This is a genomic window from Pseudomonas sp. ACN8 (genome assembly GCF_002303925.1).
In the GTDB taxonomy this organism is placed as follows: Bacteria; Pseudomonadota; Gammaproteobacteria; order Pseudomonadales; family Pseudomonadaceae; genus Aquipseudomonas.
Map to the genome: position 1 here is coordinate 1 of NZ_MRCS01000038.1, position 55,529 is coordinate 55,529.

General features: G+C 59.6%; 57 protein-coding genes (1 of these 57 running past the window's edge). 26 read left to right on the top strand and 31 right to left on the bottom strand.

Annotated features, from left to right (window positions below):
• From BSF44_RS20370 to otnI, 8 genes are all read left to right on the top strand, one after another.
• Window positions 1-521: phospholipase D-like domain-containing protein (locus tag BSF44_RS20370; RefSeq protein ID WP_371918284.1), on the top strand; the 521-nt coding region annotated here is incomplete at its 5' end.
• Window positions 522-607: 86 nt separating this feature from the next.
• The gene (locus BSF44_RS20375) at window positions 608-1,804 is read left to right on the top strand and encodes a sel1 repeat family protein (RefSeq protein WP_371918285.1); all 1,197 of its coding nucleotides are present in this window, start codon (window positions 608-610) and stop codon (window positions 1,802-1,804) included.
• Window positions 1,805-1,807: 3 nt separating this feature from the next.
• Window positions 1,808-2,071, top strand: a complete 264-nt coding sequence (locus tag BSF44_RS20380) for a PAAR domain-containing protein (protein ID WP_095945034.1) — start codon at window positions 1,808-1,810, stop codon at window positions 2,069-2,071.
• Between the two features lie 546 nt (window positions 2,072-2,617).
• Window positions 2,618-3,523, top strand: a complete 906-nt coding sequence (gene ltnD, locus BSF44_RS20385) for an L-threonate dehydrogenase (RefSeq protein WP_095945035.1) — start codon at window positions 2,618-2,620, stop codon at window positions 3,521-3,523.
• Window positions 3,524-3,533: 10 nt separating this feature from the next.
• A complete protein-coding gene (gene otnK, locus BSF44_RS20390) occupies window positions 3,534-4,832 on the top strand; it encodes a 3-oxo-tetronate kinase (protein ID WP_095945036.1) in 1,299 nt (432 codons plus the stop codon).
• A complete protein-coding gene (locus BSF44_RS20395; protein WP_095945037.1) occupies window positions 4,829-5,467 on the top strand; it encodes an aldolase in 639 nt (212 codons plus the stop codon). The genes otnK and BSF44_RS20395 overlap by 4 nt, the downstream gene beginning before the upstream one ends.
• 189 nt (window positions 5,468-5,656) lie before the next feature.
• On the top strand, window positions 5,657-7,117 hold the full coding sequence (locus BSF44_RS20400; protein WP_095945038.1) for an SLC13 family permease: 1,461 nt from the start codon (window positions 5,657-5,659) through the stop codon (window positions 7,115-7,117).
• 21 nt (window positions 7,118-7,138) lie between these two features.
• Complete coding sequence (gene otnI, locus BSF44_RS20405; protein WP_095945039.1) at window positions 7,139-7,927, top strand: 2-oxo-tetronate isomerase; 789 nt, start codon at window positions 7,139-7,141, stop codon at window positions 7,925-7,927.
• A gap of 44 nt (window positions 7,928-7,971) precedes the next feature.
• Here otnI and BSF44_RS20410 read toward each other — a convergent pair whose 3' ends face one another.
• Window positions 7,972-8,793, bottom strand: a complete 822-nt coding sequence (locus BSF44_RS20410) for a DeoR/GlpR family DNA-binding transcription regulator (RefSeq protein WP_095945040.1) — start codon at window positions 8,791-8,793, stop codon at window positions 7,972-7,974.
• 262 nt (window positions 8,794-9,055) lie between these two features.
• Here BSF44_RS20410 and BSF44_RS20415 point away from each other — a divergent pair, with 262 nt between their 5' ends.
• The gene (locus BSF44_RS20415; protein ID WP_095945041.1) at window positions 9,056-10,603 is read left to right on the top strand and encodes a phospholipase D family protein; all 1,548 of its coding nucleotides are present in this window, start codon (window positions 9,056-9,058) and stop codon (window positions 10,601-10,603) included.
• 164 nt (window positions 10,604-10,767) lie between these two features.
• Here the strand turns inward: BSF44_RS20415 and BSF44_RS20420 are convergent, their stop codons facing one another.
• Both BSF44_RS20420 and BSF44_RS20425 read right to left on the bottom strand, forming a co-directional pair.
• Entirely contained in the window at window positions 10,768-12,357 is a 1,590-nt protein-coding gene (locus BSF44_RS20420; RefSeq protein WP_095945042.1) for a J domain-containing protein, read from the bottom strand.
• 3 nt (window positions 12,358-12,360) lie between these two features.
• A complete protein-coding gene (locus BSF44_RS20425) occupies window positions 12,361-14,058 on the bottom strand; it encodes a molecular chaperone HscC (RefSeq protein WP_095945043.1) in 1,698 nt (565 codons plus the stop codon).
• Between the two features lie 342 nt (window positions 14,059-14,400).
• Here BSF44_RS20425 and BSF44_RS20430 point away from each other — a divergent pair, with 342 nt between their 5' ends.
• Window positions 14,401-15,861: an MFS transporter gene (locus tag BSF44_RS20430; RefSeq protein ID WP_095945044.1), complete on the top strand. Its 1,461-nt coding sequence runs from the start codon at window positions 14,401-14,403 to the stop codon at window positions 15,859-15,861.
• A 254-nt stretch (window positions 15,862-16,115) separates the two neighbouring features.
• Window positions 16,116-16,721: a hypothetical protein gene (locus tag BSF44_RS20435; protein ID WP_095945045.1), complete on the top strand. Its 606-nt coding sequence runs from the start codon at window positions 16,116-16,118 to the stop codon at window positions 16,719-16,721.
• Window positions 16,722-16,995: 274 nt separating this feature from the next.
• Here the strand turns inward: BSF44_RS20435 and BSF44_RS20440 are convergent, their stop codons facing one another.
• From BSF44_RS20440 to BSF44_RS20450, 3 genes are all read right to left on the bottom strand, one after another.
• Window positions 16,996-17,178, bottom strand: coding sequence for a hypothetical protein (locus BSF44_RS20440; RefSeq protein WP_095945046.1), 183 nt, complete (start codon window positions 17,176-17,178; stop codon window positions 16,996-16,998).
• A 235-nt stretch (window positions 17,179-17,413) separates the two neighbouring features.
• Complete coding sequence (locus BSF44_RS20445; protein ID WP_095945047.1) at window positions 17,414-17,608, bottom strand: hypothetical protein; 195 nt, start codon at window positions 17,606-17,608, stop codon at window positions 17,414-17,416.
• A gap of 92 nt (window positions 17,609-17,700) precedes the next feature.
• Complete coding sequence (locus BSF44_RS20450; protein ID WP_095945048.1) at window positions 17,701-18,543, bottom strand: NAD(P)H-binding protein; 843 nt, start codon at window positions 18,541-18,543, stop codon at window positions 17,701-17,703.
• Between the two features lie 177 nt (window positions 18,544-18,720).
• Here BSF44_RS20450 and BSF44_RS20455 point away from each other — a divergent pair, with 177 nt between their 5' ends.
• Window positions 18,721-19,386 (top strand): TetR family transcriptional regulator, encoded by a 666-nt coding sequence (locus BSF44_RS20455; RefSeq protein WP_095945049.1) that lies wholly within the window; start codon window positions 18,721-18,723, stop codon window positions 19,384-19,386.
• 193 nt (window positions 19,387-19,579) lie between these two features.
• Here BSF44_RS20455 and BSF44_RS20460 read toward each other — a convergent pair whose 3' ends face one another.
• The 7 genes from BSF44_RS20460 to BSF44_RS20490 all read right to left on the bottom strand — a co-directional run bounded on the left by BSF44_RS20460 (window position 19,580) and on the right by BSF44_RS20490 (window position 25,057).
• Window positions 19,580-19,810: a hypothetical protein gene (locus tag BSF44_RS20460; protein WP_007975977.1), complete on the bottom strand. Its 231-nt coding sequence runs from the start codon at window positions 19,808-19,810 to the stop codon at window positions 19,580-19,582.
• Between the two features lie 130 nt (window positions 19,811-19,940).
• Window positions 19,941-20,162 carry a hypothetical protein gene (locus BSF44_RS20465; protein ID WP_095945050.1) on the bottom strand — a complete coding sequence of 74 codons (222 nt, stop codon included), beginning with the start codon at window positions 20,160-20,162 and terminating at the stop codon, window positions 19,941-19,943.
• A 72-nt stretch (window positions 20,163-20,234) separates the two neighbouring features.
• Window positions 20,235-21,260 carry a DNA topoisomerase IB gene (locus BSF44_RS20470; protein WP_371918286.1) on the bottom strand — a complete coding sequence of 342 codons (1,026 nt, stop codon included), beginning with the start codon at window positions 21,258-21,260 and terminating at the stop codon, window positions 20,235-20,237.
• A gap of 75 nt (window positions 21,261-21,335) precedes the next feature.
• Window positions 21,336-22,415: a molybdenum ABC transporter ATP-binding protein gene (gene modC / locus BSF44_RS20475; protein ID WP_095945051.1), complete on the bottom strand. Its 1,080-nt coding sequence runs from the start codon at window positions 22,413-22,415 to the stop codon at window positions 21,336-21,338.
• Between the two features lie 3 nt (window positions 22,416-22,418).
• The gene (gene modB / locus BSF44_RS20480; protein ID WP_095945052.1) at window positions 22,419-23,099 is read right to left on the bottom strand and encodes a molybdate ABC transporter permease subunit; all 681 of its coding nucleotides are present in this window, start codon (window positions 23,097-23,099) and stop codon (window positions 22,419-22,421) included.
• Window positions 23,100-23,867 (bottom strand): molybdate ABC transporter substrate-binding protein, encoded by a 768-nt coding sequence (gene modA / locus BSF44_RS20485; RefSeq protein WP_095945053.1) that lies wholly within the window; start codon window positions 23,865-23,867, stop codon window positions 23,100-23,102.
• Window positions 23,868-23,989: 122 nt separating this feature from the next.
• Window positions 23,990-25,057, bottom strand: coding sequence for a nitronate monooxygenase family protein (locus tag BSF44_RS20490; protein ID WP_095945054.1), 1,068 nt, complete (start codon window positions 25,055-25,057; stop codon window positions 23,990-23,992).
• 236 nt (window positions 25,058-25,293) lie between these two features.
• On the opposite strand from BSF44_RS20490, the gene BSF44_RS20495 reads away from it, so the two are divergent.
• On the top strand, window positions 25,294-26,277 hold the full coding sequence (locus BSF44_RS20495) for an MDR family oxidoreductase (protein ID WP_095945055.1): 984 nt from the start codon (window positions 25,294-25,296) through the stop codon (window positions 26,275-26,277).
• Here BSF44_RS20495 and ada read toward each other — a convergent pair whose 3' ends face one another.
• The 5 genes from ada to BSF44_RS20520 all read right to left on the bottom strand — a co-directional run bounded on the left by ada (window position 26,278) and on the right by BSF44_RS20520 (window position 29,429).
• Complete coding sequence (gene ada, locus BSF44_RS20500; RefSeq protein WP_095945056.1) at window positions 26,278-27,342, bottom strand: bifunctional DNA-binding transcriptional regulator/O6-methylguanine-DNA methyltransferase Ada; 1,065 nt, start codon at window positions 27,340-27,342, stop codon at window positions 26,278-26,280.
• 87 nt (window positions 27,343-27,429) lie between these two features.
• Window positions 27,430-28,110, bottom strand: a complete 681-nt coding sequence (gene alkB, locus BSF44_RS20505; RefSeq protein ID WP_095945057.1) for a DNA oxidative demethylase AlkB — start codon at window positions 28,108-28,110, stop codon at window positions 27,430-27,432.
• Window positions 28,100-28,804, bottom strand: coding sequence for a 2OG-Fe(II) oxygenase (locus tag BSF44_RS20510; RefSeq protein ID WP_095945058.1), 705 nt, complete (start codon window positions 28,802-28,804; stop codon window positions 28,100-28,102). The genes alkB and BSF44_RS20510 overlap by 11 nt, the downstream gene beginning before the upstream one ends.
• Before the next feature lie 117 nt (window positions 28,805-28,921).
• Window positions 28,922-29,089 carry a hypothetical protein gene (locus BSF44_RS30390; protein ID WP_008053023.1) on the bottom strand — a complete coding sequence of 56 codons (168 nt, stop codon included), beginning with the start codon at window positions 29,087-29,089 and terminating at the stop codon, window positions 28,922-28,924.
• Window positions 29,090-29,126: 37 nt separating this feature from the next.
• The gene (locus BSF44_RS20520) at window positions 29,127-29,429 is read right to left on the bottom strand and encodes a DUF1883 domain-containing protein (protein WP_007912251.1); all 303 of its coding nucleotides are present in this window, start codon (window positions 29,427-29,429) and stop codon (window positions 29,127-29,129) included.
• Window positions 29,430-29,630: 201 nt separating this feature from the next.
• Here BSF44_RS20520 and BSF44_RS20525 point away from each other — a divergent pair, with 201 nt between their 5' ends.
• Together BSF44_RS20525 and BSF44_RS20530 are read left to right on the top strand one after the other, a co-directional pair.
• The gene (locus tag BSF44_RS20525) at window positions 29,631-29,987 is read left to right on the top strand and encodes a hypothetical protein (RefSeq protein WP_095945059.1); all 357 of its coding nucleotides are present in this window, start codon (window positions 29,631-29,633) and stop codon (window positions 29,985-29,987) included.
• A gap of 75 nt (window positions 29,988-30,062) precedes the next feature.
• Window positions 30,063-30,293, top strand: coding sequence for a hypothetical protein (locus tag BSF44_RS20530; RefSeq protein WP_046038394.1), 231 nt, complete (start codon window positions 30,063-30,065; stop codon window positions 30,291-30,293).
• A gap of 11 nt (window positions 30,294-30,304) precedes the next feature.
• Here BSF44_RS20530 and BSF44_RS20535 read toward each other — a convergent pair whose 3' ends face one another.
• Entirely contained in the window at window positions 30,305-30,586 is a 282-nt protein-coding gene (locus tag BSF44_RS20535; protein ID WP_095945060.1) for a hypothetical protein, read from the bottom strand.
• A gap of 305 nt (window positions 30,587-30,891) precedes the next feature.
• Window positions 30,892-31,080 (bottom strand): hypothetical protein, encoded by a 189-nt coding sequence (locus BSF44_RS20545; RefSeq protein ID WP_095945061.1) that lies wholly within the window; start codon window positions 31,078-31,080, stop codon window positions 30,892-30,894.
• Between the two features lie 289 nt (window positions 31,081-31,369).
• Here BSF44_RS20545 and galU point away from each other — a divergent pair, with 289 nt between their 5' ends.
• Both galU and gorA read left to right on the top strand, forming a co-directional pair.
• Complete coding sequence (gene galU, locus BSF44_RS20550; RefSeq protein WP_095945062.1) at window positions 31,370-32,209, top strand: UTP--glucose-1-phosphate uridylyltransferase GalU; 840 nt, start codon at window positions 31,370-31,372, stop codon at window positions 32,207-32,209.
• 130 nt (window positions 32,210-32,339) lie between these two features.
• Entirely contained in the window at window positions 32,340-33,698 is a 1,359-nt protein-coding gene (gorA, locus tag BSF44_RS20555) for a glutathione-disulfide reductase (protein ID WP_095945063.1), read from the top strand.
• Here the strand turns inward: gorA and BSF44_RS20560 are convergent.
• Complete coding sequence (locus BSF44_RS20560; protein WP_095945064.1) at window positions 33,695-34,705, bottom strand: DNA-binding protein; 1,011 nt, start codon at window positions 34,703-34,705, stop codon at window positions 33,695-33,697. The genes gorA and BSF44_RS20560 overlap by 4 nt on opposite strands.
• Window positions 34,706-34,883: 178 nt before the next feature.
• Between BSF44_RS20560 and BSF44_RS20565 the strand changes: the two genes are divergently transcribed.
• The 3 genes from BSF44_RS20565 to ahpF all read left to right on the top strand — a co-directional run bounded on the left by BSF44_RS20565 (window position 34,884) and on the right by ahpF (window position 38,214).
• The gene (locus BSF44_RS20565) at window positions 34,884-35,822 is read left to right on the top strand and encodes a site-specific integrase (RefSeq protein WP_095945065.1); all 939 of its coding nucleotides are present in this window, start codon (window positions 34,884-34,886) and stop codon (window positions 35,820-35,822) included.
• A gap of 138 nt (window positions 35,823-35,960) precedes the next feature.
• Window positions 35,961-36,524, top strand: a complete 564-nt coding sequence (ahpC, locus tag BSF44_RS20570; RefSeq protein ID WP_007975937.1) for an alkyl hydroperoxide reductase subunit C — start codon at window positions 35,961-35,963, stop codon at window positions 36,522-36,524.
• Window positions 36,525-36,651: 127 nt separating this feature from the next.
• A complete protein-coding gene (gene ahpF, locus BSF44_RS20575; RefSeq protein WP_095945066.1) occupies window positions 36,652-38,214 on the top strand; it encodes an alkyl hydroperoxide reductase subunit F in 1,563 nt (520 codons plus the stop codon).
• Window positions 38,215-38,440: 226 nt separating this feature from the next.
• Here the strand turns inward: ahpF and gloA are convergent, their stop codons facing one another.
• The gene (gene gloA / locus BSF44_RS20580; RefSeq protein WP_095945067.1) at window positions 38,441-38,962 is read right to left on the bottom strand and encodes a lactoylglutathione lyase; all 522 of its coding nucleotides are present in this window, start codon (window positions 38,960-38,962) and stop codon (window positions 38,441-38,443) included.
• A 144-nt stretch (window positions 38,963-39,106) separates the two neighbouring features.
• On the opposite strand from gloA, the gene BSF44_RS20585 reads away from it, so the two are divergent.
• On the top strand, window positions 39,107-39,625 hold the full coding sequence (locus BSF44_RS20585) for a DUF4946 domain-containing protein (protein WP_095945068.1): 519 nt from the start codon (window positions 39,107-39,109) through the stop codon (window positions 39,623-39,625).
• Window positions 39,626-39,788: 163 nt separating this feature from the next.
• Here the strand turns inward: BSF44_RS20585 and BSF44_RS20590 are convergent, their stop codons facing one another.
• The 3 genes from BSF44_RS20590 to BSF44_RS20600 all read right to left on the bottom strand — a co-directional run bounded on the left by BSF44_RS20590 (window position 39,789) and on the right by BSF44_RS20600 (window position 42,907).
• The gene (locus BSF44_RS20590; protein WP_008051761.1) at window positions 39,789-40,154 is read right to left on the bottom strand and encodes a histone-like nucleoid-structuring protein, MvaT/MvaU family; all 366 of its coding nucleotides are present in this window, start codon (window positions 40,152-40,154) and stop codon (window positions 39,789-39,791) included.
• A 234-nt stretch (window positions 40,155-40,388) separates the two neighbouring features.
• Window positions 40,389-41,921 carry an EAL domain-containing protein gene (locus tag BSF44_RS20595; protein ID WP_095945069.1) on the bottom strand — a complete coding sequence of 511 codons (1,533 nt, stop codon included), beginning with the start codon at window positions 41,919-41,921 and terminating at the stop codon, window positions 40,389-40,391.
• 113 nt (window positions 41,922-42,034) lie between these two features.
• On the bottom strand, window positions 42,035-42,907 hold the full coding sequence (locus tag BSF44_RS20600) for a LysR family transcriptional regulator (RefSeq protein WP_095945070.1): 873 nt from the start codon (window positions 42,905-42,907) through the stop codon (window positions 42,035-42,037).
• Window positions 42,908-42,984: 77 nt separating this feature from the next.
• On the opposite strand from BSF44_RS20600, the gene BSF44_RS20605 reads away from it, so the two are divergent.
• Entirely contained in the window at window positions 42,985-43,935 is a 951-nt protein-coding gene (locus BSF44_RS20605) for a DMT family transporter (RefSeq protein WP_095945071.1), read from the top strand.
• A gap of 251 nt (window positions 43,936-44,186) precedes the next feature.
• A complete protein-coding gene (hppD, locus tag BSF44_RS20610; protein WP_057714671.1) occupies window positions 44,187-45,263 on the top strand; it encodes a 4-hydroxyphenylpyruvate dioxygenase in 1,077 nt (358 codons plus the stop codon).
• A gap of 126 nt (window positions 45,264-45,389) precedes the next feature.
• Here the strand turns inward: hppD and rarD are convergent, their stop codons facing one another.
• The 3 genes from rarD to BSF44_RS20625 all read right to left on the bottom strand — a co-directional run bounded on the left by rarD (window position 45,390) and on the right by BSF44_RS20625 (window position 49,000).
• Window positions 45,390-46,271, bottom strand: a complete 882-nt coding sequence (gene rarD / locus BSF44_RS20615) for an EamA family transporter RarD (protein ID WP_095945072.1) — start codon at window positions 46,269-46,271, stop codon at window positions 45,390-45,392.
• A gap of 197 nt (window positions 46,272-46,468) precedes the next feature.
• Window positions 46,469-47,482 (bottom strand): aldo/keto reductase, encoded by a 1,014-nt coding sequence (locus BSF44_RS20620; RefSeq protein WP_095945073.1) that lies wholly within the window; start codon window positions 47,480-47,482, stop codon window positions 46,469-46,471.
• A 207-nt stretch (window positions 47,483-47,689) separates the two neighbouring features.
• On the bottom strand, window positions 47,690-49,000 hold the full coding sequence (locus BSF44_RS20625; RefSeq protein ID WP_095945074.1) for an MFS transporter: 1,311 nt from the start codon (window positions 48,998-49,000) through the stop codon (window positions 47,690-47,692).
• A gap of 170 nt (window positions 49,001-49,170) precedes the next feature.
• Between BSF44_RS20625 and BSF44_RS20630 the strand changes: the two genes are divergently transcribed.
• The 3 genes from BSF44_RS20630 (at window position 49,171) to BSF44_RS20640 (ending at window position 52,830) form a co-directional block, all read left to right on the top strand.
• Window positions 49,171-50,292 carry a sugar diacid recognition domain-containing protein gene (locus tag BSF44_RS20630; protein ID WP_095945075.1) on the top strand — a complete coding sequence of 374 codons (1,122 nt, stop codon included), beginning with the start codon at window positions 49,171-49,173 and terminating at the stop codon, window positions 50,290-50,292.
• Between the two features lie 119 nt (window positions 50,293-50,411).
• Window positions 50,412-51,554: a glycerate kinase gene (locus BSF44_RS20635; RefSeq protein ID WP_095945076.1), complete on the top strand. Its 1,143-nt coding sequence runs from the start codon at window positions 50,412-50,414 to the stop codon at window positions 51,552-51,554.
• A gap of 88 nt (window positions 51,555-51,642) precedes the next feature.
• A complete protein-coding gene (locus tag BSF44_RS20640) occupies window positions 51,643-52,830 on the top strand; it encodes a pyridoxal phosphate-dependent aminotransferase (RefSeq protein ID WP_095945077.1) in 1,188 nt (395 codons plus the stop codon).
• 4 nt (window positions 52,831-52,834) lie between these two features.
• Here the strand turns inward: BSF44_RS20640 and BSF44_RS20645 are convergent, their stop codons facing one another.
• From BSF44_RS20645 to BSF44_RS20655, 3 genes are all read right to left on the bottom strand, one after another.
• The gene (locus BSF44_RS20645) at window positions 52,835-53,812 is read right to left on the bottom strand and encodes a D-glycerate dehydrogenase (RefSeq protein ID WP_095945078.1); all 978 of its coding nucleotides are present in this window, start codon (window positions 53,810-53,812) and stop codon (window positions 52,835-52,837) included.
• A gap of 21 nt (window positions 53,813-53,833) precedes the next feature.
• A complete protein-coding gene (locus BSF44_RS20650) occupies window positions 53,834-55,132 on the bottom strand; it encodes an MFS transporter (protein WP_095945079.1) in 1,299 nt (432 codons plus the stop codon).
• Window positions 55,133-55,235: 103 nt separating this feature from the next.
• Window positions 55,236-55,529: the 3' end of a sugar kinase gene (locus BSF44_RS20655; RefSeq protein WP_095945080.1), read on the bottom strand. 693 nt of this gene lie beyond the right edge of the window; only the last 294 of its 987 coding nucleotides appear in the window; its start codon lies off the right edge, out of view — the gene reads right to left on this strand; the stop codon is at window positions 55,236-55,238.

Below are 55,529 nucleotides of genomic sequence, written 5' to 3' on the forward strand. Positions count from 1 at the left end.
GTGGCGGCGAGATGAGCGAAAAAGCCCGGGAAGCCCAACGAGACGCCGCCAGAAACAATAAATTTCGACAGATCTGGCTCAAAGAGCAGATTGAGGCGATCGAGAAAAGTACGCTCGTCCCGACCCCACGCCCTGGTCTGAAAATTCACGTGTGCTCGCTGGTTGCGCCCGATTCGCCAGCCGGAAAACCATGGATGCCGGTATACATCCATTCCAAGTTGATGATCGTCAATGACGTGTTCACCACCCACGGCTCAGCCAACATAAACACTCGCAGTATGCAGGTGGACAGTGAGCTGAACATTGCCCATGAGTGGGCGAGTGTGACTCAAGCCATGCGCCGACGGTTGTGGAATCTGCATACGAGGGAGAAGGGGGCGCAGGATGATCCGGAGGAGGCGTTCAAGGCTTGGGAGGACATCATTGACAAAAACAAAAAACGTCAAAAATCGAGAAAGGTGCCTTATGCCCCCCTCGTCGAATTTCATTACGGTGAAGCCTCTCTGACGGACCTCGACTGATGCGTCGAGTCTTGTTGCTGACAAGCCTGCTGTTGGTCGCCTGTGATAGCGGCAGCGCCCTTATACTCCCGACCCAGGACACTCCCGTGAATCCACTGACCGAGATCAAAGCCAAACTGGCCTTTACCTGCGTACACGAACAGATCCCTGCACCGTCCGCCGAGACCGATGAGCTGTTCCAGTACGCCCGCTGGTTACAGAAGAACAATCTGCTCAAGCAGGACAAGGCCGTCGATCTAGAGATCGATCGGCTGTACCGTATTGCGGCCGAGAACGGTCATTACAAGGCCAATATCAACCTGCAAAACGGCACCATGCGCGGTCACTTCACGCTCCGTGGGGAGGAACACCTGCGCCTGAGTCAGCAGTTGATCGACGCGAAGGTAGCGACGGGGTACTACTTTATCGGCCTCTTCCTGAAGAACGGCTCGGCCGGGCTGAAGCAGGACACGGCCATGTCGTTGCGTTACTTTCGCAAGGCGGCTGATCAGGGCAGTGCACAAGCCCAATACTATGTAGGCGAAAAGCTCGAACCTATCGACATTGCCCCGAATATTGCACTCCAGATGTATCGTTGTGCTGCTGAACAGAGCAATGGCAAGGCTGCTATCGCACTGGGTGTATATCTTCAAGACGAGGGCCAGTACCAGGAGGCGCTTGAAGTTTTCCAGATGGGAGTGATGGCAGGCAATGAAAACTCCGCTGGCCGTCTTGAAGAGGCATTTCGTGGTCCTCCTGCAACCGATGAACTGTACTACCTCGGTCAGCAGGAAGATATTGAACGCGCTGAGCGCTATAAAACCATCTGGCGGATACTCGCAAACTACTCCTACGCTGACCCGAAGGTCCCCGAGATCAACGACATCCTCCCCTTGCCACCGGCCAAGCTACCGGCTTGGGATGGCAAACTGCAATGGCTGGAAGCGCGGCTGGCCAATGTCCCACCGAAAAAGCCCAGCGAAGCGCTGATCCATCAGTTGGCCAAGGCCAAGCTCCTTGAACCAGCGACCGGCAGAGCCATGCCCGACTCTTCTGCGTTCATCAAGGCCAGCTACCCCGAGCCGACCTGCTCCAGCGGCCAGGCTTGTCCGCAGACAGGCTACTGGCAGGCTGCCCGTCTGAGCCGCGATGCTTACTCGAGGTTCAACGATGGCGTCATTCGCCGCTTCGAGGAGAACGAGATCATGCCCACCCTGAAGGTTCAGAGTCACGAGCCTCGTTTCTTGCTCCCCGACAGAATCACGGTCAATGAGGAAAACATCGAATGGCGGCTGTTGGGGTAAGACATGAAAGGCATCATTCGAATCGGCGACAAAACAACGGGCGGCGGCACTGTTCTATCGGGTTCCGTCGACATGATTTTCAGAGGTCTAGGTGCGGCTCGCCAGGGTGACCTGGTGGATTGCCCGGTTTCTGGCCATGGCCGAACGGTGATTGCGGAGGGGCATCCCGTTTTTCGCGACAATGGTGTCCCGGTTGCGTTTCACGGGCATCGCTGTGCTTGCGGTTGCGCTTTGATTTCGTCACTGCCAGAAGCAGGTGCAACCTAGTCAGGTTGGTTTGACTGGATCAACTTCCGTCCTTACACCTCGAGAAGAAACTGAAGGTTTATTCAAGTGAAAATGAGAGCCGGCCTTATGGTCGGTTTTTGTTTTTAGAAGAGAAAATCGTTGAAACGTAAAGTACGTCGGGTCACTCAACCACTGGTCAAGTCGAATGCAATTGGGTGGTCAAGTCCATGCAATTACGCAACTCTCACATCACGCAAGACGAGCCACTCTTTGCGGCCCGACTGCTTTTGGCTGCTTGTAATCCGTAGGGAGACCCATCTCGTTCCTGTGCGGCGAGGCAATGTTAAAAAATGTTATTGGTAAAAAATACTTCACATAATCCGATCACTGGTAGATGATCTGCAGCATCCGGTATGACAGCCTGATAACACGACAAAAAAAGGATGGCCTTGATGTTCCGTCCTGAATCACAGCGCCCTTCGGCTGGTTGGTCTGCACGGTGCTGATTCTGTCTGGCCCTATTCACAAAGCGGCCAACGTCTGTGCCTCGCAGGCGGCAGTCGCTGCTTTCCACTGGAGTACCCCATGAATAACAAGAATGTCGGTGTAGTCGGTCTGGGCGCGATGGGGCTGGGCATTGCCCGCTCGTTGTTGCGCAGCGGTTTTAATGTGCATGCCTGTGATGTGCGTACTGCCGTAACAGAGCAGTTCGCCGGGGAGGGTGGTGTGGCTTGCCTGTCACCGTCGCATATGGCCGCTGAGTGTGACGTGATCATCACTGTGGTGGTCAACGCCGAGCAGACCGAGACCGTATTGTTTGGTGAGGGTGGGGCCGTGGCCTCTCTGCGCCCGGGCAGCCTGGTGATCGGCTGCGCCACAGTCGCTCCGACCTACGCCGTGGATCTTGGCCAGCGTCTGGCCGCGCTGGGCCTGCTGTATCTGGATGCACCGATTTCCGGTGGCGCGGCCAAGGCTGCGGCTGGCGAGATGACCATGATGACCTCGGGCCCGGCCGACGCCTACGCCAAGGCTGAGTCGATCCTGGCTGGCATGGCCGGCAAGGTTTATCGCCTGGGTGACGTTCATGGCCTGGGTTCGAAGGTCAAGATCATCAACCAGCTTCTCGCCGGGGTACATATTGCCGCTTCTGCCGAAGCCATGGCGCTGGGCCTGCGTGAAGGGGTCGATGCCGATGCGCTGTATGAGGTGATCACCCACAGCGCCGGTAATTCCTGGATGTTCGAAAACCGCGTGCCGCACATTCTCAAGGCTGACTACACGCCGTTGTCCGCCGTGGATATTTTCGTCAAGGACCTGGGCCTGGTGCTGGATACCGCCCGGGCCAGCAAATTCCCGTTGCCGCTGTCGGCCACCGCTCACCAGATGTTCATGCAGGCATCCAGTGCCGGCTTCGGCCGCGAGGACGACTCGGCGGTCATCAAGATTTTCCCGGGCATCGAATTGCCAACCGCCAAGCCTGAGCCTGTTTGAGGAACACCCCATGACTAACTCCACCGCACGCCCGCTGCTGGGCTGCATCGCTGACGATTTCACCGGGGCCACGGACCTTGCCAACATGCTGGTGCGCGGCGGTATGCGCACCGTGCAAAGCATTGGCATTCCGAGCGCGGAAGTGGCGGCCGGGCTTGATGCCGATGCGATCGTCATTGCCCTGAAGTCGCGTACCACGCCGGTCGCCGAAGCAGTCGAGCAGTCCCTCGCCGCGCTGGCCTGGCTGCGTGAACAAGGCTGCGAACAGATTTTTTTCAAGTATTGCTCGACGTTCGACTCCACTGCGGCCGGCAATATCGGCCAGGTCAGTGAAGCACTGCTGGCGGCGCTGGGTAGCGACTTTACCCTGGCGTGCCCGGCGTTCCCGGAGAATGGCCGGACGATCTTTCGCGGCCATCTGTTTGTGCAGGATCAACTGCTCAGCGAGTCGGGCATGCAGAACCATCCGCTGACGCCAATGACCGATGCCAATCTGGTGCGCGTCCTGCAATCGCAGACCCGTCTGAATGTCGGCCTGTTGCGCTACGACACGATTGCCCGTGGCGCTGAGCAGGTGCGGGCGCGAATCGCCGAGCTGAGGGCTCAAGGTGTCGGCATGGCCATTGCCGATGCCTTGTCGGACAGCGATCTGTACACCCTGGGTCGCGCCTGCGCCGATCTGCCGTTGTTGACCGGTGGCTCGGGGCTGGCCCTGGGCCTGCCGGAAAACTTCCGTCGCGCCGGCAAGTTGCGCGATCTCGACGCCTCGAAACTTCCGGCGGTGTCCGGCGGGGAAGTGGTGTTGGCCGGCAGTGCTTCGATCGCCACCAATGGGCAAGTGGCGGCCTGGCTCGAAGCCGGTCGTCCGGCTTTGCGGATTGATCCGTTGGCCTTGGCGGCGGGGGAAGCGGTGGTGGCGCAAGCCTTGGCCTTCGCCCGTGATAACGAGCAAACCGTATTGATCTACGCCACCTGCTCACCGGAGGAGGTCAAGTCGGTGCAACAGCAATTGGGCGTCGAGCAGGCTGGCAGTCTGGTGGAAAACGCCTTTGGCGAAATTGCCCAGGGTCTGCGCCAGAGCGGCGTGCGCCGCTTCGTGATTGCCGGCGGAGAAACTTCGGGCGCTGTGGTCCAGGCGTTGGGCGTGCAACTGCTGCAAATCGGCGCGCAGATCGATCCGGGTGTTCCAGCGACGGTCAGCAGTACCGACGAACCACTGGCGCTGGCACTCAAATCGGGCAACTTCGGTGGCCGGGATTTCTTCAGTAAAGCCTTGAACCAACTCGCCCAGGCCGGAGGTGTGCAATGAGCAACGAGAACGCCCTGCGCGAAGAAATCTGTGAGGTTGGCCGCAGCCTTTACCAGCGCGGATACACCGTCGGCAGCGCCGGCAATATCAGCGCACGCCTGGATGACGGCTGGTTGATCACGCCGACGGATGTCTGCCTCGGGCGCCTTGATCCGGCCACCATCGCCAAGGTCAATCTGGCGGGTGAATGGGTGTCCGGTGACAAACCTTCAAAGACTCTGGCGTTGCATCGCCAGGTCTACGACCGCAACCCGAATGTCGGCGGCGTGGTGCATACCCACTCCACCCATCTGGTGGCGTTGACGCTGGCCGGTGTCTGGCAGGCGAACGACATTCTGCCTCCGCTGACGCCGTATCAGGTCATGAAAGTCGGGCATATCCCGTTGATTGCCTACCAGCGACCCGGTTCGCCGAAGGTTGCCGAACAGGTCGCGCTGCTGGCCAACAGCGTTCGCGGCGTGATGCTCGAACGGCTGGGGCCGGTGGTCTGGGAGAGTTCGGTTTCCAGGGCCAGCTACGCCCTGGAAGAACTCGAGGAAACCGCACGGCTCTGGCTGATGAGCAATCCCAAGCCTGAACCGCTGGATCAGGTGGCGCTGGACGAACTGCGAACAACCTTTGGTGCGCACTGGTAACGCATTGTCTTAACACGACAGATCGATAACACAGGCTCTGCCCGGGAGACGCACAGGGACTCTCGACGCCCCCGGCTTGCCTTAAAAAACAATAACAACAGGAAATCCAAGCATGACTCACCTTCACTGCGGCAGCTTCAGATCCAGTGGCAGAACCCTTTCATTTACCCGGTGTGGAGGGTTTGTGAAATGAGCCCGTTAATCCTGATGATTACCGCCGGGGCAGGCATTGCGCTGTTGTTGTTCCTGGTGCTCAAGTACAAGTTCCAGCCCTTCGTGGCCTTGATGCTGGTGAGCATTCTGGTGGCGCTGGTGGCCGGGGTGAAACCGGCCGATCTGGTTGCCACCATTGAAGGCGGCATGGGCAAGACCCTGGGTCATATCGCAATCATCATTGCCCTGGGCGCGATGATCGGGCGGATCATCGAGCTTTCCGGCGGTGCCGAGGCGCTGGCCAAGACGCTGATTGCCCGCTTCGGCAACCGTCGTACGCCCCTGGCGTTGACGATTGCCGGCTTCATGGTCGGGGTACCGGTATTCTTCGAAGTCGGCGTGATCATCCTCATGCCGCTGGCCTATGGCATTGCCCGGCGCGCACGCAAGCCGCTGTTGGTGTTTGCGTTGCCGATGTGCGCTGCGTTGTTGACCGTACACGCCTTCCTGCCGCCGCACCCGGGTGCAGTGGCCGCTGCCAGTCAATTGGGTGCGGACCTGGGTCGCGTGCTGATGTTCGGCTTGCCGATCACCGCGTTCCTTTGCTTTGTCGGCTACCGCGTGGCCGGGCGCATGACCCGTCGGGCGTACCCGATGACTGACGATATTCGTGCCGAGGTCTATGGCCCGCATGTCACCAACGAGGATCTCGCGGCCTGGTCCAATGGCAACGACATCAGCGCTGAGCGAGCGGCTGAAGCCGTGTCACACATGGGCCTGGAAGAGTCGACCAGCAGCATCGTTTCCAAATTGCCGCCGGCACCGGCACCAGGTTTTGGCCTGATCGTCAGCCTGATCCTGCTGCCGATCATTCTGATCCTGCTGGGGACGCTGTCTACCTCGTTGCTGCCTGCCGAATCGATTCTGCGTGGCATCATGACCGTGCTCGGTGCGCCACTGGTGGCGCTGCTGATCGACACCTTGCTGTGTGCCTGGCTGCTCGGTTCGCGCCGGGGCTGGAGCCGCACTCAGGTATCGGACGTGATCGGCTCGGCGTTGCCCGGTGTGGCCATGGTGATCCTGATTGCCGGCGCCGGTGGCGTGTTCGGCAAGGTGCTGGTGGATACCGGGATCGGCGCCGTGGTCTCCGACATGCTGCGCACCACCGGTCTGCCGGTGCTGGCCCTGGGTTTTCTGCTGACCATGCTGTTGCGCGCGGTGCAGGGCTCGACCACGGTGGCGCTGGTGACCACTGCCGGCATCATCAGCCCGCTGATTGCGACCCTCGATCTCACCCCGAACCACATGGCCCTGCTGTGCCTGGCCATGGGCGGTGGCGGGTTGGCCATGTCCCATATCAATGACGCCGGTTACTGGATCTTCACCAAGCTGTCAGGCCTGAACGTGGCCGACGGTCTGCGCACCTGGACAGTGATGACCACTTTGCTTGGTACCTTGGGTTTCTGTATTACCCTGCTGATCTGGCCCTTTGTCTAACCCTTTATCTCAGGAGCTACCATGCCTCGTTTTGCTGCCAACCTCAGCATGCTCTATCCGGAACATGAGTTTCTGGATCGCTTCGCCGCCGCTGCCTCTGACGGCTTCGAGGCGGTGGAGTACCTGTTTCCCTACGACTACAGCGCAGAAGAACTCAAGCAACGCTTGAGCGACAACGGCCTGGTGCAGGCACTGTTCAACGCGCCGCCCGGTGATTGGGCCGCGGGGGAGCGGGGCACGGTGTCATTGCCGGGCAGGGAGAGTGAATTTCGTAGCGGTTTTGATCGCGCCCTGGATTACGCCAGTGTATTGGGCAACTCACGCATCCATGTCATGGCCGGGCTGTTGCCGTCAGAAAGCGATCGCCCAAGGCATCACGGCGTGTACCTGGAGAACCTCGCCTACGCCACCGCCCGGGCGGCCAAGGCAGGCGTCACCGTATTGCTCGAACCGATCAATACGCGAGACATGCCAGGCTTTTTCCTCAACCGCCAGGATCAGGCCCAGGCCATCTGCAAGGAAGTGGGCGCCAGCAACCTGAAGGTTCAGTTCGACTGCTACCACTGCCAAATCGTCGAGGGCGACCTGGCGACTAAACTGCGTCGCGACTTCGATGGTATCGGCCATATCCAGATCGCCGGCGTGCCGGATCGGCATGAACCGGACTTGGGGGAAGTCAATTATCCCTGGCTGTTCGAGCTGATCGACCAGTTGGGTTATGACGGCTGGGTGGGGTGCGAATATCGGCCGCGAGGCAATACGTCCGCCGGCTTGCAGTGGTTGCGCGACTGGAAAGCGCGGGCGCTATAGAGGAGGGCGGCGACGGGCTCCGTTGGATGCCGGAGCCCGTCCTTTCACGCCGGTGAGTTGTCAGCCGGCAGCAACAGTTCGACACCCTGCTTGCGGATGCCGTCGGCCGCGGCAGCGGTCAATGCGTCGTCGCTGAGGATGATGTCGAACTGCTCGAGTCCGGCAATCCTGTACATGCTGAAGGTGCCGTATTTCGAACTGCTGGCCACCAGCACCACTTGCGCAGCCGATTGCATCGCGGCTTGCTTGACCTCCACCTTCAACGCCGAAGGCGTGGTGAGGCCGCGACGCAAGTCCCATGAACTGGTCGAGATGAACGCGATGTCGGTGACGACCTGACGCAAGGTGGCAACCGCCAGACCGCCCACGCACGATTGGTTGGAGTGATCCAGCTGCCCGCCGGTATGAATCACCGTGACATGGGGGGCTTCGATCAGTGCCTGGACAATCCCGAAGTCATTGGTCACCACGGTCATGCCGGACAGCGCCTTGATATAGGGGACGATTTCCAGCGTGCTGGTTCCCGCGTCCAGGTAAATCGTCATGTCGGCATGCAGCAGCCGGGCGGCGAGCCTGGCCATGGCCTGCTTCTGCGGCAACTCGACCACCGCCTTGATCTGATGGCTGGGCTCACTGTGCAGCTGGCTGGCGATCCGCACCCCACCCGTTACCGAGTAAGCACGACCTTCCTGCTCCAGCAACGCGATGTCGCGGCGTATGGTCATGTGCGAGCAGTCGAACATTTCCATCAATTGATGAACGCTCAGCACCTGATGCTTGCGCAACTGTCGCAGCATCAACTCACGGCGCTGTTCAGGGATCATCGGTGCGCCGCTTTCGGCGGCGATGTCCTTTTGACTAGGCATTCGGGCTCCAGAATGAAGTAATCCGCAGACAGGGAAGGCGGGTAAACATAGTAGCGAATCTGCCGCCGGATCAGTAGCGCGACGAGGCACCGGGGTGGTTTCATGCTCCGGGTGCAGTTGCCGGAAAATTTCGACACGTTGCATCAAAAGGGGCTTTACTGGAACAAGTCGTGCGGATTATCGAGGGCTGCGTGTTCTTGGCAGCGAGCACTGGCTGGATGCCGAGTTCAAATCTACACCCGTCCAGGTTGAGGACCAGCCCATGTCCCGGTTCCTCTGCGCCATGCTGTTCGCGCTGCTGCTCGTCGGCTGCGCCACCACGCGCTTGCCCCACGAATTCAGCGAGGCGATACCCGCCGGCGATTCGGCTTTCGGGCGCTCGATCCAGGCTCAGGCCGCCGCGCATGAGGGGCGCTCGGGGTTTCGTTTGCTGCCCAATAGCAGTGAAGCATTCCGGGCGCGCGCCGAGTTGATCCGCAATGCGCAGAAATCCGTCGATCTGCAGTACTACATCGTGCATAACGGCCTTAGCACCCGGGCACTGGTGCGTGAAATGCTGCTGGCTGCCGATCGCGGCGTACGGATACGCATTTTGCTCGATGACACGGCCAGCGACGGCCAGGCAGAAGTCATCGCTACCCTGGCGGTGCACCCGAACATCCATATCCGTGTCTTCAACCCGTTGCATCTGGGACGCAGCACCGTGGTCACCCGAACCATGGGCCGTCTGCTTGATCTTTCCCAACAACACCGACGCATGCACAACAAACTGTGGCTGGCCGACAACAGCGCAGCCATCGTCGGCGGACGCAACCTGGGGGATGAGTATTTCGACGCCAAGCCCGATCTCAACTTCACCGACATGGACCTGCTGTGCATCGGCCCGGTCGCCGAACAGTTGGGGCACAGCTTCGATCAGTACTGGAACAGCGCCTTGAGCCAGCCGATCAGCGACTTCCTGCGTAACAAGCCAACAGCACAAGACTTGCTCGAGAGCCGCCAACGCCTGGAGCAGTCGCTCCAGACCTCACGTATCGAGAGCAAGGTGCTGTACAACCATCTCATGACCTACCAGGCTCAACCGCAACTCGAGACCTGGCGCAAGCAGCTGATCTGGGCTCATAACAAGGCGATATGGGACGCTCCGAGCAAGGTTCTGGCCGACGGCGAACCGGACCGCGCGCTGTTGATGGCCACGCAGCTGCGACCTGAACTCGATGGCGTCAATAACGAGCTGATCATGATCTCGGCGTATTTCGTCCCGCAAAAGCCGGGCATGGACTATCTCCTGGGGCGTGCCGATGCCGGCGTTGATGTGCGCCTGCTGACCAATTCACTGGAAGCCACCGATGTGCCGGCGGTGCATGGCGGCTATGCACCGTATCGCAAGACTCTGCTCGAACATGGCGTGAAACTCTATGAGCTGCGGCGCCAGCCGGACGATCCCGGCCGCAGCTCTTCGTTTGGTTTCAGTGGTGGTTCGGACTCCAGCCTGCACACCAAAGCCATGATCCTGGACCAGCAGAAAGTGTTCATCGGCTCGTTTAATTTCGACCCGCGTTCAGTGTTCTGGAACACTGAAGTCGGGGTGCTGGTCGATAGTCCCGAGCTAGCCGGCCAAGTGCGCCAGCTGGCGCTTGAGGGCATGGCGCCGGCCATGAGTTACCAGGCCCGACTGGAAAACGGCGAAGTCGTCTGGCTCACCGAGGACGACGGTCGCCAGCGGACCTTGCGCAAGGAGCCCGGCGGCACATGGCGTAGCTTCAAAGCCTGGCTCAGCGACAAGATCGGCCTGGAGAAAATGCTCTAGGTCGAAACCGGTTATCCATGACCCAGGGTCGATGGATAGCTGTTGCGCTGCATGGGTGATCTTTTCAACGCTGGCAGGCGGGTTTTTTTCTGTGTGGCGCAAGTTCATAAAATCTTCAAACACCTTAAACGGGTGATCCATGTCGATTCCCTGTGATGCGATTTTCAGCGCAATCGACCTTGAGTCAGCAGGGTGCCGGGCATATGCAGTTGCACATAGCCAATGACCAGCACCATTAACAGGCAGAACAGCCATTGCAGCCGGCTGAGCCCGGCAATCCGGTAGATCGCCTGCAATGGCTTTCGCCAGCGGTACTGGCGATCCGTGGGGACTGCACTGGCGGGCTGCAGCAAGCCGATCACTCCGGTGATCACATAAGTCGCCAGCCCCAGTACCCCGAGCCAGTTCCAGATAACCAAGGCCAATGCCAGCAACGGACCGCCATTACGTATCACCAGGTAACGACGATCGGCCGTCAGTTTGTGTCGTACACACCATTCGCTGGCGCGCAGGTCGAGGTCGTACAGGTTCTCCGTCAAGGTGGTCCAATGGCTGAGCAGCCATTTGCCGACCTGCGCCGCCACCCAGCCACCCAGTGCGTAGAGTGGCAGCATGAGCAGCACAATGAGTCCGGAACTGCCCAGGTTGTTCAGTGCAAGGGCGATGGTCAAAACGCAGGCCGCGCGTTTAACGCCATAGGGCGGGTCCTTGTGACCGATGAGTGCCTTCCAGAACCACGGATCGTGGTTGGGGAACATGCCCAGCAAGTCGGGGAAACGCGTGGCAAAGGTCTCAGCCAGCTGTTCGCAGGCTTGCCAGTCCGCCTCGACGAAACCCAGGGCCAGTTCCGCCTGCTGCGCGGGTTGCGTCGACAGCAGAAACAGCGCGGCGGCGTTGGCACACGCACTGGGGTGTTGCTGGCGTTGCTGCATCAGGGAGCGCAGTTCGCCGAGCCAGGCTTGTTGCTCGCAGCGCCTGTGCAAAGCTTGCCACTGGTCCTCGGCAATGGGCACAACCGCCGCTTCGACATCCCAGGCGAACAATTGACACACTCGTTGGAACAGTTGCGCCGACCAGTCCTCGGTATTCAGGAACAGGTTCAGAACCTGTACCTGAAGCGCCTGACGACGTGCGAAATCACCGAGCCAGGGTTGGCGGCTGTGGTGTTCCAGGAAGTCCAGGAAGTACTCTTGCTCGCCACTTGCCAGCAGATGATCAAGCTTGCGGTACAGCGCTGCGGTGAGGGCGCGGATCAACTGCTGCTGGTGAAACTCACTGGCGGGGATCTGTTGCCAGGGCGTCAACCATTGACGTTGTTCAAGGCCCCAGCTCAGCAGGGGCCAATGTGCTTCAGGGTCGTCCACGCAACGCTGGAACAGCAGCCGTTCGAATTCGGCGTTGCAGCCCCTGGCCGATGCCTCGGTCCAGTAGCGATCAACCGCCTGATCTTCAAATCCGGATAACAGTTCAACGGCCTGTTCGTGCAGGGACCGCGTGGGTGTCAGGTTCGGGTGCGGCCGGTGCTGTGTTATGGACGCAGCGGTAACGTCAGCGGCAACCTTATGAACTTCGTCGGGGCCCTCACGCAGGATTTGCAGGGCTTGCTCATAGGCTTCACGCAGTTGCTGGAAGGCGACGGGATCCTCATCCGGACGTCTGACCTTGAGCAGCCTGGCGTATTGGCGCTTGATGCTGCGCTCGTCGGAGCGGGCGGGCAGGTCGAGGACTTCCCAGCAATCGAAAACAGGTTCCATGGCTTAGAATCCACCACCGGTTTCGAGCAGGCCGATGCGCTCGCTCAGATTGTTGCGAGCCTGGCGGATGACACGCTCGTCCTGGCTTGCCAGTGCCTGCTGAAACAGGCTTGCCCATTGGTCAATCTGCTCACGAAGCTCGCCCAGGCTTTCTTGATACAAACGCTCCAGGCGGGCTACCAGTAGGGTATTGATCTGCTGATCGCGGGGATGCACCTTGAACTCGGCCAGCGCTTTCAGGCGCTCGGCGATTTCTTCGCTACTGAGCACGCCCGGATTGTTTTCGATCACCAGGGTGCGCTGTTCACCGGTCATGGGAATGCTCACCTGACACTCCAGAATGCCGTTGTTGTCGTAGGTGAAGCGCACGTCCAGTTCGACGACGCAACCGGTATTCACCGGGACCGGAATCTCCAGCTCACCCAAGGCGATGTTGTCGCGCACCAGGCGACTCTCACCCTGGTAGATCTTCACCAGTACGCTTTCCTGCAAGTCATGAACGGTGCACACGGTTTCTACCCGGCTGACCGGGACCGTACTGTTGCGCTCAATGATCGGCAGATAGTGCCCTGGCTCATGGTGTTGACCCACCCGTTGCGAGACTGCTATGCCCAGGGTGTAGGAGCAGACGTCGGTCAACACCACTTCTTCCAGGGCGGCGCTGCGGGACTTCAGCGCCGCCTGGATCGCGGCGCCATGAGCCACGGCTTCGTCGGGGTTGATGTGGATGGACGGGAAGCGGCCAAACAGCCCCGCAGCCAGTTTGCGCACCAATGGCATGCGGGTGGTGCCGCCTACCAGCAGCACTTCGTCGAGCTCGTTGATACGGATTCTGGCATCGCGCAGGGCGCGTTCAATCGGATTGCGCAGGCGCTCGAGCAAGGGCGCGAACAATGTGGCCATCTCGTCCTGGGTAAAAAGATGCTTCCACTGCTGGCCGTCCACACGCAAGACAAACTCGCTTGCCAGTTCCTGCCCCAGCGCCTGGCGTACCCGCTCGGCTTCGCGGCGCAGCGCTTGGGCGATCGTTTGCACTGGCGGAAATCCTGGCTGGTCGCACTGGGTCTGGATAAAGCGCTCGGCCAGCACCTGGTCGAAATCCTCACCGCCCAGATAGTTGTCGCCAGCGCTGGCCCGCACCTCCATGACGCCGTCGAACAGCTCAAGGATGGACACGTCGAAGGTGCCGCCGCCCAGGTCGAAGACCAGGAACGAGGTTTCCTTGCCATGCTGCGGCAAGCCGTAGGCCAGTGCGGCAGCGGTCGGTTCGTTGATGAGCTTGTCGACTTTCAGTCCGGCCAGTTCGCCGGCGATACGGGTGGCCTTGCGCTGCGCGTCACTGAAGTACGCGGGGACGCTGATGACCGCCTCGGTCACCGGTTCGCCGTAGGCACGTTCGACGTCTTCCTTGAGGCTCCCGAGCACCAGCGCCGAAAGTTCTTCAGGGCGCAACGTCTTCGTACCCAGTTGCACGGTGCGCGCGCTGCCCATATGACGCTTGAACAGCGCGGTGGTCATGCCAGGGTGGGTGTGCAGGCGCTCGCGGGCAGCCTGGCCGACCAGAATCCGGCCTTCATCGTCCAGCCCCACGACCGAAGGGGTCAGCCATTGACCCAGTGCGTTAGGTACCAGAACACTGGCATCGTTATGCCAGACAGCCACCAGGCTGTTGGTGGTACCCAGATCGATCCCGACAATCATCAGTGCTTTCCTTTTCCATGGCTTGACTTAACGAGCCTGTTCTTCCTTGACCAGCAGAGGCAGATCCTAGTCACCTGCGATCATTTTTTCCAATGAAGGTTCAATATCCGCATGCTGGATAAGTGGACCGGGTCGCGACCTGTAAGTGATGGACATGTTTGAGTTTAAGCATGGCCATGAGGTTTTTTGGCCGATTGTTGTCGGTTGAGAAGGGCTGCAAACGACGGTGGATTCAACCGGTCGATGCGACACAAGCAAATTCTGTGTGGGCGGAATTTTGAACTCCCGATCCAGAGCCCAACTCCTAACTCACAAGGCACTGCACACGACAATGATGTGGCGATGACCCACCAACAGCTGCATAGCCGCGAGCCCGGCGCGATATTCGAAACCGATCTTCCAGCACGCCTGGACCGCTTGCCGTGGGGCCGCTTTCACTCCATGCTAGTGTTCGCGCTGGGCATCACCTGGTTGCTCGACGGTCTGGAAGTGACCCTGGCCGGCTCGGTGTCCGGCGCGCTGAAAAACAGCCCCGACCTGCGCATGAGCAACTTCGATATTGGCTTGGCCGGCGGCATCTACATCGCCGGCGCAGTGCTCGGTGCCTTGCTGTTCGGCTGGCTGACCGATCGCCTGGGGCGGCGCAAGCTGTTCTTCGTAACTTTATGGCTCTATGTAGGTGCCACGGCGGCCACGGCGTTCTCCTTCAACCTGGAAAGCTTCCTGCTGTTTCGCTTCCTCACGGGCATGGGCATCGGCGGCGAATACACGGCGATCAATTCGACCATCCAGGAATTCACCCCGGTACGCTATCGCGGCTGGGTCGACCTGAGCATCAACGGCACATTCTGGTTGGGCGCAGCGCTTGGTGCCGGCGGGGCCATCGTTCTGCTGGACCCGCACGTGGTCGGCGGCGAGCTGGGCTGGCGCCTGTGCTTTGGCATCGGTGCCGCGTTGGGTGTGTTGATTCTGGTGATGCGCCTGTGGTTGCCGGAAAGCCCGCGCTGGCTGCTGGTCCATGGTCAACACGATGTGGCGCGAGGCATCGTAGAAGGCATCGAAGCGCGTCTGCGCGAACAAGGCCATGAACTGCCGGCGGTGACCAGCAAACCACTGCGCCTGCACGCGCGGGACCACACGCCGCTGGCGGAGGTCTTCCATACCCTGTTCATCAGATTCAGCCGCCGCGCGCTGGTGGGGATGACCCTGCTGACCGCGCAGGCCTTCTTTTACAACGCGATCTTCTTCACCTATGCGCTGGTGCTCACCGATTTTTACCAGGTGCCCGCCGAGCAGGTCGGCTGGTACGTATTGCCCTTGGCACTGGGCAATTTCTGCGGGCCGTTGCTGTTGGGGCGCCTGTTTGACGTGGTCGGCCGACGCGTGATGATCAGCTTCACTTACGCGACGTCCGGGGTGTTGCTGGCGCTCAATGGCTACGCCTTCCAGCAGGGCTGGCTGGATGTCACCCAGCAAGCCGCGGCGTGGATGGTGATCTTCTTTTTCGCTTCGGCAGCGGCCAGTTCGGCTTACCTGACGGTGGCAGAAACCTTCCCACTGGAAATCCGTGCCTTGGCCATCGCTGTGTTTTACGCGTTTGGCACTGGCCTGGGCGGCATCATCGGGCCGACGCTGTTTGGCCAACTGATCCAGACCCAGCAGCGCAGCAGTCTGCTGATGGGTTATCTGGCAGGCGCTGCACTCATGTGTGTGGCAGCGGTGGTGCAAGCGGTTTGGGGGGTGGCTGCCGAGCGTCGAGCGTTGGAGCAGGTGGCCAGGCCTTTGTCGCAGGCTGGGGATTGAGTGGGGGACTACTGGCAAAAGAGCCGTTTGAGAAAACCGGATTTTTAACAGAATCGGCCGATTGTTGCCTGCCGCGACGGGCACCAACCACCCCATCCCGACCTGCCACAGCAACCGGAAATCCAGGGACGATTCACTCAAAAGGGTGACGCGGTCGAGCTGGATGTCTTCTGACGTTTTTGCCTGCACCTGCATGACTCGGGCTTCTTGCAGTAAACGGAGGGTACCTATGCCCTTACTTTTGAGGGTAATGAATGAAACAAGGACAAGTTCTGCTGTTGGCTTTGTTGTTTATGTTTTTGACCGGTTGCACGACGACGCCACCAAAAGATCAAGGCAATCTCTGCAGTATTTACCGTGAGTATCCCGACTGGTATGAGGATTCGCTGCAAATGCAGAGTGAATATGGGACGCCTCTGCATGTGGCCATGGCGATCATGAAGCAGGAAAGCAGCTACGTGGCGGACGCATTGCCGCCTCGTGACTACCTGCTCTGGGTGATCCCCTGGGGGCGAGTCAGTTCCGCCTATGGTTATGCGCAGGCTCAAGACCCGGTGTGGGGTGAGTACAAGGACAATACGGGCAACGGTGGTTCGCGTGACAGTTTCGACGACGCGATCATGTTTATCGGTTGGTACACCACTGGCACCCAACGTCAGCTCGGAATCTCCAAATGGGACACCTACAATCAGTACCTGGCTTATCACGAGGGGCGCGGGGGCTTTAGCCGCAATACCTATCGCAGTAAACCGTGGCTGATGCAGGTTGCCCAGAAAGTGCAAAAGCAGTCAGAGATTTACAGCGCGCAACTAAAAGTGTGTCGCCAAGAGTTGGAAGATGATCGTAGCGGGTGGTTTTAACGTCTTTACGAAAAAATCCCCGCACCTCCTGGGGGAAGATGCGGGGCAAAGCATTACACATGGTGAGGAAGGTCGGTCTCCTCAAATGCAGACTGGCTGTATTCGAAGCGTCCGTTAAAGGTGTCACCTGTAAACCTCACCTTGGCCAACGCCCCCCCTCGACGCCTATTTAAAGTCGAGGGAGCGGGGCGAGCGAAATCAATAATTATCAAAAACAGATTAAAAAATACGGATATGACGTCGCGGATAGCTTCTCGGTGATGGCATCGCGTGGTTAAGCCAGTTCCAAAAGAAGTCTGGCGGTGCTGCCAGGCAAGGGGTGAGGTGCATTGATCCGGGCTTCCAATCTGCTCACGAACGCCAGGGCTTCTGCGTAGCTGCGAAATTCAACGCACCACGTGTTCATCCATACGTTCCAGCCTTCCGGTTTGCTCGCTTTCTCGATTTTTATCAGCATCCTGGAATCCCTCCAAGTGGTGGTTAAGCCCACATTTAAAGCCGATAGAGGGGGGTATTTGGAAATTAATAATTATCAAAAATGGATTACGGCGGCGGTGGGATTCAGACGTTTGAAGCGTGTTTGCGTTCGATTGGGCATACTCTAAACCAAGGGCTTGCAAGCGAAAGCGTTACAAACCCTCGTATGTTTCTGTTCCAGAGTTGCTAGCTTGATCGTGGTTACCGGATTCCTTTCAGGAGGCCGGTTCGGCTTTGCGTCGATCGTTGCCGGCCGGATTGCCAATATCGATCAGCGTTCTTTCCAGCAGTACGTTTTCCAACGCCTGGCGGTCAGACGGGTTCATCTGATGTTCTCGCTCCTTGAGTTCCAACAGGATCGGGGTCGACCACTGGCGGTAGGTTTGTTCAGCACTACGATTGAGTGACATGGGTTCCTCCTTGATCAGGCTCCTGCCAATAAAGGCGCCGCACTTCGATACGCCAAAAACCCTAGTCGACGAAGCGGGTTCCCGCCACTGCTTTACGTCGGACGGCCATTGCCCCAGATGCCCGTAGCGGCAGTGCGCCGTACGTAGTCGCCGAAGTCGCGGGCCGGGCGTCCCAGTGCCCGCTGTACGCCATCGGCCACGGGCGTGTTGCGCCCGTCCAGTACAGTCGTGAAGAGATACAACACCAGATCGATCAACGCCGGGGGAAGTTGTTCCCGTTCCATTGCCTGTCGATAGGCGTCCGGCGATACGGCCACGAACTCGATATTGCGACCCGTGGCGCGGGCAATCTCGGCCACGGCTTGAGCAAAGGTCAACGCTCGCGGGCCGGTCAGTTCGTAGAGCTGGTTAGTGTGTCCGGGTTGAGTCAGTGCCGCGACGGCACACTCGGCGATGTCTTGCGCATCGACGAAGGGTTCAGCGATCTGGCCGACGGGGAGTGCGAGTTCACCTTGCACAATGGGTTCAAGAAAGTGTGCCTCGCTGAAGTTCTGGCAGAACCAACTGGCCCGCAGAATCGTCCAGTCAATCCCGCTGTCCTGTACGACACGTTCGGCCTGTTGCGCTTCAACTTCGCCGCGCCCGGATAACAAGACCAGTTTGTGTACGCCGCTTTTCACCGCAAGTTCGGTGAACGCCTGGATGGTTTCAGGGGCGCCTGGGACGGCAAGATCCGGTTGAAAGGAAATGTAGACCGATTGAACGCCATCGATCACGGCGTCCCAGGTTGATCGGTCTTCCCAGTCGAAGGGTGGATTGGCGTCGCGCGAGCCCCGGCGAACGGGCAGGCCGGCCGCTTCGAGTCGTTGTGTGATGCGCCGTCCGGTTTTGCCGGTGGCACCGAGGACCAGCGTGATTGGTTGAGCCGTTTTCATCGCGTTCACCTCCATCGATTAATGTGAGTAATGCTCACGTTTAAAAGATGATAGATGCTCACGTTTTTCCGTCAACCCATCGGATCTCATTCCCCGACGTGTGGCATCTGCTATTGGGCGCAGGGCTTGGCGATGCTAAGGTGAGTACATGTCATGTTTTTGATCGGGAATTGACTCGTGCGCAAAAAAACCTCTGGAACCCTCGAACAGCCTGCTGCAGAAGCGGTCCGCCGCAATCCTACGCAACAGCGCAGCCGCGATCGTCAGGAGCGGATTTTGGCGACGGCTGCCGAGTTGATCGCGGACAAGGGCAGCGACCCACTCAAGATGAGTGAAATCGCCGAGCGCTCCGAGATCTCGATCGGTTCCCTTTATCAGTATTTCCCCGACAAGAGTTCCGTGATCCGCACGCTGGCCGAGCGCTACAACGCGCAGAGCCGCCGATGCATTGCGGAGGCAATGGAGGTCGTCGAGGACGCCCGGGGTTTGCAGACCGCCTATTCGCAGTTGCTCGATCAGTACTACGAGATTGTGATGGCGACACCGGTGATGCGTGACATCTGGTCCGGCATGCAGGCCGACAAGCAGTTGTTGCAGCTTGAGTTGGGGGAGAGTCGGGTTGCCGGAGCGCTGTTGTCCCAGGCGATGCTTCGCGTTTATCCCGACTGTGACGAACAACAGGTCCAGAAGTCTGCGTTTTTGATCTGGCACCTGGGGGAGGCGACCATGCGGTTGGCGGTTACTTGTGCACCAGAGGAGGGGCGCGCACTGGTCGAGGCGTTCAAGCGCATGTCCCTGCGCGAGATCATGGAGCCCGTGCGCAGGAACATCGACTCGCCGTAAAGCCTGGCGGCTATTTCATATTCCCTAAACGAATGGACGTTCGATTGGTTTTGCGCAACAAAAAATCCCGGTTCCAGGCCGGGTTGTGAGAAAGGATGGAAATCCAGCAGGCAGCCAAAGGTTCGGAGACGTCAGTGTCACCGATCATGCTGCCCGAATCAGGCCTGTCCTCGCACCGTAAATCCGTGTCGGATCATCTGAACCGAGGCAGAGGCCGGTCGACAGGCTGCAGAGACGACAGTGTGTGCCGGATCAGCGGCGTGTCCTTTTCGATGTCGTTCAGGCGATCACGAATTCTGAGGGCGGTGGGATGTCCGCCTTGATGATCGACCCAGTCGGCGATTTCCTTGCAGGCCGCAGCCAGGCGAGCCTGACGGGAGTCCAGCAAGGTGAGCAGGGTGGTGATGGACTCTTTTTCGGACATGGGAGACACCTCCGTTCAAGAAACCTGGGTGTGGCAGCAAAAAGCCCGCGGGGGAGCGAGCTTTCTGCCGAATGGGTTACTGATCCTTCAACCATTTCAGTATAGACCCGTTAAAAAATGGTGAGAACCGTCAACTTTGTCGGGCTGTTACTTGTGATTTAGCGTTCAACTGACGGCAAACACGCACGGCATCTTCTTCAATATCGTAGCCATCTCCGATGAAGCCTTGGGTGCGGGTATCGGCGATGCGGTACCAGACTGCGGCGTCCGGTGGCAGGTGGTCAACTTCACCCTCACGGCGGCCATGGATGATGATTTTGTTGCAACGCTTCACAACGAAAATGTCTTCCATGGCGTCTCCGTAGCGGATTCGTGTTCAGTTCAACTATAGAAGCCATTGCTGATCGTGCAAAAAATAGGCAGGTCAATTCGTCGGTTCAGGCGCTGCCAGCGTTCTCTCCAGAAAATTCGCCAGCCCGACTTCCTCGGCCGAGAGTCCCTTGCGCGCTCTCGGCCTGGGTAGTTGCGCCAACGCGCCCAGAAGGAAACCATCCAGCACCGCCGGGTGGATATAGCACTTGCGGCACACCGCCGGGGTGTTGCCCAGTTGCCTGGCAACGTCCTTGACCATTTCCACCTGATGCCGCCTGGCGTCCGTTTCAGGCTCCCAGCGCCGCTTGCGCAGTATCGACAGGGCCAGAACGCTGCCGGCCCAGGTGCGGTAGTCCTTGGCGGTGAAATCGGCACCGGTGAGCGTTTGCAGATAGCTGTTGATGTCGGATGAACTGATGGTGTGCCGGTCGCCGTTTTCATCCAGATACTGAAACAGATTCTGCCCGGGTATTTCCTGGCATCGCTTGATGATCCGGGCCAGTCGCCGGTCTTTCACGGTGATCTGGTGTTCGACGCCACTTTTGCCGCGGAACTGGAACAGGATGGCACTGCCGTTGATTTCTACATGGCGGCTGCGCAAGGTCGTCAGGCCGTAGGAGCGGTTGTCCCGGGCATATTGGCTGTTGCCGATACGGATCAGTGTCGAGTCCAGCAGGGTAATGACCGTGGCCATGACTTTGTCGCGACTGAATCCCGGTGTCGCCAATACGGCTTGCAGTCGTTGGCGCAGTTTCGGCAGGGCCAGCCCGAACTCACGCAGGCGCAAGTACTTGTCGGCGTCGCGTACCTCCCGCCAGCGGGGGTGATACCGGTATTGCTTGCGACCCCGGGCATCCCGCCCGGTGGCCTGCAGATGCCCGCTTGGATCGGCGCAGATCCACACGTCGGTATAGGCGGGTGGCACCGCGAGGGCGTTGAGGCGCTTGATGGTCTCGGGGTCGGTGATGCGCTGGCCGGCCGGGTCGAAATAGGCGAATTTCCCGCGCAGTTTCCTGCGGGTAATGCCCGGCTGAGCGTCATCGACATAATGCAGGTCAGGTGGCAGTCCATCGGACATGACAAGCGTCCTGGGCAGGGAGTCACGGAACGTTACAGCCATTGACCTCGCCCCGGTGCAGTCGTGCCTTTGGATTTACGCCAGCACGGCGACGGCCTTTATTTGCGCCCAGAGTGGCTGGCCAGGATGGACGTTCAACTGATCACGGGAATAACGCGTGATCCGCGCAAGCAGCGGCGTGCCGGCGGCGTCCAGGCGAATCAGCACGTGCGCGGCGTTATCGGCGTTCATTTCAGTGACCACGGTGACCGGCAGGCGATTGAGAATGCTGCTGTGCCCGGCATTGTCCACGCTCAGGCTCACATCCCGCGCCTGGACCTTGCAGCGCAGTGCCTGGCCCACGTCCATTGGCGTATGGGGCACACGAATGTCGAGAGTGGTGTTGGGCAGTTGCAGGCTGAGCAATTGATAGTCGGCGTCATAGGCGCTGACGCGACCCTCGATTACCACACCGGCGTCATCCCCCATTGCCAGCGGCAAGTCGAGGCGAGCCAGGGTCTGGCCGATCGGGCCGCTGGCCAGGGCCTTGCCGTTGCTGAGCAACACGATATGGTCGGCCAGTCGCGCGACTTCATCCTGGGAATGGCTGACGTACAGCACCGGGATGTCGAGTTCGTCGTGCAGGCGTTGCAAGTAGGGCAGAATTTCACTTTTGCGTTGGGCATCAAGTGCGGCCAAAGGCTCATCCATCAACAACAGTTTCGGGCTGGTGAGCAAGGCGCGGGCGATGCCGACTCGCTGACGCTCTCCGCCTGAAAGGTGTTGCGGGTGCCGGTCCAGCAAATGGCCGATGCCCAGCAACTCGGTGGCGTGGGCCATGTCGACCCGACGCTGCGGCTTGGGGATGCGCTTGAGGCCGAACGCCAGATTGTCCAGCACCGACAGATGGGGAAACAGGCTGGCTTCCTGGAACACGTAGCCCAGCGCGCGTTTGTGCGGCGCTACGAACACCTTGTTATCGCTGTCTTGCCAGACTTCATCGTTGACCTGGATAAAACCTTGATCGGCCCGTTCCAGGCCGGCGATGCAGCGCAGGCAAGTGGTCTTGCCGGAGCCTGAGTGGCCGTAAAGTGCGGTAACGCCACGGCCCGGCAGCTGCAAGTCGACGTCCAGGGCGAAGCCCGAATAACGTAGTTTCAGACGCATTTGAATCATCGATCAGCTCCAGCCCGCTTTGGTTTGACGGCTGGAATACAACGCCAGCAGGACGACGAACGAGAACACCAGCATCGCCCCGGCCAGCCAATGGGCTTGGGCATATTCCATGGCTTCGACGTGATCGTAGATCTGCACCGAGACCACGCGGGTCTTCTCGGGAATATTGCCGCCGATCATCAGCACCACGCCGAACTCGCCGACGGTGTGGGCGAAACCGAGAATGGCCGCGGTAATGAACCCGGGGCGAGCCAGGGGCAGTGTCACGCTGAAAAAAGTGTCCCAGGGATTGGCCCGCAAGGTCGCGGCCACTTCGAGCGGGCGCGTGCCAATCGTGGAAAAAGCGTTTTGCAGCGGCTGGACCACAAACGGCATCGAATACAGCACCGAACCGAAGACCAGCCCCGCAAAACTGAACGTGAGGGTGCCAAGGCCGAGTGACTGGGTGAGTTGGCCGATGTACCCATGTGGGCCGAGGGCCAGCAACAGATAAAAACCAATCACCGTCGGTGGCAGCACCAGGGGCAGGGCGACAATCGCCCCGACCGGGCCGCGCAACCAGGAGCGGGTGCGCGACAGCCATAACGCAATCGGAGTGCCGACAATCAGCAGGATGACGGTCGTCAGGGACGCCAGTTTCAGGGTCAGCCAGATGGCGGAAAAATCGGCACTCGATAGCGACATTTAGATTTCGTAACCGTAGGACTTGATGACAGCTGCCGCTTTCGGCCCCTTGAGGTAGTCAACCAGCGCCTTGGCGGCCGAGTTGTCCTTGCCCTTGTTGAGAATCACCGCGTCTTGCTTGATCGGGTCGTGCAGGCTGGCGGGAACGATCCAGGCCGAACCGCTGGTGATCTTGCCGTCCCTGTAGATCTGCGACAGGGCGACAAAACCCAATTCGGCGTTGCCGGTGGAGACGAATTGGTAGGCCTGGGAAATGTTCTGGCCTTCTACGATCTTGTCCTTGACCTTGTCGGTCAGACCTTCTTTTGCCAGTACCTGGGTCGCCGCGAGGCCATAAGGCGCGGCTTTCGGGTTGGCAATGGACAGGTGCTGGTAGGCATTCTTTTGCAGTACATCGCCCTTGGCATCGACGTAGCCTTCCTTGGCCGACCACAGCGCCAGCGTACCGACCGCGTAGGTGAAGCGCGAACCCTTGACGGAGTCGCCTTCGGCTTCAAGTTTTTTCGGGGTGCTGTCGTCTGCCGAGAGGAACACTTCGAACGGCGCGCCGTTTTTTATCTGGGTGTAGAACTGGCCGGTGGCGCCAAAGGATGCGACCAGTTTATGCCCGGTGTCTTTTTCGAAATCAGCCGCGATGGCCTGGATGGGCGCGGTGAAGTTGGCGGCGACAGCGACCTGGACTTCGTCCGCCTGGGCTGAGCCGAAGGCGAATACGGCGAGAAGGCTCGCCAGGCAGGTCGGGGCAAAACGTGAGGCACGAATGGTCATGAAACGGCTCCGTTAAAGGCAATTGCAGCAGATTAATCGTTATGTACAAAAATATATAGCGAATTGCCTTTGAACGGAATGCCTTGCCGTCAAATTGTATACAACTTTAACGAAGCTGATGCTCAGGAGCGACCTGACAGCCTCGCTAACCCTTCTTCAGCCAGTTTTCGAGTCAGTGCCTCGGTGGTCAAATCGACGCCGAGGGTAAAGGCCTGACCGGCCCAGAGGTTGCTGAAGTCTGCTTCACCTTTGGCCCGCAACGGCATCAGCGCGCCACCGGCAAGGGGGAAGGCCGGGGCCTTGGCGCTCATGGGGCCCAGCTCACGCATCACCCGGTTGAGAATGCCCCGGGCCGGGCGACCGGTGAACACGTTGGTGACGGCCGTCTCGCTTTCCCTGGCGGTACGCAACGCTTTGTGGTGGGAAGGGCTGACCTTGGCTTCTGGGGTGAACAGGTACGCCGTACCCACCTGTACCGCCGAAGCGCCGAGCATGAAGGCCGCGGCAACGCCTCGGGCGTCAGCGATACCGCCAGCGGCAATCACCGGTACTTTCACCGCATCGACGACTTGCGGCACCAGGGCGAAAGTCCCCACCTGACTGCTCAGGTCATCGCTGAGAAACATCCCGCGATGGCCCCCGGCCTCGTAGCCCATGGCAATGATTGCATCGCAGCCATGCTGCTCCAGCCATACGGCTTCTGCGACGGTGGTGGCCGAGGACAGCACCTTCGCACCGGTGGCCTTGACCCGGTCGAGCAGGGATTTTTCCGGCAGGCCAAAGTGAAAACTCACCACTTCAGGGCGAAATTCTTCGACCACTTCGCAGGCCGCGTTATCGAACGGCGCTCGGTTGGACACCGGCGTCGGCGCATCGAAGTCGGCGCCGAGTTCCTGGTAGTAGGGTTGCAGCAGGTTTTTCCAGTCCTGTGCGCGTTGCTCATCCGCAGCAGGTGGCTGATGACAGAAGAAGTTGACGTTGATCGGGCGCCGGGTGTGTTGGCGGATGGTTTTGAGCTCTTCGCGCAGTTGATCGGTGCTGAGCATCGCCGCTGGCATCGAGCCCAGGCCGCCGGCATTGCAGGTGGCAATCACCATGGACGAGTTTGTGGCACCGGCCATCGGCCCCTGGATGATCGGCAGTTCGATCCCGAGCAGGTCAAGGATGCGTGTATCTGGCCATTGGTTCATGTGCTGTGTTCTCCGACGATGAATCCGGGCAGGGACGGTAGAACAGGATTTGTAACGCAACGACTGGCGCAAGGCCAGTCGTCTTTTCAGCGGGTAAGGCTTTTTCAGGTTCTTCACGCAATCTCGGGAAACGCGGAAACAAGAACGCCGATTGGCTTAAAGTCGGGTACGGCAATCCGTTGCCATGTGTTATTTCAAATGCACCACCACCAGACTGATTCCATTGAGAGGCCGTCATGTTCAAAGGCATTTTGATCGACAAAGACGACAGCGGTTATCGGGCCACACTGCAAGAGATCCAGGACGATCAGCTGCCCGAGGGTGATGTCACGGTGCGTGTTGCCTACAGCACGCTGAACTTCAAGGATGGCCTGGCGATCACCGGCAGCAGTCCGGTGGTGCGTAAATTCCCGATGGTGCCGGGCATCGACCTGGCCGGTGTCGTCGAAGTCAGCGGGCATCCGGACTACAAGGTCGGTGACCCGGTCCTGCTCAATGGCTGGGGCGTGGGCGAAGGGCATTGGGGTGGATTGGCGCAGAAGGCTCGCCTGAACGGTGACTGGCTGATTGCGCTGCCCAAGGCGTTTACCGCGGCCCAGGCGATGGCCATCGGTACGGCGGGCTACACGGCCATGCTGTGTATTCTTGCCCTTGAGCACAATGGCGTAACGCCTGAACAGGGCGAAGTTCTGGTGACCGGCGCCAACGGTGGCGTCGGCAGTTTCGCCATCGCCTTGCTGAGCAGGCTCGGCTACCGGGTGGTCGCGTCCACCGGACGCACCTCGGAGCACGACTACCTGAAGCAACTGGGGGCCAGCGAAATCATCGATCGCGCCACCTTGTCCGAGCCGGGCAAACCATTGGCCAAGGAGCGCTGGGCAGCCGTCATCGATTCGGTCGGCAGCCACACCCTGGCCAACGCGTGCGCCGGCACCAAGGCCAATGGCACCGTCGCGGCCTGCGGTCTGGCCCAGGGCATGGACTTTCAGGCCTCCGTTGCGCCGTTCATCTTGCGTGGCGTGACCCTGGCCGGCATCAACAGCGTGACCCAGCCCAAAGCCAAGCGCGTGGAGGCCTGGAATCGCCTGGCCAAGGATCTGGACTTCACCCTGTTGCCGCTGATCAGTCACGAAATCGGCTTGAGCGAAGCCATCGACGCCGCGCCGCGCTTGCTGGCCGGGCAGTTGCGTGGTCGCGTGGTGGTGGATGTGAATCGCTGATCACTGCGACTCGCGCTCCAGCAACTGCCGTTTGCGCTCGACACCCCAGCGATAGCCCGACAGATTGCCATCGCTGCGCACCACGCGATGGCAAGGGATCGCCACGGCCAGGTTGTTCGCACCGCAGGCCTGGGCCACGGCGCGAACGGCTTTTGGTTGACCGATACGCTGGGCGACATCGGCGTAGCTGGCGGTGCTGCCCACGGGAATCTCCCGCAACGCTTGCCAGACACGCTCCTGAAACGCCGTGCCGCGTACGTCCAGCGGCAAATCCAGGCCAATGGCCGGCGCCTCGATAAAGCCGACGACCCTGGCAATCAATTGCTCGAATTCATGATCGGCGCCAATCAGGTTGGCGCGGCGGAATTTGTCTTGCAGATCACAGACCAGTTGATGCGGATCATCCCCCAGCAGGATAGCGCAGACCCCGCGCTCACTCTGCGCCACCAGAATCGCACCCAGCGAACACTGGCCGACGGCAAAACGAATGTCGTTGTTTTGACCGGCCGCGCGGTAGTCCCCGGGTTTCATTCCCAACAGTTGGTCTGCCGCTTCATAAAACCGGCTGTTGGAATTGAAGCCGGCGTCATACAGGGCATCGGTCACCGAGCCACCGTCTGCCAGTCGCTCGCGAACCTTGCGTGAACGATGGGCATCGGCGTAGCCCTTGGGCGTCAGGCCGGTGACAGCTTTGAACACGCGATGGAAGTGAAAGCTGCTCAGGCCCGCCGCCTCGGCCAATTCGCCCAGGGCGGGCAGCGTTTCGGCGCTTTCGATCTGGCGGCACGCGGCGGCCACGGTGGCGGCATGTTGCGCGGCGAGTTCGCTCTGATCCTTCGTCGCGCGCTTGCTCGGACGATAACCCGCGGCCCGGGCCTGTTCGGCGTTTTCGAAGAATTCGACATTCTGTGGATTGGGCAAGCGCGCGTGGCTGCTGGGATTGCAGTAGATGCCTGTGGTCTTCACGGCATAGACAAACTGCCCGTCAGCCTTGGGATCGCGGGCGACCACGGCGGCCCAGCGCGGATCGTTTTCGATGGTGATCTTGGTCGATTGGGTTGTCATGGCGTCACGTCCATTGAGGGGTTGCCTGCACATTAACCATGGGGCAATTCCCACACACTCCGCCGCTTGCGGTCAAATTCGAAGTCTTTATCCGGCGGTACGGAAGGTGAAGTTGATGCGTTGCTCGCCGAGTTTCGGATGATGGCCGTCCTTGATCGGTAACACACCGTGATAACGCAGGCGATCCACGCCACCCCAGACCACGATGTCACCATGGAACAGGGGAACGCGCTGACTTTTGTCGCTGCGTGCAAAGCCGCCGAACAGGAACATCGCCGGCAAGCCCAGGGATACCGAAACGATGGGGGCGGCGTAGGAATGTTCGTCCTTGTCCTGATGCAATGACATTTTTGCCCCTGGGATATAGCGGTTGATCAGGCAGGAATCCGGTGCAAAACCGGTGAAACCTGCTGCCTGCGCCGCCGCTTGCGCCATTTGGAAAAACACCTCAGGCATCATTGGCCAGGGCCGGCCGGTCTGTGGATCGTCGCGGGTGTACCGATAACCGCTGCGGTCAGTGGTCCAGCCGAATGTGCCGCAACTGCTCAGGGCGACCGACATGGTGAAACCGCCGGGTGTGACCATCTGCCGAAACGGCGCGGCCGCCAGCACTTCGTCCAGGGCAGGCAGCAAACGCTCCAGCCAGGGCAGGGCGAAGCCCCTGAGCACCCAGGACTGTTCGCCGATCTGCTCGCGCCTGGGCTGTTGCTCGGGTTCTGCATCGGCAAACAGATCGAAAGTCAGCGGATTCATGGGTTCATGACGCATCGTGAAAGATGATTCCAAGGGTATGCCGTTTGCCGCTGTGCAGGCGACTCACGCCGTGACGCAGGGTCACGCGGTAGTAACCGCGTGTCCCTTTGACCGGCCGCTGGTTGACCGCAAAGATCAACCCGTCACCTTGCTTCAGGCCGATGACCATCGGGCGTGACTGCATGCGCGGGCGCTGTTCAGTCAGGACAAATTCGCCGCCGGTGAAGTCTTGATCCGGGTCTGACAGCAGAATCGCCACTTGCAGTGGGAAAACGTGCTCACCGTATAGATCCTGATGCAAACAGTTGTAGTCCTGCGGACCGTATTGCAGCAACAAGGGTGTCGGACGGTCCTGACCAGCGGCATGGCAGCGTTCGAGGAAGGCTGGATGGGATTCAGGAAAGCGGACCAGCAAGCCCATCTGTTCATGCCAGCGATTGGCGATGGGCACCAGTCGCGGGTAGAGCGTGCTGCGCAAGCGGGCCACCAGTTCCGGCAGCGGGTAGCTGAAATACTTGTACTCGCCTCGGCCGAACCCGTGGCGAGCCATCACCACGTGGGAGCGAAACAGCTCGGTTCGAGGGTACAGGGCGCTGACCTGCTCGCAAGCCTTGTGGCTCAACAGTGACGGGATGACAGCGTAACCGTCCTGATCAAGTTGCTGCTCCAGTCGGGGCCAGTCCAGCCTGTCCAGATATTGCTCGCTCATTGCCGGGCCTCTTGTCGTTGAGGTGGCCAGTCTGCAAGGCACGGACGAAGCTGGCACTCCGCTGCTTGCGGTCGAACTGCGAGCGGGAGCCGACGTCCATTGTCGCTCCGGATCGTGTTACAGCGCTTTGCTGACGCTGATTTCGCTGATGACGTCGTCCTGTCCATGAATGGCATCCAGCGCCGCCCTGGCTTCTTCCGGGGTGCCGTTTTCAAGCTGGGCAAACTCGAAGCGGCGCTCACCGTTGAGTTTGTATTTGATGACGTACTTGGTCGTTTGGGCCACGGTTGTATCTGCCTGTCTTGTGTTTCGGGTTCGCTGATCAGCTCAGTTTCGTGCTGGAGCGGCGAATGATTTTGATCGAGTGCGTCAGGGTGGGTTTGCGCGTCACGCTGATAGCGCGGCGGTTGACGGTGTCGATCGTGATGTTCCAGAAGCCGGTGCTCGGGGCCGTGATGCGGGCCGGAAACGTGTCGAATGCACCGCCGTGATAGGTGTGACGACCGCCATTCTTGAAGCTGCGGAAGTTGGCGTCGTTCATCAAGCGGATGTTGCACATTTGGGAGCATTGAATGACGACAATGTCGTCTTCATTGAGGTGCTCGCGCTGATGGATAAATTTCATGAGGCGCCTCCAGAAGGGCTTTTTCTACAAAATCAAAACGATAGCATGGGCGATTGGCGCAGTTTATCAGCCCGAACGCCTTATTATCCGGCCGCTTCGACAATAAAAAATGCTTATTTCACATTTGATGAGCGATAAATCAGTTTGTCTCGGAGAAAAATCGCCGTTGCGCTGTCCGAGGGTCTTTATCGGAGGTTTGGTATGAAGTGGGGTTTGTGGGTGTTGCCGATGGCATTGACGATCAGTGGTTGTGCGAACGTCTCGGACATCAACGAGTCCTTGCCGACGATGAACGTGATTTCCGGCAAGAAGCCCCATGAATACGCGCAATGCCTGAGCGAAAAGCTGGCCGATAGCCGTGGCGCCTTGCAGATCCAGCCGCACAAGGATGGCTTGCGCGTGATCGTGCCGCTCAAGTTCTCCTCCGGTCCGTCCGCCGTGTTTGACATTGAAGAACGCTCCGGCGGCAGCAGCATCAAGCTGCACGAGAGCATGTCCAATGTCCCGGTGAGGCCAAAGGACGTTCAGAAAGCCGCCAACGAGTGCATTTCCGGCTGATAGACTATCGACCATCAGCACCGATGCCGCCCAAGCCCTGCTTTGGCGGCATCGTCATTTCTGGAGTCGATGAATATGAAGCGAGAGCAGGTCCGGGAGCGTCACGCAGAGGGTTTGATCTCTGCCACCCATGTGATTCAGAACCCGGCGGAGCTGGGGGAATGGATCGTGTTTTTCAAGAAAAGCGCCGGGCGCAGCTATTTCCTGGTGGATGACAATGATGAAGTCGAGTCCTTCAGCCGCCTTGATGATCTGATCGATACCGTGCGCGGGCTTGGAATCAAATTCGCCGAAATCCATCTGTAGGGCGTGGCGCCTTACCTGCAGATCACCACCACGTTGCGGCTCTTGTAGTTGCCGACATCGGCGCCGAGGGTCTTTTCGCTCTCTTTGAGCGCGGGGGTGCCATCGGTCCCGACAATCTTGTAGCCGGTGCCCGCGCAGGACGCATCGGCCTTTTCGTAGCACGCAGCCCAGGAGTTGGCTTCCCCGGAGCAGTCAATCGACAGGCCTTGCTCTCCGTTAGCCAGGTAGGTTGGTTCCGACGTTGCGCAGCCGCTCAGGGCCAATACCGTTAGCAAAGGCAAAACTTTATTCATGGCTTGATAATCGTCAGGGGGGTGGGCTAAGGCTGAGACAGCGTCCCAGGCAAAAGGTTATAGCGAAAGGCCACTTCTTTTTCGGTGATCATGAAAAAGCCCTGCTCACTGGCAGTAATGCTGTTCAGTTAAGGAAGTTGTAGGAGCGAGCTTGCTCGCGATGGACTCAAGAACGCCGCGTTTAGCCAGTAAATACGCGTTATCGTTAACGACCATCGCGAGCAAGCTCGCTCCTACAGAGGACCACATTCGCTTAAGTGAACAGCATTATGCTCACTGGCAGGGCTTTTCCCATCGGGCATCGATCAGCTGTTGTCCTTGCCGCGTCGCTTGGGTTCCGGGTGCTCAAGCTCCAGCACCGAGGCCACTTCGATTGCCAGGGCTTCGGAAGGGAAAGGCCCGGCGATATTTTCACCAGCAACACTGGCCACCCACCATTGGCCGTCCTTCTCCTGATTGATCAGAAATCCGTTGACGCTTTTTACTGCCGACATCTACTTGCCTCGTTGTCTGGTTCAATCGCGCCATGATACCGCCAAACGCACTCAAGGGGTGCCGATGGGCGTATGGTGGTTGGTTCCGGGCGCTAGAAAACCGTGCATTTGCGCAGGTCTCTGCTATGCAGAAGAGGCTGTGCAGCGACCTGCGCACTCTCGCAGGGAACTATCGGCAGGAATATTTCTCTATGTTGACATCGGTTAGCCAGCGCGGGGCATTGTAAGGTGCCCGCCGCCTGATTAGACTGCGCCGAAACTCGTACACACAGCCCTTTCAAGGACTTATATGATCAAGAAATGCTTGTTCCCAGCAGCCGGTTACGGTACTCGCTTCCTGCCAGCGACTAAAGCCATGCCCAAAGAAATGCTGCCGGTGGTGAACAAGCCACTGATCCAGTACGGCGTCGAAGAAGCACTGGATGCCGGTTTGACCGAAATCTCCATCGTCACCGGTCGCGGCAAGCGCGCCCTGGAAGACCACTTCGACATCAGCTACGAGCTGGAAAACCAGATCAAGGGCACCGACAAGGAGAAATACCTGGTCGGCATCCGCAAGCTGCTCGACGAGTGCTCGTTCTCCTACACCCGCCAGACCGAAATGAAAGGCCTGGGCCACGCGATCCTCACCGGCCGTCCACTGATCGGTGACGAACCGTTCGCCGTGGTACTGGCGGACGACCTGTGCGTCAACCTCGAAGGTGATGGCGTACTGACCCAGATGGTCAAGCTCTACAAGCAGTTCCGCTGCTCGATCGTCGCGATCATGGAAGTCGATCCATCAGAGACCAGCAAGTACGGTGTAATCGCCGGCGAGATGATCCGCGACGACATCTACCGCGTACACAGCATGGTTGAAAAACCAAAGCCGGAAGACGCACCGTCGAACCTGGCCATCATCGGCCGCTACATCCTGACCCCGGACATCTTCGACCTGATCGAACAGACCGAGCCAGGCAAGGGTGGTGAAATCCAGATCACCGACGCCCTGATGAAACAGGCCCAGAACGGCTGCGTGATGGCCTACAAGTTCAAGGGCAAGCGTTTCGACTGCGGCGGCGCCGAAGGCTACATCGACGCGACCAACTTCTGCTTCGAGAACTTCTACAAGACGGGCAAGGCGTACTGATCGCTTTCGACCTGACTGTATTGAAAAGCCACCTCCGGGTGGCTTTTTCATTTTCAGGCCCCATATCGACTGCAGCGCTTGCCCAACAAATGTCTGCGGGTATGCTGGTCACCTGCCGAGGAGATTAAAAATGGCCTACGATTTTGACCTTTATGTGATTGGTGCCGGTTCCGGCGGTGTGCGGGCTGCGCGGTTTGCCGCCGGGTTCGGTGCGAAAGTGGCCGTGGCCGAGAGCCGCTATCTGGGCGGGACCTGCGTGAACGTCGGCTGCGTGCCGAAAAAATTGCTGGTCTACGGTGCGCACTTCGCCGAAGACTTCGAGCAGGCTTCCGGTTTTGGCTGGAGCCTGGATGAGGCGCAGTTCGACTGGCCGACGTTGATCGCCAACAAGGACCGCGAGATCAATCGCCTCAATGGAATTTATCGCAATCTGCTGGTCAACAGCGGCGTGACCTTGCATGAAGGCCACGCGAAGATCGTCGACCCGCATCAGGTCGAGATCAATGGCGAGCGCTTTACCGCCAAAAACATCCTGATCGCCACCGGCGGCTGGCCGCAGATTCCGGAGATTCCGGGGCACGAGCATGCCATCAGTTCCAACCAGGCGTTCTTCCTCAAAGAGCTGCCCAAGCGCGTGCTGGTGGTGGGCGGCGGTTACATTGCGGTCGAGTTCGCCGGGATCTTCCACGGCCTGGGTGCCGAGACCACGTTGCTGTATCGCGGCGAATTGTTCCTGCGCGGCTTTGACGGTTCCGTGCGCAAGCATTTGCAGGAAGAGTTGACCAAGCGCGGCATGGACCTGCAATTCAATGCGGATATCGAGCGTATTGACAAGCAGGCCGATGGCAGCCTGAAGGTCACGCTCAAGGATGGTCGCCAGCTGGAAGCCGATTGCGTGTTCTACGCCACGGGTCGTCGTCCGATGCTGGACAATCTGGGGCTGGAAAACACCGGGGTCAAACTCGACGGGAAAGGCTTTGTCGAGGTCGATGAGCTGTATCAGACCGCCGAACCGTCGATCCTGGCGCTGGGCGATGTGATTGGTCGCGTTCAACTGACACCGGTTGCCCTGGCTGAAGGCATGGCGGTGGCACGGCGCCTGTTCAAGCCAGAGCAGTATCGTCCGGTGGATTACAAGATGATCCCGACGGCGGTGTTCAGCCTGCCGAACATCGGCACCGTGGGTTTGACCGAGGAGGAGGCTCGCGAAGCCGGCCACGAGGTGCAGATCTTCGAAAGCCGCTTCCGGCCGATGAAGCTGACCCTGACCGAGTGCCAGGAGCGCACGCTGATGAAACTGGTGGTGGACGCCAGGACCGACAAGGTCCTGGGTTGCCACATGGTCGGCCCGGAAGCCGGTGAAATCGTTCAGGGCCTGGCGATTGCCTTGAGGGCCGGCGCCACCAAGCGCGACTTCGACGAAACTATCGGGGTGCACCCGACGGCCGCCGAAGAGTTCGTCACCATGCGTACGCCGGTCGCCGGTTAAACGTCCTTCGCTGCGTCTGCCGCTACCGCAAGGGTCGCGGCCAGACGCACGCGTTCTTCCAGATCCGCCCGGGTCTTGGCCAGATCCATTTCCAGTGACCTGTTGAGCTGCGACTGCTCGTCGACGTTCTGTTTGAGTGCCTGGCTTTCCAGCAGGGCGACCCGCAGGCGTTCCTGGAGGAGGGTGCGCTCGCCGTCGACGCGGGTGGCCTGTTCCAGCAACTGGTCCTGACGGGTATTGCTTTGCTTGAGCTGCTCTTGCAGCAGGCTCAGTTCTCGCAGGGTGCCGCGGTTTTCAGTTAGCAAGCGCTCATTGTCACGGTGCAATTGGGTGATTTCATCCTGGCGCACCAGCGCGCTTTGTTGTGCCTGGCGCAGTTCCATCTGTATCTGTTGCACCTGGCCTTCATGGCGACTCATTTCCTGTTCGCGCTGTTCCTTGACCGCATTGCGGTAGTGCTCCAGCGCGTCGCGAGTGTGCAGGTGCTTTTCTTCAAGGGAGCGGATCTGCTCGTCCTTGTCTTTCAAGCGCAATTCGAAATCGGCCAGCGCCTGGTTCAGCCCGGCGTTGCGGGTCTGCTCCGTTTGCAGCAGGGCGCGGGTTTCTTGCAGGGCCTCGGATTCCTGGGTCAGCGCCAGGCTTTGAAATTCGTATTGCTGGTGCAGTTCGCTGTTGGCCTCTTGCGCTTCGCTGAGCTGGTTATCCAGCGCTTTGCGTTGTTCCTCGTACTGCGTGCGCGCCTGGTCGATGGGTTCTTGCGCCTGCTCCTTGAGTCTCTGTGCGAGCCGCGCCACCAACGCCATCAGTTCGTCGTCGATCGGTTCCGACGGAGCTTCGACAGGTTCGACCCTGTCATCAAGCTCCTTGAGGTAGCGATGAATCGTGGTTTTCGAGCCGGTATTACCCATCTCGATGCGTACGGCATCGATGCTGGGGTTTTCGCCGCGGGCGAGGATCGCCAACCGAGCGGCTTGAACCACCGCTTTATTTACACCGCCGCGTGCCATGAGATCTCCCGGGTTTTAATGATGTGGTACGTACCACGTAAATACACATTGTACCATTCAATTCATAAAGTTAAATATTGAATGTAACTGACGCGGGATATACTGGTATTACCCCGTGTGATACACCCATTACCGGTTTTTGACCCGTCAAAGCGGTATGAATTCAAGAGTTGAGCCCATGACCGAGCTGGATCGTTACCTGCAAGCCGCGACACGCGACAACACCCGTCGCAGCTATCGGGCAGCCATCGAACACTTCGAAGTGACGTGGGGTGGATTTCTGCCGGCCACCGGCGACAGCGTGGCGCGTTACCTGGTGGCCCATGCCGGGGTGTTGTCGATCAATACGCTGAAGCTGCGCTTGTCGGCATTGGCCCAGTGGCACAACAGCCAGGGCTTTGCCGATCCCACCAAGGCGCCGGTGGTGCGCAAGGTGTTCAAGGGCATTCGCGCGCTGCACCCGGCCCAGGAAAAACAAGCCGAACCCTTGCAGCTTCAGCATCTGGAGCAGGTGGTCAGTTGTCTGGAGCTGGAAGTGCAAACCGCCAAGGCCAAAGGTGATCGACCGGGCTTGCTGCGGGCCAAGCGCGACATGGCCCTGATCCTGTTGGGCTTCTGGCGCGGCTTCCGCAGTGATGAGCTATGCCGGCTCAGGGTGGAACACGTACAGGCCAGCGCCGGTTCCGGCATCAGTCTCTATCTGCCGCGCAGCAAGAGTGATCGCGACAACCTCGGCAAGACCTATCAGACGCCAGCCTTGCAACGCTTGTGTCCGGTGCAGGCTTATATCGACTGGATTACCGAGGCGGCACTGGTGCGGGGGCCGGTGTTCCGTGGCATCGACCGCTGGGGGCATCTGGGCGAGGAGGGATTGCACGCCAACAGTGTGATTCCGTTATTGCGTCAGGCGTTGGCCCGAGCAGGTATCGCTGGCGAGCTTTACACCAGTCACTCCTTGCGTCGCGGTTTTGCCACCTGGGCGCATCAGAGTGGCTGGGATTTGAAGTCGCTGATGAGCTATGTGGGCTGGAAAGACATGAAGTCAGCCATGCGTTACATCGAAACCAGTCCGTTCCTCGGCATGGCGCGCATCACGGAAAAGCCGGTGGAGTCCTAGATACCGTTTTCTTCTATTATTACCGCTGGCTAATAGCGAAAGCCAATCAGCAGCATCAGGTTTGCCAATGAGTCAACCGTCCGTCGAGTGGGTAAAGTTCTCTCCATCAACTTCTTAACCCCTGACGGAGAGTCAACGATGCCTATCATCAACAGCCAAGTTAAACCGTTCAAAGCTGACGCATTCAAAAATGGCGACTTCGTAAAAGTCTCGGACGCTGACCTCAAAGGCAAGTGGTCTGTGGTGTTCTTCTACCCGGCCGACTTCACCTTCGTCTGCCCGACCGAGCTGGAAGACCTGGCCGACAACTACGACGCATTCCAGAAACTGGGCGTCGAGATCTACAGCGTTTCCACCGACACCCATTTCGCCCACGCGGCCTGGCACAACACTTCGCCAGCCATCGGCAAGATCCAGTACACCATGATCGGCGACCCGACCCACGCCATCTCCCGCAACTTCGACGTGCTGATCGAAGAAGCAGGCCTGGCTGACCGTGGCACCTTCGTGATCAACCCTGAAGGCCAGATCAAGATCGTTGAACTGAACGACGGCGGTGTAGGCCGTGACGCTTCCGAGCTGCTGCGCAAGATCAAGGCTGCCCAGTACGTCGCTGCTCACCCAGGTCAGGTTTGCCCAGCCAAGTGGAAAGAGGGCGAGGCCACTCTGGCGCCGTCCCTGGACCTGGTCGGCAAGATCTAAGTCTGTGACGTGCTTCATCAGGGCGCACTTGCGCACCTTCTAAGCAAGCTGCACCGCCCAATAAAAACGCCCGGGCGAGATTCGCTCGGGCGTTTTTTTGTCTCAAGAATTCAAGGAAATCGCCCGTATGTTGGACACCAATCTTAAAGCCCAGTTGAAATCGTACCTGGAACGGGTCACCCAGCCGATCGAGATCGTTGCTTCCCTCGACGACGGTGCGAAATCCCGGGAAATGCTCGAACTGTTGAAAGACGTTGCCAGTCTTTCTACCCAGATTACCTTGCTCGACAATGGCGATGATGCACGCAAGCCGTCGTTCTCGATCAATCGCCCCGGGGCCGATATCAGCCTGCGTTTCGCCGGCATCCCGATGGGCCACGAATTCACGTCCCTGGTGCTGGCCTTGCTGCAGGTCGGCGGTCACCCGTCCAAAGCCAGTGCCGAAGTGATCGAACAGATCCGCTCGCTCAAGGGTGAGTTCAACTTCGAGACTTACTTCTCGCTGTCCTGCCAGAACTGTCCGGACGTGGTCCAGGCGCTGAACCTGATGGCGGTACTGAACCCGAACATTCGCCACGTCGCCATCGACGGCGCGCTGTTCCAGGCCGAAGTCGATGAGCGCCAGATCATGGCGGTCCCAAGCATCTACCTCAACGGTGTGAACTTCGGCCAAGGCCGCATGGGCCTGGAAGAAATCCTCGCCAGGATCGACACCAGCGGCGCCGAACGTCAGGCCGAGAAGATCAGCGCCAAGGAAACCTTTGACGTGCTGGTGGTCGGCGGTGGTCCGGCCGGTGCTTCGGCGGCCATCTACGCGGCCCGCAAAGGCATCCGTACCGGCGTTGCGGCCGAGCGTTTTGGTGGGCAGGTGCTGGACACCATGGCCATCGAAAACTTCATCTCGGTGCAGGAAACCGAAGGGCCGAAACTGGCCGTGGCCCTGGAAGAGCACGTCAAGCAGTACGACGTGGATATCATGAATCTGCAACGCGCAGACAAATTGATCGCTGGCAGAGACGGTCAGGTGCACGAAGTCCACTTCGCCAGCGGCGCGAAGCTCAAGGCCAGGGCCGTGATCCTCGCAACCGGCGCGCGGTGGCGTGAAATGAACGTGCCGGGTGAGCAGCAGTACCGCAACAAGGGCGTGGCGTACTGCCCGCACTGTGACGGCCCGCTGTTCAAGGGCAAGCGCGTGGCGGTGATTGGCGGCGGCAACTCCGGCGTCGAAGCGGCCATCGACCTGGCCGGTATCGTGTCCCATGTCACGCTGCTGGAGTTCGACGTGCAGTTGCGAGCCGATGCGGTATTGCAGCGCAAGTTGCACAGCCTGCCGAACGTCACCGTGATCACCAGTGCGCAAACCACTGAAGTCACCGGCGATGGCCAGAAGGTCAACGGCCTGCGCTACAGGGATCGTCAGAGCGACGAATTGCGCAGTGTGGAACTGGAAGGGATCTTTGTGCAGATCGGTTTGTTGCCTAATACCGATTGGCTCAAGGGCACCATCGAGTTGTCGCCCCGTGGCGAGATCATCGTCGACGCTCGCGGTGAAACGTCGGTGCCGGGGGTGTTCGCCGCCGGCGACGTGACCACGGTGCCGTACAAGCAGATCGTGATCGCGGTGGGCGAGGGCGCCAAGGCTTCACTGAGTGCCTTCGATCACTTGATCCGCACTTCTGCACCGGCATAAACCCCGGCACTGAAAACACAAAACCTTGTAGGAGCGAGCTCGCTCGCGATGGTCGCCAACGATAACGCTGGTTGGCAGGTGCCCCGCGGTGTTCTCAGGTTTATCGCGAGCAAGCTCGCTCCTACAAGGGGCATCGGCCGCCGGCGCTGAAAACACAAAACCCCATGAGTGATCATGGGGTTTTGTGTTGTAAGTACATCAAAAAATGTGGGGTTTGTGGCGGATTTTAGAGCGGTGCGGGCTGAATGATCTCGACCCAGTAGGCGTCCGGGTCCTTGATGAACGCCAGGCTCTTCATGCGGCCATCGCTCAGGCGTTTTTGGAAATCGCAGCCCAGTGCTTCAAAGCGCTCGCAGGCGGCGACGATGTCCGGTACCGAAATGCAGATGTGGCCGAAACCGCGTGGGTCGGTGTTGCCATTGTGGTAGGCGAAATCCGCATCGTTCTCTGTGCCGTGGTTGTGAGTCAGTTCCAGAATGCCGGGGATCGATTTCATCCACTCGGTGCGTGCGGCGGCGTCCGCCGGGATCTGGTTCTTGTCCACCAGTGCCAGGAAATAAAGGCTGAATTCGGCTTCCGGGAAATCGCGTTTTTCCACCAGGGTAAAACCCAGGATGCGTGTGTAGAAGTCCAGAGACCTGGTGATGTCCTTGACCCGCAGCATGGTGTGGTTGAAGACAAAATTCTGTGTAGCGGCGTCCGGTTGGGCGGTGACGCCGGGGAATGTGTTCAATTCGTGCAGGCTCATGGGCCCTCCGGGAAATATGTGGGCTAACGAATGGTGACAATGATACGCAAGGGTTCGGACATCACCAAACCCAAACAGTCGGCTATTGCCTGACAGCCGGCCTGGGCCCAGACTTTACGGCTTGATCCTTGAGTGCCCGTTGCGATGATTCGACTCCCTAACCTGCTGTTCATCCTGCTAAGCGTGTTTTCGATGGCTGGCGTTGCTCGTGCAGATGCGCCAGTAGTCACTTGGCCGGAAGGCTGGCAGGTCGAAGAAGTGCCTGAGTCGGCGTCGGGGGTCAGTCGCCAGCGGGCGGTGAAAAATGATCAGAATGGATCGCCGCTCATGGTGATGGAACTGACCATGAGTCCGGTGCAAAGCGATCACCGGGTAAACCTCGAAGGCGTATTGCTGGAGATGCGCAAGTCGGTTCAAAAAGACTTCTTTCAAGGCGGGTATCAAAGTGTCTGCACGCGCATTCATTCGACGACCTTGAGTCGATTGGCCGCGCTGGAAACAACCTGCACCATCACGCAAAACGGCAGGCATGTGCTTTCTCAAACATTGGTGGCCGCAGTGGATGCCGATAAGGCCTATGTTCTTTCCTACGCAGGGCAGGCTGAGGCTTATAAGGCGAGCCAGGGCGAAATAGACGCTGCCCGTAACAGCTTGAAACTTTAGTGCGCGACAGTGCTTTTTCGATGCATGAAGAAAATTTTAGATATCCAAATGGATTAAGCACAAAGTTGCTGGCAGTTCGATAATTGTGCGGTGTCCGCCTTCAGGTTTTAGATGGCCCATGAAAAAGCCCTGCATGAGCAGGGCTTTTTTGTCGCCGCAAGAGTTAGCCGCGCAACCAGGAATCAACGGTGGCCGCACCGTACTGTTCTTTCCAGGCTTTCAGGCCGCGGTGGTTGCCGCCCTTGGTTTCAATCAGCTCGCCGGTGTGCGGGTTCTGATAAACCTTGACCACACGGGCGCGGCGGGTTTTAGGGGCTGCTGCCTGCAACAGGCCGGATTTTGCCGGGTTAGGGTCGAGAATGGCGATGATGTCGCGCAGGCTCTTGCCATAGGTTTTCATCAAGCCCTGGAGCTTTTCTTCGAATTCGATTTCTTTCTTGAGCCCGGCATCGTTCTTCAGGGATTCCAACTGCTTGAGCTGTTCTTGAAGGGCCTTTTCGGCTGCACGAAATTCAGCGAGTCTGGACAATATCTTTACTCCAATAGTGTGTTTGGCTGAGACCAACCGCAAACAAAGCTATAAGCCAAGAGCCTTGAAGCGACTCGGTGATAGTGGCTCACCTGCCCATTTAGCGCAGGCATGAAAAATTGTAGTAGTTAATTGTCCAAGAGTAAATCCTGTCTTTTTCTTCATGTAACGTCAGTAGTGTTTTGATTCAAATTGGTGCGGGTAATCGTTTGTTTTGGCGATTGAATTTGCGATTTAATGGTTGCTTAATGCACTAATGAACTCCGCCCCGGGCATGGGTTTGCCGTAAAGGTAACCTTGCAGGAAGTTGACCTGACGAACGCTCAGGTAATCACTCTGCTCGCGGGTTTCGACACCTTCGGCCACCAGGGCAAGATCGAGTTTGGCCGCCAGTTCGATGATGCTGTCCAAGAGGTGGCTCGAGAGCGTGTCGACGCCGATCATGGCGACAAAGCTCTGGTCGATTTTCAGAAAATCGACATTGAACTGTCGCAGGTAGCCAAGGCTTGAGTGGCCCGTGCCGAAGTCGTCGATGGCGATTTTCACGCCCAGTTCGCGAAGTTGCTCGAACAGTTGCAGGGTAATGGCCGTGGGCTCGATCAGTTCACGTTCGGTCAGTTCCAGTACCAGATGGATCGAGCCCGGTTCGAACGCATCGAGAAACTCGCGGCAATCCTTGACCAGTTCCAGGTCCTGGCAATGGCTGGCGGTGATGTTGATGCCAATGTGAAACGGCTTGTTGAAGCTGGCCGAATGCGGTGCGAGCAGGGCGGTGGTTTGTCGCATCAGCGAGCGGGTCATCGGTACGATCAGCCCGGAGTGCTCGGCAAACGGAATGAACAGATTCGGACGCACCAGGCCTTCCTTCGGATGTTGCCAGCGCATCAGCACTTCAGCGCCGGACCAGCTTTTGCTGTCGCCCTGGACCACGGGCTGGAAATACGGAATGAACTCTGAAGCTTCCAGTGCCCGCTGCATTTCATAGGTGGGTGACGATGAGCGCTTTTGCAGGAAGTGACCAATTGCCCCGGCAATCACGCCGAAGAAAATCAGCAGGCTGAACAGCGGCGGATATTCGCTGCTCATGTATCGCCAGGTTTCGCCTTTGGGGAAACCGGCTTCCACGGCAAACGCATAGTGCCCGGAGGTCAAACGACTTTGCGCAACGGGCAACTCAGGCGCAGCGCCTCTGTGAACCTTGCCGTCGGCGGATATCCAGTCCGGGCCAACTTGCAGCAACAGCAAGGTCTTGCGGCCGATCAGGCGCAGGACATTGCTCAAGTGATAACCGTCGAGCGTTGTCAGCGCGCCTTTTTTGCCTTCGCTCAGGCGGTACACCAGCAAGGCGGTGTTGGGCGTTACCGGATTGCCGTTCATGAGCCATAAGGCGCCTTGGGTGTAGTCACCGGGGTTGACCGTCTCCTGGTAGTCGCCGAACAGAGAGCTGCAATAGAGGTTGTTGTCCCACACCAGATTGGTTGAGCGCACGAAGGGGCGGCGGGTGACCTGCTCGCGCAGCGCCAGTTTGACATCAGCGCAACCTTGGCCGGCCAGCGGCAGCAATTCACGCGCGGCCTGGGCGGTGTTGTCGAGCATCAGGTCGAACTGGCGAATCGCTTCTTCGGCGGTTTGTTCGGTGTCTTGTTTGAGCGCACGCCCTGCTTGCATGTAAAGAATGGCGGCCCCCAGCAGCATCGGGAGCAATCCACTGATCAGGGTGACCGCCATTCTTTTTCTGCGACTGCGGGTTTTGGCTTTCAGCGGCATTCGCGAGTCCTGTCACGAAGAAGTAAGGCTCTCAATTGATGGCGGGGCAAAAACGCCTCCCGTGAAGAGTTCGGGTATGGTCCATGATAGTTGGCCGTTGGCGGTTATGCCGCTCAATGCAAATCCAGGCTTTCGGCCAGCTTGATAAAGGCCAGCGTCGCGGGTGATGCCTGGCGTCGATCGAGCACCGCCAGGCCGACCTCGCGCAACACCACCGGTGACAGCGGTTTTTTCACCCAGCGGCGGTCAACCTGATCGGGCAATGAACCCTCGGCAACCACCGTCACTGCATCGCCACGAGCGACGACATCCAGGGTGCTGATCAACTGCGAGCAGCGATAACGGATGTTGGGCGTCAGTCGGGCCGCCGTGAACAGGCGTGAAACCAGCTCCGAAGAACCGGCTTCGGTCAGCACGAACGGGGAATCGCACAGGTCCTTCAGGCTCAGGCTGTCGTGATCCGCCAGCGGATGGCCTTGGGGCAGCAGCGCGACCATCTGGTCCTGGATCAACGAGACCGTGTCGAAACGCTCCTCGGGCAGCACCACAAAGCCGATGTCGATCCGACGTTCCTCCAGCCACTGGAGCACCTGGCGGTCGGGGCCTTCGTCGATATGCACCTCGATGCCGGGATGGGCCGCGCGGTACTGCTGCAGAATCAACGGCAGCAATTTGATCGATGAAGTCGGCCCGAAGGAGCCGATGCGCAGCGTGCCGCGTTTCATGCCCCGCGCATCGGCCGCTTCCTGGCGCAGGGTGTTGGCCAGGCCGAGCATCGCCCGGGCGCGCAGCAGCAACTGCTGGCCAATGTCGCTCAATTCGACCCGGGATTGATGCCGGCGCAACAACTCGACACCCAGCTCCAGCTCCAGGGACTTCAACGCATGGGACACCGCCGATTGGGAAATACCCAGGCGATTGGCTGCTGCCGTGAAGCCTTGGAGTTCGGCGACCAGGGAGAAAATCTCCAGTTGAGTGAGGGTCATGAGTGATTGCTCATTTTACGATGACTGGGGATTAGTCGAATGATACGGCATCTCTCTGACATCCGGACCTGGAATCCATGACCATCTGCGAGCAAGGCCTGTCAAAATCCTCGGATCTGCCGGTGTACCTGAAACTGGCGGCAGTCACCATGGTATGGGGTGGCACTTTCGTCGCCGGGCGCTATCTGGCTGGCGGCCTCAGTCCGTTACTGGCGGCCAGCCTGCGGTTTCTGCTGGCCAGCGTGGCGTTGCTGCTGTTTGTGCACATGGCGCGGACACCGCTGGTCCGGCCCAGCCCCCGGCAATGGCTGCAATTGTCATTGCTTGGCTTTTTCGGGATCTTTTTCTACAACCTGTGCTTCTTTTACGGCCTGCATTACATCAACGCTTCACGGGCGTCCTTGATCGTGGCGCTGAACCCGGCGGTGATCGGCCTGGCTTCCTGGCTGCTGTTCAAGGAGCGTTTGAACCGGGCCAAGGTCGTCGGCATTGCGGTCTGCATGGCGGGCGCGAGCATGGTGATCTTTAGTCGTGACCCGCAACTACTGGCCGGCGGTGTCGGTGCCGATGCCTGGCTTGGGGACTTGTTGATTTTTGGCTGTGTCCTCGGCTGGGGTGTCTACTCGCTGTTCTCCAAAGAGCTGAACCACACCCTGGGACCGGTGCAAACGGTGACCTGGTCGATCTTGCTGGGCACCGTCATGCTCTGGATCACCTGCATCGTGCGCGGTGAGGTGAGTGTTGCTGCGATCGCTCAACTCGGCGTGCAGCAATGGTTGAGTCTTTTGTACCTCGGCGTGCTGGGATCGGCGCTGGCGTACATCGGCTATTACGACGGCATCCGCAAAATCGGCGCAACCCGTTCCGGGGTGTTCATTGCCTTGAATCCGTTGACGGCGGTGATCCTTGGCGCGCTGCTGCTGGATGAGCCGCTGACGCTGGCCATGTGCCTGGGTGGCGGGCTGATACTGGCGGGGATTTACCTCTGCAACAAACCCCTTGCGCGGGCATGGAAAAAGGGGATTTGATACAGAAGGCGGACAAACTGATTTACGCTGTGTAGAATCGGGTTACGCATACAATAATAATCGTCTTCTGGCAGCAGAAGCCTCGCCCGCAAGAGCCTTGGGTCGATAATGAAGATATTCGGGTTTCAACTGATCTACGGTGACTTTCTCGCCCGCAGTGTGCGGGGCATCTCCTGTGCACCACCCACCGGTCTCAGCATTGCTTACAACTAACCTTTAGTTAATTGATAAAAAATGATGAGGCGCCGACCATGGCAGATTTATACGAAAACCCAATGGGCCTGATGGGCTTTGAATTCATCGAACTCGCATCGCCGACCCCGAACACCCTGGAGCCGATCTTCGAGATCATGGGCTTCACCAAGGTGGCGACCCACCGTTCCAAGGACGTGCACCTGTATCGCCAGGGCGCGATCAACCTGATCCTCAACAACGAACCCCACAGCGTGGCCTCATACTTCGCGGCCGAGCACGGTCCGTCGGTGTGCGGCATGGCGTTTCGCGTCAAGGATTCGCAAAAAGCCTACAAGCGTGCCCTGGAGCTCGGCGCCCAGCCGATCCACATCGAAACCGGCCCGATGGAACTGAACCTGCCGGCCATCAAAGGCATCGGTGGTGCGCCGCTGTACCTGATCGACCGTTTCGGCGAAGGCAGCTCGATCTATGACATCGACTTTGTGTTCATCGAAGGTGTCGACCGCCATCCGGTCGGTGCCGGCCTGAAGATCATCGATCACCTGACCCACAACGTGTATCGCGGTCGCATGGCCTACTGGGCCAACTTCTACGAGAAACTGTTCAATTTCCGCGAAATCCGCTACTTCGACATCAAGGGCGAATACACCGGCCTGACTTCCAAGGCCATGACCGCACCCGATGGCATGATCCGCATCCCGCTGAACGAAGAGTCGTCCAAGGGCGCCGGGCAGATCGAAGAGTTCCTGATGCAGTTCAACGGCGAGGGCATCCAGCACGTTGCGTTCCTGTCCGATGACCTGATCAAGACCTGGGACCACCTGAAAAGCATCGGCATGCGCTTCATGACCGCGCCGCCGGAAACCTACTACGAAATGCTCGAAGGCCGTTTGCCGAACCACGGCGAGCCGGTGGACCAACTGCAGGCGCGGGGCATTTTGCTGGACGGTTCGTCCGAGTCGGGCGACAAGCGTCTGCTGCTGCAGATCTTCTCGGAAACCCTGATGGGGCCGGTGTTCTTCGAGTTCATCCAGCGCAAGGGCGACGACGGTTTCGGCGAAGGCAACTTCAAGGCACTGTTCGAATCCATCGAGCGTGACCAGGTTCGTCGTGGTGTTCTCTCTACCGACTAAATCCTTGCAGATGTAGTAACCGTAGGAGCGAGCCTGCTCGCGATAGCTATCTGTCAGCCAATATCTATGTTGAGTCTGAAGACGCCATCGCGAGCAGGCTCGCTCCTACAATTGTTTTGCGTGTACTTAAGACCTGCGCTGGCGCACCAGATGCTTGAACCCTTCGAACACCAGCACCAGCACCGCCATCCAGATCGGGATGTAGGTCAGCCATTCGCCGGCCTTGATGCTTTCTCCCAGTAGCAACGCCACGCCCAGCAGCAACACCGGTTCGACATAGCTCAACAAGCCGAACAGGCTGAACGGCAGCAGGCGACTGGCAATGATGTAGATCACCAGTGCCGATGCGCTGATCACGCCGAGCATCGGGATCAACAGCGACAACCATGGATGCTGATCAAACACACCAAAACCTTGCGCGCCGCTCTGGACGAACCAGAAGGCCACCGGCAGGGTCAACGCCATGTCCAGCCATAACCCGCCGAGGTTGTCCGCCGCCAGCCGTTTGCGCAGGATGAAGTAGGTTGGATAGCCAATGCAGACCAGCAAGGTCGCCCAGGAAAAACCACCGACCTGATACACCTCGTTGACCACCCCCAGGCAGGCGAACACCACGGCGACTTTTTGTAGGTACGACAGGCGTTCACCGTAGGCCAGGCGGCCGGTCAGGACCATGGTCAGCGGCAGCAGGAAATAGCCCAGTGATACGTCGAGGCTGTAGCCGTTCAACGGCGCCCACATGAACAGCCATAACTGCACGCCGAGCAGGGCAGAGGAGGCGATCAGCGCGCCCATCAGTTTCGGATTGGACTTGGCGCGCCAAACGATCTCCAGCACGCGCTTCCATTCCCCGGACACCACCATGAACACGGTCATGCACGGGACGGTCAGCAGCATGCGCCAGCCGAAGATTTCCACACCGCTCAAGGGGGTGAGTAGCGACGTGTAGTAATACATGACGGCAAACAGCACCGAGGCTGAAACCGATAGAGCGATACCTTTAGACAAGCTGTCCTCGCGAGGTTGAAGGTGAAACGGGGGGCGCAGGATACGTGGTTTTCGAGCCGAATATTGACCCATCGATCAACACGGACCCATTGTAGGAGTGAGCCTGCTCGCGATAGCGATCTGTCATCCAACATCTCTGTTGAATGTAGTACCGCTATCGCGAGCAGGCTCACTCCTACAATGGGTTTTGTGTTGTGTCAGGTACTGTGCGGTTTACGCCCTGACACAAAATGGCTCACATCATTGAACCCCGGTGTCGACGCATGCCCCGGTGTCACCAGCGAATCGATGAACGCCTCGTCCTCGGCCGTGATCTTCACCGCCTGCGCCTTAGTGTAGGCGTCCCATTGCGCTTCGGTACGCGGCCCGACAATGGCCGAGGTCACGGCGCTGTTGTTTAGCACCCAGGCAATCGCGAACTCGACGATGCCCACACCGCGCTCCTGGGTGTACTGCTGGATCTGCTGAGCGATGCGCAGGGATTCGACACGCCATTCGGTTTCCAGGATGCGTTTGTCCTGGCGTCCGGCACGGCTGTCGGCATCAGGTTTCACATCCGGCGCGTATTTGCCACTGAGCACCCCGCGCGCCAGCGGGCTGTAGGGCACCACGCCAAGACCGTAGTTTTGCGCGGCCGTGATCTGCTCCGTTTCAGCCTGGCGGTTGACGATGTTGTACAGCGGCTGGCTGATCACCGGCCGGTCAACGCCAAGCTTGTCGGCCACGCGAATGACTTCGGCGATGCGCCAGCCACGGTAATTGGACAGGCCCCAGTAACGGATTTTCCCTTGGCGGATCAAGTCGCCGATGGCCGAGACCGTGACCTCCAGCGGCGTGTTGTGGTCTTCGCGGTGCAGGTAATAGATGTCGAGGTAGTCGGTGCCCAGGCGCGTCAGGCTGGCATCGATGCCGTTGAACAGATGCTTGCGGCTCAGGCCGCTGCGGTTGGGGACGCCGTCCACGGGACCGAAGCCGACCTTGGTCGCCAGCACCCATTCATGGCGGCGGCTGGCGATGGCCTCGCCGACGATTTCTTCGGAGCGGCCGTTGGTGTAGACGTCGGCGGTGTCGATGAAGTTGATGCCCTGGTCCCAGGCCTTGTCGATGATTCGCAGGGAATCTTCGGTGCTGGTCTGTTCGCCGAACATCATGGTACCCAGGGTCAGGGTGGACACCTGCAGACCCGATTGACCCAGCGTGCGGTAGCTCATGAGCAAATCCTTTTACCAGTGGGAAAGGTCCAATCAGATACCAGAACCATTGCCGGGAGCAAACGCAAATCTCAAGCACACTCGAATCAAACTGTAGGAGCGAGCCTGCTCGCGAAGAACTGCAGGACACCACGTTTATCCAGGATAAACGCGTTATCGTTGACGTCCATCGCGAGCAGGCTCGCTCCTACAGTGGTCAGGTGGTGCTTAGGCGCGCAGGGTACGGGTCATGCGCAACGCCAGCAAACTGCCGCAGACGATCACACCCGCCAGCAGGTACAGCGCCGCATCGGTCGAACCAGTGCTGTCCTTGACCCAACCCACCAGGTACGGGCTGAGGAAGCCGGCCATCTGTCCCATGGAGTTGATCAGCGCCAGGCCGCCAGCCGCGGCACCCGCGCTGAGCAGGGCGGTCGGCACTGGCCAGAACATCGGCAGGCCGGTGAGGGCGCCCATGGTGGCGATGGTCAGGCCGAGAATGGCGATGGCCGGGTTGGCGGCGAAGTTCACCGCGATCAGCAGCCCCAACGCCCCCATCAGCATCGGCACCACCAAATGCCAGCGACGTTCCTGGCGCAGGTCCGCCGAGCGACCCACGACCAGCATGAACACCGCGGCCAGCAGATACGGAATCGCACTGAGCCAGCCGATCACCAGGTTATCGCTGAAGCCCAGGTTCTTGATGATCGACGGCAGCCAGAAGTTGATCGCGTACACGCCACTCTGGATGCAGAAATAGATCAGGCCGAAGGCCCAGATCGCCGGGTTCTTGAACACCGCCAGCAGCGAATCGGTGGTGGTTTTCGGTTTGTTCGCCAGATCTTCGGCGTGGTCGGCTTCCAGCACCGAACGCTCGAACGGGGTCAGCCACTGGGCGTTGGCGTAGCTGTCGCTGAGCAGGAAATAAGCCAGCGCACCGAGGATGACGGTGGGAATGCCTTGCAGCAGGAACATCCACTGCCAGCCAGCGAGGCCGCCTTGACCTGCGGCGAAGTGGTTGAGAATCCAGCCGGAGAACGGGCTGCCGAGCAGGCCGGAGACCGGGATCGCCGACATGAACAAGGCCATGATGCGGCCACGGCGGAAGGTCGGGAACCACTGCGAGAGGTACAACACCACACCCGGGAAGAACCCGGCTTCGGCCGCGCCGGTGAACAGGCGCAGGGTATAGAACTCGGTTGGCGTGGTGACGAACAGCAGGCAGGTCGACAGGGTGCCCCAAGTGATCATCATCAGTGCGATCCAGCGCCGTGGGCCGAACCTGGTCAGGGCCAGGTTGCTTGGCACGCCGCACAGTACGTAGCCGATAAAGAAAATGCCGGCGCCGAGGCCGTATACGGTTTCGCTGAACTTCAGCGCGTCGAGCATCTGCAGTTTGGCAAATCCAACGTTTACCCGGTCGAGGTAGTTGAACAGGTAGCAGATGAAAATGAAGGGGATCAAGCGCAGGGTAATGCGCTTGTAGACGGCGTTTTTGTCGTCAGCGATGGCGTCGGACGCTACGGCGCTCTGTGTCATGGCGGCTCTCTCTTTATTATGATTTTTTGCGATGCAAAGGGTAACGTTGATCGCCCAGAGAGTCTCGACCACCCTCCGGGTGGCTGTCTTTGTGCCTGAGCACAGGGTTTGCAACCAAGGCCTGTGCGGGTGAACAACCCGCTCCATCACCGTCTTCAAGGATCACTTGCATGTTCGAACTCGATCACGACCTGGCCCAGGACATCGTCGACCGGGCGATGGCCATCCTGCCGTACAACGTCAACGTCATGGACAGCCAGGGCTTGATCCTGGGCAGCGGCGAGCCGGAGCGGGTCAACACCCGGCATGAAGGCGCGCAACTGGTCCTGGCCAATGGCCGGGTGGTGGAGATCGATGCGCAGACGGCGATTCATCTCAAGGGCGTGCAGCCGGGCATTAACCTGCCGCTGATGCTCGACCAGCGCCTGATCGGCGTATTGGGCATCACCGGCGAACCCGAGCAACTGCGCACCTACGCCGAGCTGGTGCGCATGACCGCCGAAATGCTGGTGGGCCAGCGCAATCAGCAGGCCGAACAGCAATGGCGGCGCCAGCGCTGCGATGATCTGCTGGCGTTGTTGCTCAGCGAAGCCGGCGATGCTCCGCGCCTGGTCGATGAAGCGCAGCAGTTGGGCCTCAAGCCACAGATGACCCGGGTACCGTACCTGTTCGAACTGGGCCTGGAGCATGCGCCAGGGCAAACCGTCGAGGCCCTCAGCGCCTGGTTGACCACCCGCCACCCGGACAGTTGGTGCGTGAGCTCGGCCAAGACCTCGTTGCTCTGGTGCCGGCCGGCGAGCCAGTCGGTGGAGAACGAGCGCTTGCTGGACAAGCTCGACGGCCTGGGCTGGAACATCCTGCGCATTGCCGTGGGCGGGCAGGCCGATGGACTTTCCGGCTTGCGGCGCTGCTATCGCCGGGTCGGTGACTTGCTGGCCTACGGGCGCGAAGTGTTGCCGCGCTCCCGATTGCTGACGCTCAACCGCTATCGGTTGCCGGTGATGCTCTGGCGCCACCGCAACGACGACGCCCTCGACGAATTGCTCAATCCGCTGCGTAAGGTCATTACCAAGGACAGCAACGGCCAGTTGCTGGCAACCCTGCGCAGTTGGTGCGAACACGACGGCCAGAGCCAGGCCTGCGCCGATGCACTGGGCATCCATCGCAACAGCCTGCGCTATCGCATGGAGCGGATTGCCGAGTTGAGTGGGGTTGATCCGTTGCGACTGGACGGCATGCTGGCGTTGTACCTGGGTGTGCAACTGCTGCCCGAGTCAGACTCAATTTCGTGAGCGACAAAATCCCACAGTTGTGGAAATGAACAATAATCCTCAACACCGCTTGTGCAGCGGCCCGGCGTTATTGTTCATGGCGGCTGGCAGCATGTGGACATTGGAACTGGAGAATTCCCATGAAAATCGTGATCGCCCCCGACTCGTTCAAGGACAGCCTCAGCGCCCAAGGCGTGGCCGATGCCATTGCATTGGGATTGGCGCAGGTCTGGCCCGATGCCCAACTGATCAAATGCCCGATGGCCGACGGCGGGGAAGGGACTGTCGAGTCGATTCTTGCGGCGTGCGATGGCGAGCTGCGCCGCAATGAGGTGCGTGGGCCTCTGGGGGCTACGGTGAGTGCCGCTTGGGGCTGGTTGCCCGATAGCCACACCGCGATCATCGAAATGGCCGAGGCCAGCGGTTTGCAATTGGTCCCGGTGGCGCAACGGGATGCGTGCATCAGCAGCACCTTCGGTACCGGGCAACTGATCCGCGCCGCGCTGGATGCCGGTGCGCAACGGGTGATCCTGGCGATTGGCGGCAGTGCGACCAATGACGGCGGCGCCGGTGCCATGCAGGCCTTGGGCGTGAAATTGCTCGACGCCCAGGGGCAGACGCTGTCACCGGGAGGCCTCGCTCTGGCGCAATTGGCCCGCGTCGACCTGAGCGATATCGATCCGCGTCTGGCCCAGGTCCGCTTCGACATCGCCGCCGATGTCAACAACCCGCTGTGCGGCCCCCACGGTGCCTCGGCGATCTTCGGCCCGCAAAAAGGCGCCTCGCCCGCGCAGGTCGAGCCACTGGACCGCGCCCTCGGACACTTTGCCGACCATTGCGCGAGCACCTTGAACAACGACGTGCGCGACGAACCGGGAAGCGGCGCGGCGGGTGGCCTGGGGTTTGCCGCCAAAGCGTTCCTGGGGGCGCAGTTCAAGGCCGGGGTCGAGGTGGTCGGCGAGCTCGTGGGCTTGGCGGGCGCCGTTGCAGGGGCCGATCTGGTGATCACAGGGGAAGGGCGTTTCGATGCACAAACCCTGCGCGGCAAGACGCCGTTTGGTGTGGCGCGTGTCGCCAGCCAGCAAGGCGTGCCGGTCATCGTCATCGCCGGCACTCTGGGCGACGGCTATCAGGCGCTCTATGAGCATGGCATCGACGCCGCGTTCGCCCTGGCGAGCGGACCGATGACCCTGGAACAGGCCTGCGCCGAAGCCCCGCGCTTGCTGCGTGAGCGGGCGACCGATATCGCTCGCGTCTGGCGGATGGCCGTTCGCAAGCATTGACTTATCCATGTTTTGAACGCCATGGTGGCGCGTTTCGTGATTTGAGATAGGGTTGTGGCTGGGAGTACCCGCGCGACAGGAGAAAGACATGCGCTACTCAGCCTTGACCCAACGAATCGCCGGTGACGGAGCGGCGGCCTGGCAGATTCACGATCGAGCGCTGCAATTGCGCGAACAGGGCGTCGACGTCCTGCTGTTGTCAATTGGCGACCCGGACTTCGATACGCCGCAACCCATCGTCCAGGCCGCCATTTCCAGCCTGCTGGCCGGTGATACGCACTATCCTGAAGTGCGCGGCAGTCGAGGGCTGCGCGACAGCATCGCCCGTCGGCACCGGCAACGCAGTGGTCAGGTGGTGGACGCCGAACATGTGATCGTCTTTCCGGGCGCGCAGTGCGCGGTGTATTCGGTGGCGCAATGCCTGCTCGATCCGGGCGATGAAGTGATTGTCGCCGAGCCGATGTACGTGACCTATGAGGGCGTGATCGGCGCTTGTGCGGCCACAGTAGTCCCGGTGCCAGTGCACCCGCAGAACGGGTTTCGCGTCGCCCCGGCGGATGTCGCGGCTCGGATCACGCCAAAGACTCGCGCCATCCTGCTCAACAGTCCGAACAATCCATCCGGCGCCAGCTTGTCACTGGCGATCTGGCAGGAGCTGGTAGCGCTGTGCATTCGTCACGATTTGTGGCTGATCAGCGATGAGGTCTACAGCGATCTGCTGTACGAGGGCGAGCACATCAGCCCCGCGAGCCTACCGGGCATGGCCGAGCGGACGGCGACGATCAACAGCCTGTCCAAGTCCCACGCCATGAGCGGTTGGCGGGTGGGCTGGGTGGTCGGGCCCAAACCCATGGCCGAGCATCTGGTGAACCTGTCGTTGAGCATGCTGTTCGGCATTCCGGATTTCGTGCAGAACGCCGCGCAACTGGCATTGAATGAAGACCTGCCCGAAGTGGCGATGATGCGCGAGGAGTATCGCCAGCGCCGTGACCTGGTGTGTGCAAGTCTGGGCCAATGCCCGGGCCTCAGGCCGATTCGCCCGGATGGCGGGATGTTCGTGATGGTCGATGTGCGCCAGACCGGTTTGTCGGCCCAGCGCTTTGCCGAGATGCTACTGGAAGGCTATGGCGTGTCGGTGCTGGCCGGAGAAGCTTTCGGGCCGAGTGCGGCGGGGCATATCCGCATCGGGTTGGTGGTGGACCAGCGCAAACTGGCCGATGCCTGTCGGCGCATTGCATTATGCGCGGCGGATTTGCTGGTCGCGCGCCGCGCCTGATCCCTCAAGCCTTCCACGCTTTTGCGTTCACCAGATTGGCCGGCCGTTCACCCGCCAGCGCCGCCAACAGGTTGTCCACCGCGCATTTGGCCATGGCCTCCCGTGTTTCATGGGTGGCCGAGCCGATGTGTGGTGTCGCTACCACGTTGTTCAACTGCAACAAAGGCGAGTCCTGATCCAACGGTTCGCGTTCGAATACATCCAGCCCCGCCGCGCGAATCTGGCCTGCGCGCAAGGCTTCGATCAGCGCGGCTTCGTCCACGACCTTGCCTCGTGAAATATTGATGAAGATGGTCTCGGGACGCATCAGGGCGAACTGTTCTGCGCCGATCAGCCCTTCGGTTTGCGCGGTCAGCGGCAACGTCAGGCAAACGAAATCGGCCTGTTGCAACAGCTCCGGCAGGCTTCGATAGTGCGCATTGAAACGCTGTTCCACCGCAGGTTTCGGTGACTGGCTGTGATAGATCACCGGCATGCCAAACCCGAAATGCCCGCGCTGGGCGAGGGCTTCGCCAATGCGGCCCATGCCAATGATGCCCAGGGTTTTGCCGTGCACATCGCTGCCGAAATGCATGGGGCCGATGTTGCGGGTCCACTTGCCTTCGCGAATCATGTTGGCCAATTCCACAACGCGCCGGGCCGTTGCCAGAATCAGCGCGAAACCGGTGTCGGCGGTGGTTTCTGTCAATACATCCGGCGTGTTGCTGAGCAGGATGCGCCGCTCGGTCAGGTAGTCGATGTCGTAGTTGTCGACACCCACCGAAACGCTGGCAATGGCTTGAAGGTCGGGTGCCAGATCGAGCAGTTCGGCATCCAGTTTCAGGCTGGCACCCAGCAAGCCATGGGCGTGGGGCAGGGCATCGCGCAGTTTGGCCAGACCCTCGGCACCAAGGTTTTCGATCAGCGTCACTTCGGCCTGCTCGTGCAGGCGAGCCATCAGCAGCGGCGAGAGTTTCTTGTACAGGACGACCTGCTTTTTCATCGTTGAGATCTCAAATTCAATTCAGGAATGTGCCGTGGCAGTGCGCGTTACCGTGGCCGTGGGCCGCTCCCGATCACTGGCGCCGGGCTTGAGGCAAATCGTCAGTACCACCGAGAACATCAGCGCGCCGCTCATCAACAGGTACGAGGCGCCGGGCGAGCCGGTGGAGCTGTTCAGGTACCCGACCAGGTAGGAGCCGCCAAAGGAACCGAGGGCGCCCATGCTGTTGATCAGCGCCATGGCGCCGCCGGCGACGTTGGCCGGAAGGATCTCCGGAATGATCGCGAAGAACGGCCCATAGGGCGCGTACATGCAGGCGCCGGCAATTACCAGCAGGGTGTAGGACCACCAGAAGTGTTCGGCACCCAGGGCGTAGGAACCATAGAAGGCAATCGAGGCGATCAGCAGTGGCGGCCAGACGAAACGCTTACGTTTTTGCAACTTGTCCGACCCCCAGGACACCAGCAGCATGCCGATCACCGCCGCCAGGTACGGCAGCGCCGACAGCCAGCCGGCCTGGACCATGTCCATCTGCGCGCCGGCCTTGAGGATCGACGGCAACCACAACACGAAGCCGTACACGCCAATGCTCCAGCAGAAAAACTGCAGTGCCAGGATGATCACTTTGGGTGAACGGAACGCTTCTGCGTAGTTCTTCACGGCCTTGATGCCGACCTGTTCGGCGGCCAGTGCGCTTTCCAGGTCCTGTTTTTCCTGATCATCGAGCCACTTGGCTTGTGACGGACGATCATCGGCCAGACGCCACCAGATGAATGCCCACAACACCGCTGGCAACCCTTCGACGATGAACATCCAGCGCCAGCTGTAATGCTGCACCAGATAGCCCGAGACCACCGACATCCACAGCATGGTCACCGGGTTGCCGAGGATCAGGAAAGTGTTGGCCCGGGAGCGTTCGGCACGGGTGAACCAGTGGCATAGATAAATCAGCATCGCCGGCATCACTGCCGCTTCGACCACGCCGAGCATGAAGCGGATGACGATCAGCCAATAGGCATTGGAGACAATCCCGGTCAACGTCGCCAGGCTGCCCCAGAGGATCAGGCTAACGAAAATCAGTTTCTTCACACTGTGTTTCTGCGCGTAGATCGCGCCGGGTACCTGGAAGAAAAAGTAGCCGAGGAAGAACAGCGCGCCGAGCATCGACGACAGGCCTGGTGTGATCATCAGGTCCGCGGCCATACCGGACGCGGCGGCGAACCCATAGTTGGCGCGATCCAGATACGCCAGGCTATAGGTGATGAACACGATGGGCATGATGTACCACCAGCGGCGGGTGGCGAGCGTTGCGGTTTTCATGGTGGTGCTCCTGAGCTTGTTGTTTTTGTCGCAGCAGGTAACGGTTTGAATATTCGGTGCCTTTATTGGCCTCATCGCGAGCAGGCTCGCTCCTACATTGGATCTAGGTTCGACACAAATCCTCTGTAGGAGCGAGCCTGCTCGCGATGGCGGCCTCGAATTCGCTGACCATTTCGGATCGGGTCGGCAACCCCTCCATATCCCCCCGGCTCTGCACCGCACGGCTGCCAATCCAGTTGGCGCGTTTCACGGCCTCGACAACGCTTTGGTTTTCCAACAGCGCGCTGATCATGCCGACGGCAAAACCATCGCCGGCACCCACCGTATCGACCACTGTTTGCACCGGTACGCCGGCCACGAAACCTTGATCAAGCTGTGTGCGGTAGAAAGCCCCGTG

Bases quoted from the DNA above. Each gene is read 5' to 3' on its own strand.
- BSF44_RS20565 (WP_095945065.1), top strand. From the start codon at position 34,884: ATGACCGAGCTGGATCGTTACCTGCAAGCCGCGACACGCGACAACACC.
- BSF44_RS20560 (WP_095945064.1), bottom strand. From the start codon at position 34,705: ATGGCACGCGGCGGTGTAAATAAAGCGGTGGTTCAAGCCGCTCGGTTG.
- BSF44_RS20420 (WP_095945042.1), bottom strand. From the start codon at position 12,357: ATGGAACCTGTTTTCGATTGCTGGGAAGTCCTCGACCTGCCCGCCCGC.
- BSF44_RS20625 (WP_095945074.1), bottom strand. From the start codon at position 49,000: ATGACACAGAGCGCCGTAGCGTCCGACGCCATCGCTGACGACAAAAAC.
- BSF44_RS20635 (WP_095945076.1), top strand. From the start codon at position 50,412: ATGAAAATCGTGATCGCCCCCGACTCGTTCAAGGACAGCCTCAGCGCC.
- modA (WP_095945053.1), bottom strand. From the start codon at position 23,867: ATGACCATTCGTGCCTCACGTTTTGCCCCGACCTGCCTGGCGAGCCTT.
- gorA (WP_095945063.1), top strand. From the start codon at position 32,340: ATGGCCTACGATTTTGACCTTTATGTGATTGGTGCCGGTTCCGGCGGT.
- BSF44_RS20400 (WP_095945038.1), top strand. From the start codon at position 5,657: ATGAGCCCGTTAATCCTGATGATTACCGCCGGGGCAGGCATTGCGCTG.
- BSF44_RS20520 (WP_007912251.1), bottom strand. From the start codon at position 29,429: ATGAAATTTATCCATCAGCGCGAGCACCTCAATGAAGACGACATTGTC.
- BSF44_RS20595 (WP_095945069.1), bottom strand. From the start codon at position 41,921: ATGCCGCTGAAAGCCAAAACCCGCAGTCGCAGAAAAAGAATGGCGGTC.
- BSF44_RS20430 (WP_095945044.1), top strand. From the start codon at position 14,401: ATGACCCACCAACAGCTGCATAGCCGCGAGCCCGGCGCGATATTCGAA.
- gloA (WP_095945067.1), bottom strand. From the start codon at position 38,962: ATGAGCCTGCACGAATTGAACACATTCCCCGGCGTCACCGCCCAACCG.
- otnK (WP_095945036.1), top strand. From the start codon at position 3,534: ATGACTAACTCCACCGCACGCCCGCTGCTGGGCTGCATCGCTGACGAT.
- BSF44_RS20535 (WP_095945060.1), bottom strand. From the start codon at position 30,586: ATGAATAAAGTTTTGCCTTTGCTAACGGTATTGGCCCTGAGCGGCTGC.
- BSF44_RS20465 (WP_095945050.1), bottom strand. From the start codon at position 20,162: ATGGAAGACATTTTCGTTGTGAAGCGTTGCAACAAAATCATCATCCAT.
- BSF44_RS20645 (WP_095945078.1), bottom strand. From the start codon at position 53,812: ATGAAAAAGCAGGTCGTCCTGTACAAGAAACTCTCGCCGCTGCTGATG.
- BSF44_RS20495 (WP_095945055.1), top strand. From the start codon at position 25,294: ATGTTCAAAGGCATTTTGATCGACAAAGACGACAGCGGTTATCGGGCC.
- BSF44_RS20640 (WP_095945077.1), top strand. From the start codon at position 51,643: ATGCGCTACTCAGCCTTGACCCAACGAATCGCCGGTGACGGAGCGGCG.
- BSF44_RS20630 (WP_095945075.1), top strand. From the start codon at position 49,171: ATGTTCGAACTCGATCACGACCTGGCCCAGGACATCGTCGACCGGGCG.
- otnI (WP_095945039.1), top strand. From the start codon at position 7,139: ATGCCTCGTTTTGCTGCCAACCTCAGCATGCTCTATCCGGAACATGAG.
- BSF44_RS20530 (WP_046038394.1), top strand. From the start codon at position 30,063: ATGAAGCGAGAGCAGGTCCGGGAGCGTCACGCAGAGGGTTTGATCTCT.
- BSF44_RS20440 (WP_095945046.1), bottom strand. From the start codon at position 17,178: ATGCTGATAAAAATCGAGAAAGCGAGCAAACCGGAAGGCTGGAACGTA.
- BSF44_RS20620 (WP_095945073.1), bottom strand. From the start codon at position 47,482: ATGAGCTACCGCACGCTGGGTCAATCGGGTCTGCAGGTGTCCACCCTG.
- ada (WP_095945056.1), bottom strand. From the start codon at position 27,342: ATGACAACCCAATCGACCAAGATCACCATCGAAAACGATCCGCGCTGG.
- modB (WP_095945052.1), bottom strand. From the start codon at position 23,099: ATGTCGCTATCGAGTGCCGATTTTTCCGCCATCTGGCTGACCCTGAAA.
- ahpC (WP_007975937.1), top strand. From the start codon at position 35,961: ATGCCTATCATCAACAGCCAAGTTAAACCGTTCAAAGCTGACGCATTC.
- BSF44_RS20585 (WP_095945068.1), top strand. From the start codon at position 39,107: ATGATTCGACTCCCTAACCTGCTGTTCATCCTGCTAAGCGTGTTTTCG.
- galU (WP_095945062.1), top strand. From the start codon at position 31,370: ATGATCAAGAAATGCTTGTTCCCAGCAGCCGGTTACGGTACTCGCTTC.
- BSF44_RS20450 (WP_095945048.1), bottom strand. From the start codon at position 18,543: ATGAAAACGGCTCAACCAATCACGCTGGTCCTCGGTGCCACCGGCAAA.
- BSF44_RS20600 (WP_095945070.1), bottom strand. From the start codon at position 42,907: ATGACCCTCACTCAACTGGAGATTTTCTCCCTGGTCGCCGAACTCCAA.
- hppD (WP_057714671.1), top strand. From the start codon at position 44,187: ATGGCAGATTTATACGAAAACCCAATGGGCCTGATGGGCTTTGAATTC.
- BSF44_RS20490 (WP_095945054.1), bottom strand. From the start codon at position 25,057: ATGAACCAATGGCCAGATACACGCATCCTTGACCTGCTCGGGATCGAA.
- BSF44_RS20460 (WP_007975977.1), bottom strand. From the start codon at position 19,810: ATGTCCGAAAAAGAGTCCATCACCACCCTGCTCACCTTGCTGGACTCC.
- BSF44_RS20650 (WP_095945079.1), bottom strand. From the start codon at position 55,132: ATGAAAACCGCAACGCTCGCCACCCGCCGCTGGTGGTACATCATGCCC.
- BSF44_RS20425 (WP_095945043.1), bottom strand. From the start codon at position 14,058: ATGATTGTCGGGATCGATCTGGGTACCACCAACAGCCTGGTGGCTGTC.
- BSF44_RS20545 (WP_095945061.1), bottom strand. From the start codon at position 31,080: ATGTCGGCAGTAAAAAGCGTCAACGGATTTCTGATCAATCAGGAGAAG.
- BSF44_RS20435 (WP_095945045.1), top strand. From the start codon at position 16,116: ATGAAACAAGGACAAGTTCTGCTGTTGGCTTTGTTGTTTATGTTTTTG.
- BSF44_RS20510 (WP_095945058.1), bottom strand. From the start codon at position 28,804: ATGAGCGAGCAATATCTGGACAGGCTGGACTGGCCCCGACTGGAGCAG.
- alkB (WP_095945057.1), bottom strand. From the start codon at position 28,110: ATGCGTCATGAACCCATGAATCCGCTGACTTTCGATCTGTTTGCCGAT.
- BSF44_RS20415 (WP_095945041.1), top strand. From the start codon at position 9,056: ATGTCCCGGTTCCTCTGCGCCATGCTGTTCGCGCTGCTGCTCGTCGGC.
- BSF44_RS20605 (WP_095945071.1), top strand. From the start codon at position 42,985: ATGACCATCTGCGAGCAAGGCCTGTCAAAATCCTCGGATCTGCCGGTG.
- BSF44_RS20395 (WP_095945037.1), top strand. From the start codon at position 4,829: ATGAGCAACGAGAACGCCCTGCGCGAAGAAATCTGTGAGGTTGGCCGC.
- ahpF (WP_095945066.1), top strand. From the start codon at position 36,652: ATGTTGGACACCAATCTTAAAGCCCAGTTGAAATCGTACCTGGAACGG.
- BSF44_RS20410 (WP_095945040.1), bottom strand. From the start codon at position 8,793: ATGCCTAGTCAAAAGGACATCGCCGCCGAAAGCGGCGCACCGATGATC.
- modC (WP_095945051.1), bottom strand. From the start codon at position 22,415: ATGATTCAAATGCGTCTGAAACTACGTTATTCGGGCTTCGCCCTGGAC.
- BSF44_RS20445 (WP_095945047.1), bottom strand. From the start codon at position 17,608: ATGTCACTCAATCGTAGTGCTGAACAAACCTACCGCCAGTGGTCGACC.
- ltnD (WP_095945035.1), top strand. From the start codon at position 2,618: ATGAATAACAAGAATGTCGGTGTAGTCGGTCTGGGCGCGATGGGGCTG.
- BSF44_RS20525 (WP_095945059.1), top strand. From the start codon at position 29,631: ATGAAGTGGGGTTTGTGGGTGTTGCCGATGGCATTGACGATCAGTGGT.
- BSF44_RS20470 (WP_371918286.1), bottom strand. From the start codon at position 21,260: ATGTCCGATGGACTGCCACCTGACCTGCATTATGTCGATGACGCTCAG.
- BSF44_RS20380 (WP_095945034.1), top strand. From the start codon at position 1,808: ATGAAAGGCATCATTCGAATCGGCGACAAAACAACGGGCGGCGGCACT.